38 protein-coding genes, 5 pseudogenes and 1 riboswitch are annotated in these 40,741 nt (G+C 64.0%); of the genes and pseudogenes, 10 read left to right on the top strand and 33 right to left on the bottom strand.

Annotation, left to right across the window (positions count from 1 at the left end; all coding sequences use genetic code 11):
- Positions 1 to 142 precede the first annotated feature (142 nt).
- Positions 143 to 1,189: an OmpA family protein gene (locus J9892_RS07080; protein ID WP_210538123.1), complete on the top strand. Its 1,047-nt coding sequence runs from the start codon at positions 143 to 145 to the stop codon at positions 1,187 to 1,189.
- 74 nt (positions 1,190 to 1,263) lie between these two features.
- On the opposite strand, the gene J9892_RS07075 is transcribed toward J9892_RS07080, so the two are convergent.
- Positions 1,264 to 2,958 (bottom strand): NAD-dependent malic enzyme, encoded by a 1,695-nt coding sequence (locus tag J9892_RS07075; RefSeq protein ID WP_039039301.1) that lies wholly within the window; start codon positions 2,956 to 2,958, stop codon positions 1,264 to 1,266.
- Positions 2,959 to 3,013: 55 nt separating this feature from the next.
- Entirely contained in the window at positions 3,014 to 3,871 is an 858-nt protein-coding gene (locus J9892_RS07070) for an AraC family transcriptional regulator (RefSeq protein ID WP_041213342.1), read from the bottom strand.
- Positions 3,872 to 3,991: 120 nt separating this feature from the next.
- On the opposite strand from J9892_RS07070, the gene J9892_RS07065 reads away from it, so the two are divergent.
- Both J9892_RS07065 and J9892_RS07060 read left to right on the top strand, forming a co-directional pair.
- The gene (locus J9892_RS07065; protein ID WP_053288166.1) at positions 3,992 to 5,371 is read left to right on the top strand and encodes an MATE family efflux transporter; all 1,380 of its coding nucleotides are present in this window, start codon (positions 3,992 to 3,994) and stop codon (positions 5,369 to 5,371) included.
- A gap of 151 nt (positions 5,372 to 5,522) precedes the next feature.
- The gene (locus tag J9892_RS07060; protein ID WP_010673495.1) at positions 5,523 to 5,771 is read left to right on the top strand and encodes a YciN family protein; all 249 of its coding nucleotides are present in this window, start codon (positions 5,523 to 5,525) and stop codon (positions 5,769 to 5,771) included.
- Positions 5,772 to 5,801: 30 nt separating this feature from the next.
- Here the strand turns inward: J9892_RS07060 and J9892_RS07055 are convergent, their stop codons facing one another.
- Positions 5,802 to 6,941: a GGDEF domain-containing protein gene (locus J9892_RS07055; protein ID WP_010673494.1), complete on the bottom strand. Its 1,140-nt coding sequence runs from the start codon at positions 6,939 to 6,941 to the stop codon at positions 5,802 to 5,804.
- A 243-nt stretch (positions 6,942 to 7,184) separates the two neighbouring features.
- Between J9892_RS07055 and J9892_RS07050 the strand changes: the two genes are divergently transcribed.
- Positions 7,185 to 8,582 (top strand): nucleobase:cation symporter-2 family protein, encoded by a 1,398-nt coding sequence (locus tag J9892_RS07050; protein WP_041213345.1) that lies wholly within the window; start codon positions 7,185 to 7,187, stop codon positions 8,580 to 8,582.
- 100 nt (positions 8,583 to 8,682) lie between these two features.
- Positions 8,683 to 9,396: a protein ligase gene (locus J9892_RS07045; RefSeq protein ID WP_052816157.1), complete on the top strand. Its 714-nt coding sequence runs from the start codon at positions 8,683 to 8,685 to the stop codon at positions 9,394 to 9,396.
- 195 nt (positions 9,397 to 9,591) lie between these two features.
- Here J9892_RS07045 and J9892_RS07040 read toward each other — a convergent pair whose 3' ends face one another.
- Positions 9,592 to 10,968 (bottom strand): sodium:alanine symporter family protein, encoded by a 1,377-nt coding sequence (locus J9892_RS07040; protein WP_210538122.1) that lies wholly within the window; start codon positions 10,966 to 10,968, stop codon positions 9,592 to 9,594.
- A 264-nt stretch (positions 10,969 to 11,232) separates the two neighbouring features.
- Positions 11,233 to 11,343: riboswitch (glycine riboswitch) on the bottom strand.
- Between the two features lie 506 nt (positions 11,344 to 11,849).
- Between J9892_RS07040 and J9892_RS07035 the strand changes: the two genes are divergently transcribed.
- Complete coding sequence (locus J9892_RS07035) at positions 11,850 to 12,998, top strand: type III PLP-dependent enzyme (protein WP_010673490.1); 1,149 nt, start codon at positions 11,850 to 11,852, stop codon at positions 12,996 to 12,998.
- Positions 12,999 to 13,063: 65 nt separating this feature from the next.
- Here the strand turns inward: J9892_RS07035 and J9892_RS07030 are convergent, their stop codons facing one another.
- The 3 genes from J9892_RS07030 to yfcD form a co-directional block, all read right to left on the bottom strand.
- On the bottom strand, positions 13,064 to 14,032 hold the full coding sequence (locus J9892_RS07030) for a calcium/sodium antiporter (protein WP_010673489.1): 969 nt from the start codon (positions 14,030 to 14,032) through the stop codon (positions 13,064 to 13,066).
- 124 nt (positions 14,033 to 14,156) lie between these two features.
- Positions 14,157 to 14,627 (bottom strand): peroxiredoxin, encoded by a 471-nt coding sequence (locus J9892_RS07025; RefSeq protein WP_052816154.1) that lies wholly within the window; start codon positions 14,625 to 14,627, stop codon positions 14,157 to 14,159.
- Positions 14,628 to 14,739: 112 nt separating this feature from the next.
- Positions 14,740 to 15,270, bottom strand: a complete 531-nt coding sequence (gene yfcD, locus J9892_RS07020; RefSeq protein WP_080990053.1) for an NUDIX hydrolase YfcD — start codon at positions 15,268 to 15,270, stop codon at positions 14,740 to 14,742.
- 177 nt (positions 15,271 to 15,447) lie between these two features.
- Here yfcD and J9892_RS07015 point away from each other — a divergent pair, with 177 nt between their 5' ends.
- The gene (locus tag J9892_RS07015) at positions 15,448 to 15,663 is read left to right on the top strand and encodes a DUF1107 family protein (protein ID WP_010673486.1); all 216 of its coding nucleotides are present in this window, start codon (positions 15,448 to 15,450) and stop codon (positions 15,661 to 15,663) included.
- Positions 15,664 to 15,758: 95 nt separating this feature from the next.
- Here the strand turns inward: J9892_RS07015 and J9892_RS07010 are convergent, their stop codons facing one another.
- From J9892_RS07010 to J9892_RS06905, 22 genes and pseudogenes are all read right to left on the bottom strand, one after another.
- Positions 15,759 to 16,502, bottom strand: coding sequence for an amino acid ABC transporter ATP-binding protein (locus J9892_RS07010; protein WP_010673485.1), 744 nt, complete (start codon positions 16,500 to 16,502; stop codon positions 15,759 to 15,761).
- Between the two features lie 13 nt (positions 16,503 to 16,515).
- Positions 16,516 to 17,610 (bottom strand): amino acid ABC transporter permease, encoded by a 1,095-nt coding sequence (locus J9892_RS07005; RefSeq protein ID WP_103857885.1) that lies wholly within the window; start codon positions 17,608 to 17,610, stop codon positions 16,516 to 16,518.
- Between the two features lie 9 nt (positions 17,611 to 17,619).
- Positions 17,620 to 18,807, bottom strand: coding sequence for an amino acid ABC transporter permease (locus J9892_RS07000; RefSeq protein ID WP_223937699.1), 1,188 nt, complete (start codon positions 18,805 to 18,807; stop codon positions 17,620 to 17,622).
- 62 nt (positions 18,808 to 18,869) lie between these two features.
- On the bottom strand, positions 18,870 to 19,889 hold the full coding sequence (locus J9892_RS06995) for an amino acid ABC transporter substrate-binding protein (RefSeq protein WP_010673482.1): 1,020 nt from the start codon (positions 19,887 to 19,889) through the stop codon (positions 18,870 to 18,872).
- Between the two features lie 460 nt (positions 19,890 to 20,349).
- Positions 20,350 to 20,649: a DUF2845 domain-containing protein gene (locus J9892_RS06990; RefSeq protein ID WP_103857887.1), complete on the bottom strand. Its 300-nt coding sequence runs from the start codon at positions 20,647 to 20,649 to the stop codon at positions 20,350 to 20,352.
- On the bottom strand, positions 20,646 to 21,659 hold the full coding sequence (locus J9892_RS06985) for an ABC transporter permease (protein WP_210538121.1): 1,014 nt from the start codon (positions 21,657 to 21,659) through the stop codon (positions 20,646 to 20,648). The genes J9892_RS06990 and J9892_RS06985 overlap by 4 nt, the downstream gene beginning before the upstream one ends.
- Before the next feature lie 79 nt (positions 21,660 to 21,738).
- Positions 21,739 to 22,620, bottom strand: coding sequence for an ABC transporter ATP-binding protein (locus J9892_RS06980; RefSeq protein ID WP_161469727.1), 882 nt, complete (start codon positions 22,618 to 22,620; stop codon positions 21,739 to 21,741).
- Between the two features lie 137 nt (positions 22,621 to 22,757).
- Entirely contained in the window at positions 22,758 to 23,369 is a 612-nt protein-coding gene (locus tag J9892_RS06975) for an FKBP-type peptidyl-prolyl cis-trans isomerase (protein WP_010673478.1), read from the bottom strand.
- Positions 23,370 to 23,560: 191 nt separating this feature from the next.
- Positions 23,561 to 23,650, bottom strand: a pseudogene (locus tag J9892_RS06970) (copper homeostasis protein CutC); the annotation flags it as partial.
- Between the two features lie 38 nt (positions 23,651 to 23,688).
- Positions 23,689 to 23,778, bottom strand: a pseudogene (locus tag J9892_RS06965) (copper homeostasis protein CutC); the annotation flags it as partial.
- 38 nt (positions 23,779 to 23,816) lie between these two features.
- A pseudogene (locus J9892_RS06960) lies at positions 23,817 to 23,906 on the bottom strand (copper homeostasis protein CutC); the annotation flags it as partial.
- A gap of 38 nt (positions 23,907 to 23,944) precedes the next feature.
- A pseudogene (locus J9892_RS06955) lies at positions 23,945 to 24,034 on the bottom strand (copper homeostasis protein CutC); the annotation flags it as partial.
- A gap of 35 nt (positions 24,035 to 24,069) precedes the next feature.
- The gene (locus J9892_RS06950) at positions 24,070 to 24,795 is read right to left on the bottom strand and encodes a copper homeostasis protein CutC (RefSeq protein ID WP_052816142.1); all 726 of its coding nucleotides are present in this window, start codon (positions 24,793 to 24,795) and stop codon (positions 24,070 to 24,072) included.
- A gap of 41 nt (positions 24,796 to 24,836) precedes the next feature.
- A complete protein-coding gene (locus J9892_RS06945) occupies positions 24,837 to 25,739 on the bottom strand; it encodes an ROK family protein (RefSeq protein ID WP_010673476.1) in 903 nt (300 codons plus the stop codon).
- A gap of 110 nt (positions 25,740 to 25,849) precedes the next feature.
- Complete coding sequence (locus J9892_RS06940; RefSeq protein WP_052816140.1) at positions 25,850 to 26,356, bottom strand: GNAT family N-acetyltransferase; 507 nt, start codon at positions 26,354 to 26,356, stop codon at positions 25,850 to 25,852.
- Positions 26,344 to 27,159, bottom strand: coding sequence for a M48 family metallopeptidase (locus J9892_RS06935; RefSeq protein WP_201955698.1), 816 nt, complete (start codon positions 27,157 to 27,159; stop codon positions 26,344 to 26,346). The genes J9892_RS06940 and J9892_RS06935 overlap by 13 nt, the downstream gene beginning before the upstream one ends.
- 152 nt (positions 27,160 to 27,311) lie before the next feature.
- Positions 27,312 to 28,286 carry a phosphate ABC transporter substrate-binding protein PstS family protein gene (locus tag J9892_RS06930; protein ID WP_210538120.1) on the bottom strand — a complete coding sequence of 325 codons (975 nt, stop codon included), beginning with the start codon at positions 28,284 to 28,286 and terminating at the stop codon, positions 27,312 to 27,314.
- Between the two features lie 273 nt (positions 28,287 to 28,559).
- Positions 28,560 to 29,855, bottom strand: a complete 1,296-nt coding sequence (gene phoR / locus J9892_RS06925; protein WP_010673472.1) for a phosphate regulon sensor histidine kinase PhoR — start codon at positions 29,853 to 29,855, stop codon at positions 28,560 to 28,562.
- Positions 29,856 to 29,927: 72 nt separating this feature from the next.
- Positions 29,928 to 30,617, bottom strand: a complete 690-nt coding sequence (gene phoB, locus J9892_RS06920; protein WP_010673471.1) for a phosphate regulon transcriptional regulator PhoB — start codon at positions 30,615 to 30,617, stop codon at positions 29,928 to 29,930.
- A 102-nt stretch (positions 30,618 to 30,719) separates the two neighbouring features.
- Positions 30,720 to 31,129, bottom strand: a pseudogene (locus J9892_RS06915) (VOC family protein).
- A 68-nt stretch (positions 31,130 to 31,197) separates the two neighbouring features.
- Positions 31,198 to 32,484, bottom strand: a complete 1,287-nt coding sequence (locus J9892_RS06910) for a GGDEF domain-containing protein (RefSeq protein WP_053288159.1) — start codon at positions 32,482 to 32,484, stop codon at positions 31,198 to 31,200.
- Positions 32,485 to 32,767: 283 nt separating this feature from the next.
- Positions 32,768 to 34,444 (bottom strand): sigma-54-dependent Fis family transcriptional regulator, encoded by a 1,677-nt coding sequence (locus J9892_RS06905; RefSeq protein WP_128272612.1) that lies wholly within the window; start codon positions 34,442 to 34,444, stop codon positions 32,768 to 32,770.
- Positions 34,445 to 34,732: 288 nt separating this feature from the next.
- Between J9892_RS06905 and J9892_RS06900 the strand changes: the two genes are divergently transcribed.
- Positions 34,733 to 36,250, top strand: coding sequence for an aldehyde dehydrogenase family protein (locus J9892_RS06900; protein WP_041213364.1), 1,518 nt, complete (start codon positions 34,733 to 34,735; stop codon positions 36,248 to 36,250).
- Between the two features lie 51 nt (positions 36,251 to 36,301).
- Here the strand turns inward: J9892_RS06900 and J9892_RS06895 are convergent, their stop codons facing one another.
- Entirely contained in the window at positions 36,302 to 37,096 is a 795-nt protein-coding gene (locus tag J9892_RS06895; protein WP_010673466.1) for a helix-turn-helix transcriptional regulator, read from the bottom strand.
- Between the two features lie 96 nt (positions 37,097 to 37,192).
- Here J9892_RS06895 and J9892_RS06890 point away from each other — a divergent pair, with 96 nt between their 5' ends.
- A complete protein-coding gene (locus J9892_RS06890) occupies positions 37,193 to 38,080 on the top strand; it encodes a DMT family transporter (protein ID WP_161470782.1) in 888 nt (295 codons plus the stop codon).
- Positions 38,081 to 38,175: 95 nt separating this feature from the next.
- Here the strand turns inward: J9892_RS06890 and J9892_RS06885 are convergent, their stop codons facing one another.
- Positions 38,176 to 38,580 (bottom strand): carboxymuconolactone decarboxylase family protein, encoded by a 405-nt coding sequence (locus J9892_RS06885; RefSeq protein ID WP_161470781.1) that lies wholly within the window; start codon positions 38,578 to 38,580, stop codon positions 38,176 to 38,178.
- The gene (locus J9892_RS06880; protein WP_210538119.1) at positions 38,577 to 39,560 is read right to left on the bottom strand and encodes an aldo/keto reductase; all 984 of its coding nucleotides are present in this window, start codon (positions 39,558 to 39,560) and stop codon (positions 38,577 to 38,579) included. The genes J9892_RS06885 and J9892_RS06880 overlap by 4 nt, the downstream gene beginning before the upstream one ends.
- Before the next feature lie 99 nt (positions 39,561 to 39,659).
- Here J9892_RS06880 and J9892_RS06875 point away from each other — a divergent pair, with 99 nt between their 5' ends.
- Complete coding sequence (locus J9892_RS06875; protein ID WP_069785606.1) at positions 39,660 to 40,568, top strand: LysR family transcriptional regulator; 909 nt, start codon at positions 39,660 to 39,662, stop codon at positions 40,566 to 40,568.
- 34 nt (positions 40,569 to 40,602) lie between these two features.
- On the opposite strand, the gene J9892_RS06870 is transcribed toward J9892_RS06875, so the two are convergent.
- Positions 40,603 to 40,741: transposase (locus J9892_RS06870; protein WP_210537942.1), on the bottom strand; the 139-nt coding region annotated here is incomplete at its 5' end.

Raw genomic sequence — 40,741 nt, 5'->3', positions numbered from 1 at the left:
AGTGTGCTAACGCCAGGAATCGCATGCGTTTCCTGGCGTTGGTTTCTGCCTTGGCGAGGGCCAAGAAATCGATTGGATCGGACATACTGAGTACAGTGAAACCAGAATAGAGCAATTAGATCACATCTTTAATCTGATTGGTATGAAACCTGTGTGGATTGCATTGGCATTGGCGACGAGTGCCGCCCAGGCGGCACCTGTTCACGACTGGTATGTGGGGGCTGGGGGTGGCTGGGCCTTTGCCCATGACATCGATGATTTCAGCCAGGGTGTCGGCAAGGACGCGACCGCCATCAACGCCTTTGTCGGCTACAACTACAACGAGAATCTGGGGGCAGAGCTCGGCTACCTCTCCACCGGTGACTGGGATATCGCCGGCCAGGACTTCAACAGCAAGGGGGCCACCCTGTCGGTCATTGGCCGTTTGCCCCTGGGGGACATCTTCTCTGTCTTTGCCGAAGGGGGCGGTTATCTCTATCACGTCGACTCCGTCAACGGGGGGGATGACAATCTGGCTCCCCTGGCGGGTCTGGGCCTGACCGCCAGACTGAGCGACTGGGTAGACATCCAGACCCGCTACCGCTACATGGTGCGAGTCGGGGACGATCCTGACAACGACAAGGTGGGCAGCGGTACCAAACGCTGGGTCAGCGACATCAGTACCGCCACCATCGAGCTGGTGCTTCACCCCAATCGCACCGTCGCCGCAGTGCCGGTGGCCGCGCCTCTGGTTGTGGCACCGCCGCCCCCGGCTCCCGAGCCGGTGGATCAGACCTTCAACCTGAGTTCGGATGTGCTGTTTGCCTTTGGCAAGGCGGAGCTCAAACCGGAGGGGATGCAGGCACTCGACGCCCTCTACCAGCAGATCGTCGACGTCAAACCCAAGGATGGCAGCGCCGTGGTGATGGGCTACACGGATCGCATCGGCTCGGATGCCAACAACCAGGCACTGTCGGAGGCCCGTGCAAGCACGGTCGCCAACTTCCTGATTGGCAAGGGGCTGCCCGCAGACAAGGTGAGCATCCAGGGCAACGGCGAGAGCAACCCGGTCACCGGCACCCAGTGTGATGCCATCAAGGCCAGGGCCGCCCTCATCGACTGCCTGGCCCCGGATCGCCGGGTCGAAATCCGGGTCACCGGCGTCAGCAATCCTGCCGAGCCCGCCCCCGCCGAGCAACCGGCACAATAACCTCCTCTTCCTTCACCGCCGTGCACAAAAAAGGGATGCCGAGGCATCCCTTCTGCATGTCTGTCCCCTTGGGATCAGAAGGAAGTACGACGATAGCGGCGGTACTCGGGACGCCAGAAGTTCGCCTCGATGGCCTGATCGATCACATCATCGGGGGTCTGCACCGCCTTGCCCTGCAACATGGCGGTCTTGGCCACCATCTTGGCGATGTAGCGGGAAACCTGATGGATGTCCGCCAGATCCGGCAGCAAGGAGCCCTCTTCCCCCTTCACCAGGGGTGAACAATCCGCCAGGGCACGGCTGGCCGACATCAGCATAGCATCGGTCACCCGGTTGGCACCGGAGGCGATCACCCCAAGGCCGATCCCCGGGAAGATGAAGGAGTTGTTGCACTGGGCGATGACGTAGCGCTTGCCCTTGTACTCCACCGGTGCGAACGGGCTGCCCGTGGCGACCAGCACCTGGCCGTCGGTCCAGCGAATGAGATCCGCCGGGGTGGCTTCCACCCGGGAAGTGGGGTTGGAGAGCGGGAAGATGATGGGACGGGCACAGTGCTTGTGCATGGTCTTGACCACCTCTTCGGTAAACAGACCCGGCTGGCCGGAGACCCCGATCAGGATGTCCGGGCGACCGTGCTCCATCACCTCCAGCAGGGAGATGTTGTCCCCCACCGGCCACTCCTTGATCCGCTCGACTGGCTGGGAGAGCTTGCGCTGGAAGTCGAGCTGGTTGGGGATCTTGTCGGTGATGAGACCGAATCGGTCCACCATGAAGACCCGGCCCCGCGCCTCGGCGTCGGTCAGCCCTTCGGCCTTCATCTGCGCCACGATCTGCTCGGCGATGCCACACCCGGCACTGCCCGCCCCGAGGAAGGCGACCCGCTTCTCGGAGAGTTTGGCACCGGAGGCCTTGCAGGCGGCGATGAGGCTGCCCAGGGTCACCGCGGCGGTCCCCTGAATGTCATCGTTGAAGCAGCACAGCTCATCCTTGTAGCGGTTGAGCAGCGGGGTGGCATTGCCCTGGGCGAAATCCTCGAACTGCAGCAGGATGTCCGGCCAGCGGCGCTTGACCGCCTGGATGAAGGCATCGACGAACTCGTCGTACTCTTCGCCGGAGATGCGCGGATGGCGCCACCCCATGTAGAAGGGGTCGTTCAGCAGCTGCTGGTTGTTGGTGCCCACATCCAGCACCACCGGCAGGCAGTAGGCCGGGGAGATGCCGCCACAGGCGGTGTAGAGGGAGAGCTTGCCGATGGGAATGCCCATGCCGCCGATGCCCTGATCCCCGAGGCCCAGGATGCGTTCGCCATCGGTGACCACGATCACCTTGACGTTCTGCTTGGTGGCGTTTTGCAGCATGTCATCGATCCTGTCCTTGTCCGGATAGGAGATGAAGAGGCCGCGGGCACGACGATAGATGTTGGAGAACTCCTCGCACGCCTTGCCGACCGTCGGGGTGTAGATGACCGGCAGCATTTCGGTGAGGTGGTTGTTCAGCAGGCGGTAGAAGAGCGTTTCGTTGGTATCCTGGATGTTGCGCAAATAGATGTGCTTGTCCATGTCGTTGCCAAACGCCATGAACTGGCGATAGGCACGCTCTGCCTGCTCTTCGATGGTTTCGATGTTCTGGGGCAGCAGACCTTCCAGATTGAAGCTGCTGCGTTCTTCGCTGGTGAAGGCGCTGCCCTTGTTGAGCAACGGCGTCTCCAGCAGGGCTGGACCTGCGTAGGGAATGTAGAGGGGACGTTTCTGATTATTATCTTCAAACATGGATCTGTACCTTGACTGTGTGGCCCGTCGATCCTATGGGCTTGAGCCAACAATTTCAAAGGGTTTGCACCTCCCTTGCGAAAGGTTTGCGACCCAGTCGACGAAAGGCCCCCGGAGTCTGACCCGTCAGACGGCGAAAACGGTTGGCAAAGTTGGCGCCGTCGCTGTATCCGACCCGGGCCGCCAACTCGGCCAGCGGCCAGTTGGTGTAGAGCAGCAACTGGCGCGCCTTGTTCATGCGAAGCCCGGTGAGCCAGGCCATGGGGCCCATGCCGAACACCTGCTGGCAGAGCCGGTGCAGATGGGGCACCGAGCAGGCCATCTGGTCGGCCAGCAGGGCCACGCTCCAGGGCTCGTCCAGACGCGCCTCCACCCGCCGAAACAGCGCCTGCAGCCGCAGCTCCGGCGTGCCGCGCACCTCCCCCTGCAGGGTTCGCTCCAAGAGCGCCAGCAGCAGGCTCAGCAGCTGGGGCTGGAGTGGCGAACGTATTCCCTCCCCCTGCATCAGGCTGAGCAGATGGTAGAGCTGCTCCCCCTCCTCCCCCTGCCAGATGCGATGGCCAAGCCGGTGCAGATGCTGCCAGCGCGGCACGTCGTCCAACAGGATCCAGCTGGTATGCCAGGCTTCCCCCACCAGCCTGAGGCCCCCCGGCACGGCGGCCGGGAGAAAGACCAGGGCTCCCGCCGGGATGGGCTGCTCCCCGCCATCGGTGAGCAGGGCGCCCCCCTCGTCATGGCTCACCATCAGGATGTGAAACTCCGGTCGGTTGCGGCGGATAAGGTAGTGCTCCCGTATCGTCGAGAGGCCGGTCAGGAAGACGCCCGCCTCCCCAAGCAGGGGCAGCCCTTCGCGTCCCAGCATCCGCTCTTCGCAGGCCGGGGCGATTTCCAGACACTCGCTGATAAATGGCATAGCACCTCAACAGGATAGTTTTGCACAAGAAAGCCGAGAGAGGCTCACAGTGAAACCTCCCGATATCACCCCTATCATACCCACGACAAACCCTGATTTTTACCAACCCGGTTAACATAAATGAATTATTGGCAAGCGATTTTAAAACAAACCACCGATCGCGAGTTCATGACGCGACTGTGGCGACTGGCCCTGCCGGTTTCGCTGCAATCCATGATGTTCTCCCTGCTCGGCCTCATCGACATCATGATGGTGAGCCAGCTCGGCACCACGGCTGTGGCGGCGGTCGGCTTGGGCAACCGGGTCTTCTTCTTCAATCTGCTGGTGATAGCGGGGCTCTCGGGCGGAGTCTCGGTGTTGGCGGCACAATATTTCGGCCGTGGCGAGATGGCCGGGGTGCGCCGCTCCCTGGCCCTGGCCCTGGTGGGCGCCCTGGCGGTGAGCCTGCCCTTTGCCCTCGTCTATGTGTTCTCACCGGGCAGCGTGCTCGGGTTTGCCAGCCAGGAGCCCGCGCTGCGCGAGCTGGCCGACGAGTTCCTGATGATCACCGGCGCCACCATCCTCTGCACCGCCGTGGTGGTGCCCCTGGAGTCGGCCCTGCGCTCGGTGGGCAATGCCGCGGCGCCGACCCGCATCGGCATCATCGCCATCATCGCCAACGTCATCCTCAACTATGCCCTCATCTTCGGCCATTTCGGCGCCGACGCCATGGGAGTAGCCGGTTCCGCCTGGGGCACCACCCTTTCGCGCCTGCTCCAGACCGCGCTGCTGCTTGCCTATGTGTGGCGTGCCGAGCCCCGTCTCATCCCGCGTAAGCAAGACTGGCTCGCCGCCTTCAGGCGCAAGGAGGTGGTGCGCTTCACCCTGATCGCCCTGCCGCTGTTGCTGCACGACGGGCTCTGGGCCTTCGGCATGCTGCTCTACGGCTTCCTCTACGCGCACCTCGGCACCGACGCCCTGGCCATCATGACCACCCTCGGCACGCTGGAGAGCATCCTCATCTCCCTCTTCTTCGGGCTGGCGGTGGCCTGCTCCACCCTGCTCGGTCACCGGCTCGGGGCAGAGGAGTATGACGAGGCCTGGCAGCACTCCCAGCTCTTCCTGCTGCTGGCCCCCGTCGGCGCCCTGCTGGTGGGGACCGCCGTCTGGCTGATGCAGGGCAGCCTGCTGCAATGGGTCGGCAACCTGCCGGGCGAGCTGATGACTGAGGCCGGCCAGGTGCTCGCCATCATGTGTCTGGGCATGCTGCTCAAGGTGTTCAACATGGTGGGGATCGTCGGGGTGCTGCGCTCGGGGGGGGACGTCAACTACAGCATCTTCATCGACATCGTCGGCATGTGGTGCATCGGCCTGCCGCTGGCCTGGGTGGCGGTCAGCCTGCTGGGCTGGCCCCTCTCCTGGGTGGTGGCCGTGGTCCTGCTGGAGGAGCTCTCCAAGGTGCTGCTGGTGCAGCGCCGCATTCGCCAGCGCCGCTGGCTGCGCAATCTGGTGCTGGGATAAGGGAAGAGCGCAAAGCGGGAAAATGCGGGGTCATATCAATGACAGAAAATCCCGCTTTGCAGTATGCTGGCCCCCTCTTCAATCAGAGGCGGGGTGCGCCGGCCATGCCGACCCTTGTGCCCCTGCCCAGTAGTCGTTTAAGGAGACGAGCATGCAACCACAAAAAGAGCGGATCACCGAGACTGCCCTGCTGGAGATGGCCAACAAGATCATTCGTGAACACGAGGACTTCATCCACGGCATGCGCGCCGACTCGGTGGAGCAGAAGGGGGACATACTGGTGTTCAAGGGGGAGTTCTTCCTGGCAGAGGACGGCACCCCGACCGGCAAGACCATGGCGGTGTTCAACATGTTCAAGCTGCTGGCCCAGCAGCTCTCCGGCAAATACACCCTGGCCTGACGCCAGCCCCGTCATCACCGGATGCCGCCCTCAGGCGGCATCCGTTTTTGTGCGCCCTGCATCGCCCGCGGGTTTCCCTGCCTCGGCCACCACGCAGTTGCGACCCGCCATCTTGGCCATGTAGAGGCACTCGTCCGCCCGGTTGAGCAGATCCTCCACCCCCTCGCCGCGCTGGGCCAGGGTCAGACCGATGCTCACCGTCACCTCCAGCAGCTCGTCGGAGGTGGGGCTTTTCACCAACCTCGCTTCCACCGCGACCCGCAGCCGCTCCGCCACCCGCTTGGCCTGTGCCAGATCCGTGCAACCGGGCAACAGGATGGCAAACTCCTCCCCGCCGTAACGCCCGAGCACCATGCCGGGCTCCAGTTGCTCCGACAGGGTGGCCGCCACCTCCTTGAGCACCGCATCCCCCGCCAGATGGCCGAAGGTGTCGTTGATGCGCTTGAAGCGGTCCAGATCCAGCAGCAGCACCGCGAAGGGGGCCTGTTTGCGGATCATGGCGGCCCTCGCCTTCTCGAGCTGCTTCATCAGCAGGCGGCGGTTCATCATGCCGGTCAGCTCGTCCGTGGTGGATTCCCGATAGAGTTGCAGCAGCATGTTGAGCTGGCCGCACTGCACCCAGGCGCTGGCGATGGCAAAGAGCCCCAGCAGCCAGACCTGGTTGAGGGTCTGCACGCTCCAAAGAGGCTGGCCCACCAGCAACCAGTTGCCCGCCAGCATGGTGGCCAGAATGCCCCCCGCCAGTTGCAGGCTGAGGGAGAGGGGAATGGGGAAGATGGCGAACAGGCTGATGAGCAGATAGGGGAAGGCCATGTAGCCCGCCTGCATCTCCTGATCCGCGCCGAAGCTGTGCAGGCAGATGAGGGAGAAGAGCATCATCACCGCCATCAGGTAGCCCAGCGCCAGCTTCATGCGCTCGCGCTTGAAGTGGATGAGATAGGAGAGGGGGATGAGGGGCGAGAGGGCCAGCAGGCAGAAGATCCTGACCTGGAACAGCGCCTCGAACTGGATGGCTGGCAGGGTCAGCCAGTCCACCAGGGCCCAGCTCGGGAGCCCCGCCATCAGCAGACAGGTGAGCAGCCGCAGCCGCACCGTCATGAAGCCCATCCGGGTCAGGGTAAAATCTTCGGAGTGGGCGCGGGCACTCCAGAACTCCGACAGCTTCAGCATCCAGAGTCTCCATCTTCGAACCGAGGGCTCATTCTACACCGTCCCCATTCTGATGCATCAGCCTCCCTCCCCTTTGTGAGGGATCGGTCTCACACAAACCGGCGGATCTTAATCGCCACAGGAAAACGTTTCAACCCATCGAGAAATAAACGAGTTTGCGCTCAATTAGCGCTGGAAAGCGCGATACCAATCACTAAAATAGCGCCCAATTTTCTCCCATCCCCCCACACATTCGAGGTATTTATGGAACAGGCTGCCGCCCCAAGCGCCATCCGAGAGGCCCATCCCCCCAGGCGAGCCCACAGCGAACTGGTCTACGGCATCGAGGATGTCCCCCCCCTGCCCCAGACCCTGTTCGCCGCCCTGCAGCATATGCTCGCCATGTTTGTCGCCATCATCACCCCGCCCCTCATCATCGCCAACGCCCTCGGCCTCCCCGCCGACGACACCCGCTACATCGTCTCCATGTCCCTGGTCATGTCCGGCATCGCCTCCTTCATCCAGACCCGCCGTTTCGGCCCCCTCGGTTCCGGCCTGCTCTCGGTACAGGGCACCAGCTTCAACTTCCTCGGTCCCATCATCGCCTCCGGCCTCGCCCTCAAGCAGGCGGCCATGCCCACCGACGATCTGCTGGGCACCCTGTTCGGCACCATGCTGGCAGCGGCCCTCACCATCGTCGTCATGAGCCGCTTCCTGCACCTGGTCAAACGGATCATCACCCCGCTGGTGACCGGCATCGTGGTATTGCTCATCGGCCTGACCCTCATCAAGGTAGGGCTCATCAGCATGGGGGGCGGCTATGGCGCGCTGGCGGACGGCAGCTTCGCCAGCCACACCAACCTCTTTCTCTCCCTGCTGGTGCTCGGCCTCATCGTGCTGATGCAGCGCAGTCGCAACCCCTGGTTGCGCCTCTCCGCCATCATGATCGCCATGCTGGCGGGCTATGCAGTGGCACTGCTGCTGGGCAAGGTGGCTGCCCCCACCTTCGACGGCCCCCTGCTGATGGTGCCTGTTCCGCTGCACTACGGGCTCGGCTTTGACTGGCAGCTGTTCGTGCCGCTCGCCATCATCTTCGTGGTGACGGCGCTGGAAGCCATCGGCGACATGACCGCCACCTCCGACATCTCCGGCGAGCCGCTGGAAGGGCCGGTCTACATGGCGCGGATCAAGGGGGGCGTGCTGGCCGATGGCGCCAACTCCATGCTGGCGGCGGTCTTCTCCACCTTCCCCATGTCCACCTTCGCCCAGAACAACGGCGTCATCCAGCTGACCGGGGTGGCCAGCCGCCATGTCGGCCTCTTCATCGCCGCCATGCTGGCCCTGCTCGGCCTGTTCCCGGCGGTGGCGAGCCTGGTGCAACAAATACCTGAACCCGTGCTCGGCGGCGCCACCATCGTCATGTTCGGTACCATCGCCGCCGCCGGGGTGCGCATCATCTCCCGGGAGGAGCTCGACCGCCGCGCCCTGATGATCCTGGCGGTGTCGCTCGCCATGGGTCTCGGAGTGGCCCAGGTGCCCGAGGTGCTGCAACACCTGCCGGAGCTGGCCAGGAGCGTGCTCTCCTACGGCGTCGCCACCGGCGGCCTCACCGCCATCCTGCTCAATCTGCTGCTGCCCAGGCGCGCCGCCGCACAGGCCTGACACTCCGCCATCCTTGCACCAAAGCCCCGCCATGCGGGGCTTTACCTTGTTTGCCCCCGCGCGTACTGTGCTTGGCAGCCTCTGCCAAAGGATGCCTTTCATGCCTTATACCCTGCTGCCCCCGCCGCCCGCCCACCAGACACCCGACCAGATCCTGGCCGAGGAGCAGCGCTGGCTGCGGGAGTGCGCCGGTGACGGCGAGCCCAGGGCCCTCCTCTGGCAGGGCCCCCAATGCCTCATCGTCACCCGCAAGGATACCCGTTTGCCCCGCTACCAGGCCGCCTGCGAGCAGCTTGCCGCCGAGGGCTGGCCGGTGTTCGTGCGCGACAGCGGCGGCACCGCCGTGCCCCACGGCGCCGGCATCCTCAACCTCTCCCTCATGCTGCCCCGCATCACCACGGATCTGGCCCACTACTACCGGCTGCTGGGGGCGCCCCTGCTCGCCCTGCTGGAGGAACACGGTCTTGCGGGCAGCTACGACTTCGTGCCCGGCTCGTTTTGCGACGGCCAGTACAACCTGGTGATCGGAGGGCGCAAGGTGACCGGCACCGCCCAGCGCTGGCTGGCGCCGGGCCGGGAGCACGACGGCGCCGTGCTGGCTCAGGCCATGCTGCTGGTGGCGGGGGATGTGGACCAGGGCACCCGGATGGCGAGCCGCTTCTACGAACTGGCCGGGGGCGAGCTGCGCTTTGCTCCGGGCACCTCCACCACCCTGTCCCACGCCATTGGCTGGCAGGGGGATGAGGCGGCCCTGGTGAGCCGGGTGAGCAGGGCGCTGGCGCAGCGGCTCACCGGAGATATTCCCTCCCCCTGACCCCCTGGGGGCAACAAGCGCTGCCATTCATTGCGTAAAATGCAAAAAAGCCACGTTGAGAGTCGTGGCTTTTGCGTATTTCGCACAGATATTGTCAGAAGAGCCGGGATCCGGGTTTTGCCATCCCAGCCCGGATCCCGGTTGACACCATGGACAGGAGCCCGGTGACAGGACTTCCCGCAGGCCCGCTTCTCATCAGGCCGTCTGCGGCTCGGGCTCGGACTCCGTATCCCGGTCCCGGCTGAAGTAGGCGCGGGTCTCGGCAATCACCACGTGGCGCAGGCCGATGAGGCCGATGAGGTTGGGCACCGCCATCAGGCCGTTGACGATGTCGGCCAAGAGCCAGATCAGGTCCAGATGGAGGAAGGCACCGCTCGCCACCAGCACCAGATAGATGAGGCGGTAGGGTTTGATCGCCTTCACCCCGAACAGGTACTCGGTGCAGCGCTCGCCGTAGTAGTTCCAGCCAAGGATGGTGGTAAAGGCGAAGAACAAGAGGCCGATGCTCACCAGATACTGGCCCACATGGGCATCCAGCCCCTGGGCAAAGGCCAGACTGGTCATGGCCGCACCGCTCACATCGCCGCTCCACACCCCGGTCACCACCAGCGTCAGGCCGGTCATGGTGCAGATGATGATGGTGTCGATGAAGGTACCGGTCATGGAGACCAGCCCCTGCTCCACGCAGGAATCGGTCTTGGCCGCCGCCGCCGCGATGGGGGCCGAGCCCAGGCCCGACTCGTTGGAGAAGACCCCGCGCGCCACCCCGGACTGGATCGCCAGCATGATGCCGGCGCCGACGAAGCCGCCGGTGGCCGCATGGCCGGTGAAGGCGCTCCCGATCACCAGCATGACCGCATCGGGCAGGGCGCCTGCATTGTTCACCAGCACCCCGGCACAGGCGACGATGTAAAAGATGGCCATGAAGGGCACCACCTTGCTCGACACACTGGAGATGGACTGAATACCCCCCAGGGTCACCAGCGCCACGATCAGGGTCAGCACCACGGCGGTCACTTCACGAGGTACCGAGAAGGAGAGGCTCATGGCATCACTGATGGCATTGACCTGGGGGAAGGTACCGATGCCGAAGAAGGCGACGCCGATGCCGAACAGGGCAAACAGCTTGGCGAGCGGCCTGGAGCCGAGCCCCTTCTCCAGATAGTACATGGGGCCACCCGCCATCTGGCCGTTGGCGTCCTGCTGGCGATATTTCACCGCCAGCAGGCACTCGGCATACTTGGTGGCCATGCCGAACAGGGCGGCCATCCACATCCAGAACAGGGCGCCGGGGCCGCCCAGCTTGATGGCGGTGGCGACCCCGACGATGTTGCCGGTGCCGATGGTGGCGGAGAGGGCGGTGCACAGGGCGCCGAAGCTGGAGACATCCCCCTGCTTGCCCTGACCCTGATCGCGGCCAAAGACCAGCTTGAGGGCCAGCGGCAAACGCACGATCTGAAGCAGACCCAATCGCCAGGTGAGATAGATACCGGTCCCGACCAGCAGGATCAGCAGGGGGGGACCCCAGATAAAGCTATCGATGGCGGCGAGCGCCGATTGAATTGATGACATGCATCCTCCTTAAAAAACAACGATTAAGGAGGAGAAGGATGATCTTCCCATAGGTGTCGCGATCGGCCAGAGGCGATCGGATGCGGGCCAAGAATGTGTTCACACTCTTACTGCGAGGCCGTGATCAAGGCTCATGCGCAGCTCGCTTATGTGGGACCGAGAGGCTCATGTACTCACATACACCCCGGTTCCTGCGCGGCGCTTTACCTTGCTGACGACCTCTCGTGACAGATTGTGAACAGTTCCAAGCTCAGGTACAACCATCCCATCCCCTCTGTCCTTTTGCCTGAGAGTTTCCGGCGCCAGATTGCGATGCAATCGTGGTGCCTTGCTCCTTCGGCGCCCGATTCAACGGGTCTCTCCAGAGTATCGTCCAGTAGCAGTCCACACCGGTTGCCCGGTACCTGAAAGATTCACTTCTTCGGTGGATGGTTGCCCATCGCTCTCCTGCTACCTTCATCCGAACTAGTTTGGATTAGGAAGCGGGCATGGTAATCCAAAAACTGTGAGCTGTCTCGCACTCCCTGGCCCCGGCGCCCCCTTTTTACATGGCCGCAACACCCAGGCCTGATGTTATTAGTTCGTTAACTATCAACAGCTTATCAAGCTCCCTTCGGGGGCGATCCCCATCACGGCCCTGAACGCTCCCCGTATCAAGAGCCTGTTTCGTCTCGACCAGAAAAACTTGCCAACATATCCAATCAAAATGCTTGCACACAAACTCAATAAGCCGATAATCCCGCGCATAACTAAGCACTTCGCAAGGGAGTTATGCAATGTGCCTGGTTGGTCCCTCCGGACCGCTCGCCTGAGCCGGCCGTCGCCGGTTCAATCGCATATGGCTTGGGCATATCACGCCCCCTAAGGATTTTCAAAAGAGAATGAACGAGACCCTGGTCGCACAAGATTACCGTCAGTTGGTTGAACAATTCGGCTCCCCCCTGCTGCTGCTCGACAAGGCAGCCGTCCGCAAACAGTATCGGGCCCTGGCGGCCGCCCTGCCCGATGTGCGCTTGCATTATGCACTCAAGCCCCTGCCCCACGAGGCGGTGGTCTCTGTCTTGAAGGAAGAGGGGGCCTGTTTCGATCTGGCCACCAATGGCGAAGTGGATCTGGTGCGCAGCCAAGGGGTTCGCCCGGGGCGCTGCATCCATACCCATCCCATCAAGCGCGACAGCGACATCCGTTATGCCCTGGAATTCGGCTGCACCGTGTTTGTCTATGACAACCCGCTGGAGCTGGAGAAATTCCTGCCCTACAAGGACGAGGTGAAACTGCTGCTGCGGGTCAGCTTCCCGAACCCCGAGACCAAGGTCGATCTTTCCAAGAAGTTCGGCTGCACCCCGGAGCAGGCACTGCCGTTGCTGCAACTGGCCCAGGCCAAGGGGATCAAGGTGATGGGGCTGTCATTCCACGTCGGCTCCCAGGTGCCCCATGCCCGTCGCCACGTGCAGGCCATCGACGCCTGCCGCGAGATCATGGAGCAGGCCTGGGAGCTAGGGCTCAAGCCCTGGGTGCTGGACATCGGCGGCGGCTTTCCGGTGGACTATGACGGCGGCGAGTTCGACATCGACGGTTTCTGCGCCCCGATCCGCGAGGCCCTGGCCAAGCTGCCCGCCACGGTGCAGAAGATTGCCGAGCCGGGCCGCTTCATCAGCGCGCCGGCCATGACCTCGGTTTCCAGCGTGATGGGCAAGGCCCACCGCGGCGACAAGATCTGGTACTACCTGGATGACGGTCTCTACGGCAGCTACAACGGCCAGCTCTACGACCACGTTACCTACCCGGTGAGCACGCCCTATGCCCACGGCGAACTGCACAATGCGGTGCTCTCCGGCCCCACCTGCGACAGCGTGGACGTCATCCGCGACAGCATCATGCTGCCGGATCTCGAGATCGGCGAGCTGGTGGTGGGTCGGGTGATGGGGGCCTACACCTGGGCCTCCGCCTCCACCTTCAACTTCTTCCCCAAGGCGAGCATCCTGATCCTGGACAGCGCCCAGAAGCAGAAGCTGGTTGCCGTGGCCTGAGACCAGGACCCGCGCACAAAAAAGAGGGGACGCCGCGGCGTCCCCTCTTTCATTTCATCACCAGACTAGATGAACTGGCTCGTCAGCAGCCAGCCGGTGTAGGCGACGAAGCAGGCGAGCAGCACGCCCCCCTCCAGCCGGTTGATGCGCCCCTGCCCCTTGCGGCCCAGACACATCACCAGCAGCAACAGGGTCAGCCCCATCATGATGCTCCAGTCGCGGGAAAGCACTTCGGGCGCCACCTCGAGCGGGTGGATGCCGGCGGCGATGCCCACCACGGCCAGGGTGTTGAACAGGTTGGAACCCAGCACGTTGCCAAGGGCCAGATCGTGCTCGTTCTTGCGAATGGCGATGAGGGACGATGCCAGCTCCGGCAGGGAGGTCCCCACCGCAACTATGGTCAGGCCAATCACCAGATCGCTGATGCCAAAGCCCTGGGCGATGGTCACCGCCCCCCACACCAGCAGACGGGAAGCCCCGATCAGCAGCACCAGGCCGACGATGAGCCAGAGGATGGCGCTCTTGAGAGACATGCCCTCGGAGACGATGTCCTCCTCAGTATCAGTATCCAGCGCATCCCCCTTGCCGTTCATGCCGGCCCAGATGGACCAGCCCATCAGCACTGCGAACACAGCCCCCAGAATGGCGGCATCCATCCGGCCCAGATTGCCATCGATGAGCAGGGCGCCGGAGAGCAGGGTGATGCCGAGCAGGATGGGGATCTCCTTGCGCACCACCTGGGAGGCGACGGCAATGGGGCTGATCAGGGCGGTCAGACCCAGGATCAGGGCAATATTGGTGATGTTGGAGCCATAGGCATTGCCGAGCGCGAGCCCGGGATTGCCCTGGGAGGCCGCCAGCGCGGAGACCACCATCTCGGGGGCCGAGGTACCAAAACCGATGATCACCATGCCGATCAGCAGCGGCGGCATACCGGCGTAACGGGCGGTGGCGGCGGCGCCGTCCACGAACTTGTCGGCACTCCAGACCAGCAACGCCAGTCCGGCAATCAGGGCAACAAAAGCCAGGGTCATATTGTTCTATCTCATCCACGGCAAACACGAGAGCCAGGCAAGTTGCCTGGCTCCATCCAAACGCGGCCTCAGTGTAACGGGGTCGCTTGCTATTTCAAGGTGTAATCAAACGCCGATTAATCTTTCACAGCGCCGCCAGCAGGCTCTGGGCATCCGACACCTCGAACTTGCCTGGCGCCTCCACGAAGAGCCGCTCCACCACACCGTCGTTGGCGATGAGGGCAAAACGCTGGGCCCGCACGCCGCCGAAGGCGCCGGTCTCCTTGGCCAGACCCAGTGCCCGGGTCCAGCTGCCGTCACCGTCCGCCATCATGGTGATGGCAGAGGCGTTCTGGGCCTCTTGCCACGCCTTCATCACGAAGGCGTCGTTGACCGACAGACAGCACAGTTCCACCCCCTTGGCCTTGAACTGATCGGCCAGCACCACGTAGCCCGGCAGGTGAGCGTTGGAGCAGGTGGGGGTGAAGGCGCCGGGCACCGCAAAGAGCACCACCCGCTTGTCGGCAAACAGGGCCTGGGTATCCTTCACCTGCTTGCCCTCGGCGGTGATAAAGGTAAATTCCCCTGCGGGCAGGGATTGACCGACCGTGATCATGATGACGCATCCTTCTGTGGTTCAAAGAGGCCCAGTCTACCCCATTCCACCAGAAGGCGAAGGGGTCCATCGAGCAGCAACCAAGCGATCGGGGAGCGAACGCCTGTCGCCCCTATTTCTGGCCTGATGGCAGGCGCCTTGCCTGCCAGGTGGCGATGGCGAGCAGGGAGTCAGGCGTGAACTCGTCCGCCCGATCGGCTATCTCGCCCAGGCTCATCCAGTGCACCTCGCTCACCTCTTCGGCCTGCAGTTGCAGCGGCCCCTGATAGTGACAACTGAACAGGCCGCCCCAGACCCGGTAGCGGCTGCAGCTCGCCTCCCCTTCGGCATAGAAGGTGCCGTAATCCTGCAGGGGCACGTCGCGGATCCCCAGCTCCTCGGCCAGCTCTCGCCGGGCGGAAAGGGCCATGGCCTCCCCCGTGGTCACCACGCCACCGGCGCAGGCATCCAGCATGCCGGGGCAAAAATCCTTGCTCGGGGTGCGCCGCTGCACCAGGATGCGCTCAGCCTCATCCAGCACCAGGATGTAGCTGGCACGATGGCGCAGGTTTTCCTGACGCACCCTGGCGCGCTCGGCCACCCCGATCACCCTGTCCTGCTCGTCTACTATGTCCACCCACTCCACGTGCGGCACCTTTGTCATGTCTGCAATGGCCGCAGTATATCGGGCCCCGGACCCGGACTCTCACTACTTTTTCAACGCCGGGGCTGCACGCCAGCCGATCACAAGACAGATTCATACAAATCTTTATCAAGTGTCACATCAGTGTCACGGTCCGTCGGCATAGTGTGCCCTGTCCAAACAACAGGGTCTCTTGCCATGAAGGTGTTCAAGCAGTGGTCTCCCCGTCGAATTGCTCGATATATCAAGAGCTTCCATCATGGAAGTTTCATGGTTGAAGCACTGGGGCGGTTTGAGTTTCAAGGGGGGATCATCGATGTGAAGCCGTTGAGCTGTCATCAGGCGCTGAGCCTGGCCCGGCAGATCAACCTGGCCGTGCGCGATCTGCGCACCACCACCCTGTTGCCGGGCTGACATACTCCTTTCTGTCTGTCGTCGACTTCCATGTACACATTTGCCCGCCGCTCATTCGAGCGTGCGGGCTGTTTTTCTGAAGGTTGTGCCCTGCCTCAGTGCTGCAGGATCTGGGAGAGGAAGAGCTTGGTCCGATCGGACTGGGGGTTGTCAAAGAACTGATCCGGCACGTTCTCTTCGATGATTTGCCCCCGGTCCATGAAGATCACCCTGTCCGCCACCTGCTTGGCAAACCCCATCTCGTGGGTGACGCAGAGCATGGTCATCCCCTCGTGGGCCAGCTCCACCATCACATCCAGCACCTCCCGCACCATCTCGGGATCCAGCGCTGACGTCGGCTCGTCAAACAGCATGACCTGGGGATTCATGCACAGACTGCGGGCGATGGCCACCCGCTGCTGCTGGCCACCGGAGAGCTGCCCCGGATACTTGAGCGCCTGCTCGGGGATCCGCACCCGGCGCAGGAAGTTCATGGCGATCTCCTCGGCCTCCTTGCGCGGCAACTGCTTGACCCAGATGGGCGCCAGGCAACAGTTCTCCAGCACGGTCAGATGGGGGAAGAGGTTGAAGTGCTGGAACACCATGCCCACCTCCCGGCGCACCGTCTCGATGTTCTTGAGATCGGAGGTCAGGGCCGTGCCCTTGACCAGGATGTCTCCGCTCTGGTGCTCTTCCAGCCGGTTGATGCAGCGGATCATGGTGGACTTGCCCGACCCCGATGGTCCACAGATGACGATCTTCTCCCCTCTGCCCACCTGCAGGTTGATGTTGCGCAGCACGTGAAACTCACCGTACCACTTGTTGACCTCTTTCAGTTCGACAACTGCGTCCGTTTTCATATCAGAACGACTCCTAATGCTTGTGGCCCGTGTTGAGTTTGCGCTCCAGATAGATGGAGTAGCGGGACATGCCAAAACAGAACATCCAGAAGATCATGGCGATAAAGACATAAGCTTCGGTGGAATACCCCAGCCAGGCCGGATCCGCCAGGGCCACCTTGGAGATGGCCAGCAGATCGAACAGCCCGATGATCAGCACCAGGCTGGTGTCCTTGAACAGGGAAATAAAGGTGTTCACCAGGGAAGGAATGGTGATCTTGAGGGCCTGGGGCATGATGATGAAGCCCATCACCTTCCAGTAGGAGAGCCCGAGGGCATCCCCCGCCTCATATTGCCCCTTGGGGATCGCCTGCAGCCCCCCTCTCACCACCTCGGCCACATAGGCCGCCTGGAACAGGATGATGCCGATGAGCGCCCGCAGCAGCTTGTCGAGCTCCACCTCGGTACTCATGAACAGTGGCAGCATGACGGACGCCATGAAGAGCACAGTAATGAGCGGCACCGCCCGCCAGAACTCGATGTAGACGGTACAGAGGCTGGAGATGACCGGCATGTGGGAGCGGCGCCCCAGTGCCAGCAGGATGCCGAACGGCAGTGCTACGACTATGCCCACCACCGCCAGCACCAGGGTGAGCATCAGCCCGCCCCAGCGGTTCGTTTCCACCACCTCCAGCCCCGCTCCCCCATGGATGAGGAAGAAGGCGATGACAGGGAACACCAGCAGGGTGAAGAGCGCCAGCCACCCCTTGCGCGGGGTCTTTGGCCAGATGAGCAGGGCCAGCAGCGCCGCCAGACCGGCGAAGGTCAGGTTGATGCGCCAGTACTGATCAGCCGGGTAGAAGCCATAGAGATACTGCCCCAGCCGGCTCTCGATGAAGATCCAGCAGGCACCGCCCTGGACGCAGGCCTCGCGGCTGCTCCCCTGCCAGGTGGCCGAGAACAGCGCCCAGTCCAGTGCAGACCAGATGAGTGGCAGCAACAGATAGGCCAGCACCAGGGTCAGCAGGCCGTTCCACCAGTTGGGGAAAAGGTTCTGCCTGATCCAGGCGAGCGGCCCCCGACGGTGGTTGGGAGGCGGCAGCGCCTCCTGCAATTCATTCACGAACATGACAGCTCCCTAGCGCTCAACCAGCGTCATTCTGCGGTTGTAGATGTTCATCAGCACCGAGGTGGTGATACTGATGACGAGATAGACCCCCATGGTCATGGCGATGACCTCGATGGCCTGCCCTGTCTGGTTGAGAGTCGTCCCCATGAACACCGAGACCAGATCCGGGTAGCCGATGGCGGTCGCCAGGGAGGAGTTCTTGGTGAGGTTCAGATACTGGCTGGTCAAGGGAGGAATGATGACCCGCATGGCCTGGGGAATGATCACCAGCCGCAGCGTCTTGGTGGGCGAGAGCCCGAGGGCGGAAGCCGCCTCCGTCTGCCCCTTGCTGATGGCCAGGATGCCGGATCGCACTATCTCGGCGATGAAGGCCGCCGTATAGATGGTGAGCGCCAGCAAGAGGGCCGCGAGCTCCGGCAGCACCGTCAGCCCGCCCCGGAAGTTGAACCCCTGCAGCGCAGGCACGCTCCAGCTGAGCGGGCTGCCCGCCAGCAGGAAGGTGATGCCCGGGAGCAGCATGACCAGGGCGGCCACACAGCGCCAGAACGGGAAGATCCTGCCTGTCAGGGCCTGACGGCGGCGAGCCCAGCGGCCCAGCCCCCAGCTCAGCAGCACCGCGAGCACCAGTGCACAGAGCACGTAGCCGAATCCCTCTTCGAACAGGGGCTTGGGCAGATAGAAACCCCGCACGTTGAGGAAGGCGAGCCCGCCTATATCCACGCTCTGACGCGGGGAAGGCAGGGTACGCAGCACCGAGAAGTACCAGAAGAAGATCTGCAGCAGCAGCGGGATGTTGCGAAACGTCTCTATGTAGACGGCCGCTATCTTGGCCACCAGCCAGTTGCGCGACAGGCGCGCGACCCCGAGTGCGAACCCGAGCAGGGTGGCAAACAGAATGCCGAGCACGGAGACCAGCAGGGTGTTGAGCAGGCCCACCACAAAGGTGCGACCGAAGGTGTAGGTCTCGTCGTAGGGGATGAGGCTCTGCAAGATGCCGAAACCGGCCGTGTTGCCCAGAAAATCAAAGCCTGTGGTGATGCCACGGGTGGCCAGATTGGTCAGGGCATTGTTGACGATGTAGAACAGAAACCCGATAACCGCCGCGATGGCCAGGCACTGGAAGAGCAGCGCCCGCACCTTGGCGTCATACCACCAGCGGCCCTGTTCTTTCCTATGGTTTGATGCGTGTAACGCCATGAGGATGACTCCGACAAAGCCAGGGAAAACATGGGGGGCCAGGCCCCCCGGTGACTGTCGACTCAGCGGATGGGTGGCGCGTACATCAGACCGCCCTTGTTCCAGAGGGCATTGATGCCGCGATCAATCTTGAGGGGGGAGCCGGCACCGACGTTGCGATCGAAGGATTCACCGTAGTTGCCGACCTGTTTGACGATGTTGTAGGCCCATTTGTCATCCAGCCCCAGCACAGTCCCTTTGGGCTCTTCCAGCCCCAGCAGGCGACGGATGTCAGGGTTGGTGGACTTGAGCATCTCGTCCACGTTGGCACTGGTGACCCCGGCCTCCTCGGCATTGAGCATGGCGTTGAGGCTCCAGCGCACCACCTTGAACCACTGATCGTCACCCTGACGCACGGCTGGGCCCAGCGGCTCCTTGGAGATGACCTCCGGCAGCACCACGGCTTCCTCTGGCTTGGTGAGCTTGATCTTGAGGGCATAGAGCTGGGACTGATCCGAGGTCAGCACGTCACAGCGGCCGGCTTCGAAGCCCTTGACGGTCTGATCCGAGGTATCGAACACCACTGGGGTGTACTTCATGCCGCCATTGGCGCGGAAATAGTCGGCCAGGTTGAGCTCGGTGGTGGTACCGGACTGGATACAGACGGCGGCACCGTCAAGCTCCTTGGCGCTCTTGACCCCGAGGGACTGCTTGACCAGGAACCCCTGCCCGTCGTAGTAGTTCACCCCGGCGAACGTGAGGCCCAGCGACCCATCCCGGGTCAGGGTCCAGGTGGTGTTGCGCGAGAGCAGATCCACTTCCCCGGACTGCAGGGCGGTAAAGCGCTCCTTGGCGGTGAGGGAGACATACTTGACCTTGCTGGCGTCCCCCAGTACCGCGGCGGCCACGGCGCGGCACACGTCCACGTCGAGCCCGGTCCAGGTTCCCTTGGCATCCGGGTTGGAGAACCCGGGCAGGCCGTCACCGACCCCGCACTGCACGAATCCCTTCTTCTTGACGGCATCCAGCGTACCGTCCGCCCACGCATTGGCTGCCATCAGCGACAGCGCCATCACCATACCAGCCTTGTGTATCTGCTTCATGTCACTCTTCCCTGTGGTTTGATTCGAACAGGCATCAAAATCTAGCGAGATGCCATCGTTTCCCTGCTTTTTGGCAGCTTATCCAGCCGCAGAAAAACCTGTCAATCGGTGCAATCCGGCCCAACCATGGTGCAACAGAACAAAATATCTAAACGGGGGAATATGCACTCTCAGAATCAAAAGTAGACCCTTATTTGCCAAATAGCCTGCTGCTTAAAACCCTTCTTGGCATGAGGATTATTTTTCGAAAATAAATCGGCTGCACCGCATTGGGGCAGCCATTTCTGCTGACAACTGACTCATCAGATTCGGTTTTATGCCAAAAGCACCAGAGTGAGGCAGCATGACCCCATATGGAAAAATGGCGATAACAGGCAGGGGAAAGCAACAGAAAAAGAGGTAAAAGGCGGGGAAGTGGCGACCTTATCTCCCGCAGGCTGGGCTTCAGAAAACCAGGAGGTCATCCTCCCCGTGGGCCATCCACAATGTCGGTGATGACGCCGTTTTCGACGGTGACAAACTGCATGAATTCCCGCTTGCCGAAGTTGTAGGTCCAGCGCTCGGCATACTTGACCGTCACTCTCGCCCCGAAGCCGTTCTCCTCGAAGCGGGTGAGATCTTCCTTGAGCATCGGCTGGCCGCAGCGAACCAGCAGCTCTGCCGTGGTGTCTCCCTCGGTCAGCAAGGCGTTCTTGCAACGCAGGGTACCTGCCTGCACAGGCAAGGCCGCCACCAGCAACAACCACAGAACAGGTTTCATTTTGCACTCCATTTGAACAGCATGGTTCCCAGCGAGATGCACACCAGGGCGAACACCATGACCTGGCCCAGAGGGCCTGCCACCTCCTGCCATCCCGCCCCTTCCAGCATCACGGCGCGGGCTGCTTCGATGATCTGGCTGAGGGGCAGCCTGGCCGCAAGCTGCTGCAGCCAGGCGGGCGCGCCTTCTAGCGAGAACCAGACACCGGATAAAAACATCATGGGCAAGCTGATGAGATTGAGCAAACCGCTCGCCAGCTCCTCGTTCTGCAGGCGAGCGGCGATGAGCAGGCCAAGGGAGGCCATGGCCGTTCCTCCCGCCAGGGCGATCACCAGCAGCAGCCACCCCGACCCGATGAGGGGCACATCCAGCAACCAGTAGGCCGCGCAGAAGACCAGCAGGCTCACCACCAGGGTGATCAGCACCCGTGACAGCAACTGGGCGAAGAGAAACTCCAGCGCGCCGAGCGGCGTGGCTCGCAGCCGTTTCAGCACCCCGTTCTTGCGATAACGCACGATGACAAACCCGACCCCGAACAGGCCGGAGAACATCAGGTTCATGCCGATCACCCCGGGCAGCAGCCAGTCGCCGTAGCGAATGGCGCGCCCGCTCAGGGTCTCTCTTTGCAAGGGCCCCTGCACCGCCTGGCGCAGCAGATACTCGGCCATGGCCCCCTGAGGGGCGTCCGGATTTATCCAGTAACGCCCCCCGGCGGGTGAGAGCAGCAGGTCCAGCTGATGGTGACGGACCTTGAGCTGGCCTCTCGACGCCTCGTCATAGGGGATGATCTTGAGCAGCGGCACGGCGCGCAGCGGGGCATAGGTTGCGGGCAGTTCCCCCACCACCCCGATCTGCACCAGCGGTTTGGGCGGGCCGGAGAAGATGAGAGAGAAGCCGATGACCAGCAGGAGCGGGAAAAGCAGGTTCCACACCAGGGCCGCGCGATCGCGTACGAACTCAAGGGTACGGGCATAGAAGAGCGCCCCGATGCGCTTGAGGGATCCCTTCATCGTCCACTCCCGGGATTGCATGTCGGCAAGGCGTACCACAGCCCGGAGGCCACGGTCAGACAGAACTCGGTCATCCCTCTCATGCGCCGCTCCGCAGGCTGTGGCCGGTCAGGTTCAGGAAGAGATCTTCCAGATTGGGGGAGCGCACCTGCATGCCGGTGAGCGGCACACCAAGATCCAGCAAGGCTGGCAACAGGGTCGCCACGTCGGGGCAACAGAGCTCCACCTGATCGCCGACCGGACGCAGGGGATAGCCGAGCCCAGCCAGGGCCGGGTGCCCCCCAAGGCGCACCAGCACGCCGTCGAAGTGTTGCGCCAGCAAGGCAGCCGGCGTATCCAGACTGAGCAGGTGGCCGTGATCGACGATGGCAATCAGATCGCACAGCTGCTGCGCTTCGTCCATGTAGTGGGTGGTGAGCACCACCGTCTTGCCCTGGGCCTTGATCGCCTCTATTCGCTGCCAGAAGTGGTGGCGCGCCTGGGGATCCAGTCCTGTGGTGGGCTCATCCAGAAACAGCAGTTCGGGATCCCCGAGCAGGGCCAGAGCCAGCAGCAGGCGCTGACGCTGGCCCCCCGAGAGCTTGCGACTGTCCCTGTCGATGAACTCGCCCAAGGCGCACAGATCGATGAGCAGCTCCCGTGGCAAGGGATTGGGGTAGAGGCTGGCGAACAGGCGCAGGGTATCGCGCACCGTCAGGAAATCCTGCAGCGCCGTGTGCTGGAACTGGATGCCGATGCGGGAGCGATAATCCGGGCCGCGCGGGGCGCCGTGAAACAGGATCTGGCCGCTGTCCGGGGTGAGGAGCCCCTCCAGCAATTCTATGGTCGTGGTCTTGCCCGCCCCGTTCGGGCCGAGCAGGCCGAAGCAGCTGCCGGCGGGAATGGCAAAACTGAGCCCGTCCACCGCCTTGACGCCGGGGAAGTGCTTGACGAGATCGACGACCTCGATGATGGCTGCCATGGCGTGTCTCCCTCACATGGCCGGAATGGACGACGCTCTGACTATATCCAAATCCCCGCCGTAGGCACATGGCCCGTTTGGGCGGTCCAAAAACAAACGGCGACCTCAGGGTCGCCGTTTGCATCACGCCAGCCGGATCACAGGATGTCCAGCAGCTCCACTTCGAATACCAGAGCGGAGTACGGCGGGATGGAGCCGGCGCCACGGGCACCGTAGGCCAGATCCTGCGGAATGTAGAGCTTCCACTTGGAGCCAACCGGCATCATCTGCAGCGCTTCCACCCAACCGGCGATCACGCCGGTCACTGGGAACTCGGCCGGTTGGCCGCGCGCAACGGAGCTGTCGAACACACCACCGTGGGTGAAGGTACCGTGGTAGTGCACGCGCACGGACTGACCGGCAACCGGCACGGCACCATTGCCTTCGACCATGACTTCATATTGCAGACCAGAGTCGGTGGTCTTCACTTCGGCGCGCTTGGCGTTGTCGGCCAGGAAGGCTTCGCCTTCGGCGGCAGCGGCCTTGGCGGCAGCTTCCTGCTCTTCCTGCATACGGGCGGTGATGACCTGGAAGGCATCGTTGATATCGTCACGGCTGACCGCGAACTCCAGACCGTTCAGGGCATCAGCCAGACCTTGTTGCAGGGCCGGGATATCCAGACCGGCGAAGGCTTGCTGAGCCAGTTGGTCGCCCATGTTGCGGCCGATGCCGTAGCTGGCCTTCTGTTCGATAGAGTCGTATTGGGACATTGAGAGGTTGCTCCGGGTCCTGATGGTAAAAGAGACGGGATGATAACAGACTTTTTTGCACCGTGCTGCCAAGACGCCCCTCAATTGCCCGCCGGTGGGAGACGCCTCACATCGGCCCCCTCATCCCCGCCCCTTCTCCCGCAAGGGGAGAAGGGAGCAAAACAGGGCACCATGCCGCCGCACAGTCTGTATCAGGCCCTGTCCAGCAACGCCCTCACCGCCGCGACCTTGGCCCCATCGGTGATGTTGACCCGGCCATCGTCCGAGGTGCCCATGTTGACGTCACAGAGAGAGGCACCATGGCGCCGCACAGTCTGTATCAGGCCCTGTCCAGCAGAGCCCGCACCGCCGCGACCTTGGCGCCGTCGGTGATGTTGACCCGGCCGTCGTCCGAGGTGCCCATGTTGACGTCACAGATAGAGGCACCATGGCGCCGCACGGTCTGTATCAGGCCCTGTCCAGCAGTGCCCTCACCGCTGCGACCTTGGCGCCGTCGGTGATGTTGACCCGGCCATCGTCAGAGGTGCCCATGTTGATGTCACAGAGAGAGGCACCATGGCGCCGCACGGCCTGTATCAGGCCCTGTCCAGCAGAGCCCGCACCGCCGCGACCTTGGCGCCGTCGGTGATGTTGACCCGGCCGTCGTCCGAGGTGCCCATGTTGACACAGAGAGCGGCACCATGGCGCCGCACGGTCTGTATCAGGCCCTGTCCAGCAGTGCCCTCACCGCTGCGACCTTGGCGCCGTCGGTGATGTTGACCCGGCCATCGTCCGAAGTGCCCATGTTCACACCATGGGGCACCATGCCGCCGCGCCAGCCCATGCCGGACATGTGCACTTCATTGACGCCGGTGAATTCGATGATGGTGCGCACGTTGTCGGCGTTGACCCCGGCCCCGGGCATCAGGCTGGCGCGACCCGCCAGCGCCTGGTGCATGGCCTGCAGGGTTTCGAGCCCCGCCAGCGCGGTCGGCGCATGGCCGGAGCTCAGAATGCGCTCGCAACCTGCCGCGACGATCGTCTCGAGATCCAGCCGCCAGTCGGAGGAGAGATCGATGGCCCGGTGGAAGGTGACGCCGAGCGGCCCCGCCGCCTCGACCAGTTGCCGGAGCTTGCCTTCGGGTACCCGTCCATCTTCATCCAGCAGACCGACCACCACCCCTTGCAGGCCCGCAGCACGAGCGGCCGCGATATCCAAGAGCATCATCTCGAACTCGCCGTCGTTGAAGCAAAAATCTCCGGCGCGTGGACGGATCATGGCGTAGACGGGGACGGTGGCGTGGCGCGCCACCTGCTGCATGAAACCATAGGAGGGAGTGAGACCGCCCAGCCCCAGCGCAGAGCAGAGCTCGATGCGATCGGCGCCGGCCGCCTGGGCGGTGAACAGGGATTCGAGGTTGTCGATACAGATTTCAAGACGGGTCATGATGACTCCTTGTTCGGGGAGATCAGACCCTCTGTCCGATCTCACAGATTGAGCAGGGCTGCACCGCGCACACCGCCGGCTCCACCGAAGCGGGCCTCGCGGATCGCCGGCAGGGCGACACCGGGCAGCAGGTGGCCGGGCAGACGTTTGGGCAACTCCTCATAGAGGGCTGGCAGGGCGCTCAGGCCGCCCCCCAGCACCACCACATCGGGATCAATCACCGAGATGGCGGTGGCGAGGCCAGCGGCGATGATCTCGAGCCAGCAGTCGATGGTCGAGAGGGCCGCCGCCTCACGGGCATCGGCACGGGCGACGATCTGGTGGCCGCTCACCCGTTCCCCATGAACATGGTGGTATAGCCGCTCCAGGCCCGTGCCCGACGCATAGGTTTCGAAACAGACCAGGCGCCCGCAGCCACAGCGGGGACGGGGCAAATCCGGGTATTTCATCAGGATGGTGGCGGGCAGCGGGTAGTGACCTATCTCCCCCGCCAGCCAGTTGCGCCCCTGGATGAGCTTGCCCGCCAGGTAGACGGCGCCGCCGATGCCGGTACCTATGGTGACGCCGAGGGCGCTGCCAGCACCGTCTGCGGCCCCCTGATGCACTTCCGACCAGAGGAAACAGTTGGCGTCATTGTCGACCTTGACCGGTCGGCCCAGCAGTTCGGCCAGATCCGCCCCCAGATGGCGGCCATGGATGGCGGGCAGGTTGGCCGCCACTATGCTCCCGTCGAGGCGATTGAGGATCCCCGGAAACCCGATGCCGACGGCCCCTTTCACCCCGAAGCGCGCATCCGCCGCCTCGACCCGCTCGCGCACAAGCTGCTGCAGCGCCGGGTAGTCGTTGCCCGGCGTGCTCACCCGCTCTTCATGGCAGAGGGTCAGGGCGTCGTCATACACCGCGAAGGCAATCTTGGTGCCGCCAATATCAAATCCGTAGTACATGCCACACTCCCTTGCGGTGGACCCGGCCACCTCGGTCTGTCCAGATGGGGCACATTGTATTAATTCGCAAAAAAAAATAAAGTGACCAGGGGCGAAAAACGGGAGCCAGCTCAAAGCAAACGGAACATTTGTCGTTGTTGGCAAGGGTGTCCGAGGCTCATCAGGGTGCGCTCCTGACCGTCGAACATGAAGCCGCGGCGCAGGTAGAATCCCTCGCCGATGTGATTGCCATCCAGCAGCCAGAGCCTGACACACTCGCAACCGGCCCGGCGCATCTGCACCGCCACCGCCTGCCACAGCCGTTTGCCATGACCCTGACGCCAGTGATCGGGATGAAGGTAGAGCGCCCGGATCCGCGCCGTCATCAAGCCTTCCTCCAAAGAGGGCTGCCAGTAGAGCAGGCCTATGACCACGTCGTCCTGACAGACCAGCATGGGAACGGGGCCGGGCTCGGCGAGCCGGTGTCGCCAGATCTGCAGGTGGTCGGTCACCGCCAGCTGGGCCAGCATGTCGGCCCCCAGCACCTCCCCGTAGGCCGCCAGCCAGCTCGCCCGCTGCATCACCGTCATGGCGGCGGCATCGGCGGGACGCGCCAGGCGCAGGCTTACGCCTTGCACTGGGGAACCAGCCCTGATGCTTTCGCCTGCTGGTACAGGGGCTGCACTTCGGCCTGCTGGGCCTGCAGGTTGGCGATCCGGCTCTGGTCGCTGGGGTGGGTGGAGAGCAGCTGGGGCGGTGCCTTGCCACCGGAGGCGGCGCTCATGTTCTGCCACAGGGTGACGGCTTCGGCCGGGTTGAACCCGGCGCGGGCCATCAGCTCGAGGCCGAGCCGGTCCGCCTCGCTCTCCTGGGTTCTGCCAAAAGGCAGGGCTATCCCCACCTGGACCCCGAGGCCCAGGGCGGCCATGGTGGCAGCGCCCCCGAGGCTGTCGCTGCTGCCGATGGCGGCGTCCGCCACCGCCAGCCCGATACCGGTCAGCTGATCCCGGGAGAGGCGCTCGTTGGAGTGCTGGGCCAGCACGTGGGTCAGCTCGTGACCGATGACGGTGGCGAGCTGGTCCTGATTCTTGGCGACTTTCAGCAGGCCGCTGTAAACGCCTATCTTGCCGCCGGGCAGGGCGAAGGCGTTGATCTCCTTGGAGTCGAACACCACTACCTCCCAGCTGGTGATGCCATAGCTGGCAGGCACCTGGGCGGTCACCGCCTTGGCCACGCAGCCCACATAGGCATTCATCCTGGCATCCGTGCTCACCTTCTCCTGCTGCTTCATCTGGGTGAAGGAGTCGGCGCCCAGCTGGTTCATCTGCTGGGGGGAGAAAAGCAGCATCTGGTTGCGACCAGTCGGCGACTGGGCGCAGCCGGCCAGCAGGGCGCTGCACAAGGCCGTCAGGGCCAGTCTGGAGAGGGAAGATGCGCGCATGAGAGGGTCCTTTGCCGTGAAGTTGCCCTATTCTCGGAAATGCCGCCGCCCGGCGCAAGCCGGGCGCTGCGCCCTGCGACCAAAAAGATCCTGGGGCGCACCAATGAAAACGAGCCCGCATGGGGCTCGTTTTTCTGCAAGGGCATGTTCTGTTACATGATGCCCAGCTTCTTCAGGTCGGCCTGAACCACCTTGGCCGGGACCGGCACATAGCCGTCCTTGGCAACGATGGTCTGGCCCGCCTTGGAGAGCATCATCTTCACAAACTCCTGCTCCATCGGGGAGAGCGGCTTGTTCGGATGCTTGTTCACGTAGACGTACAGGAAGCGCGACAGCGGGTACTTGCCGGTGATGGCGTTGTCGGAGCTCGCCTCGATGAAGGTCTTGCCATCCTTGGAGAGCGGAACGGCGCGCACGCCGGAGGTGACGTAGCCGATACCGGAGTAGCCGATGCCGTTCAGGGAGGAGGAGACGGACTGTACCACGGAGGCGGAGCCCGGCTGCTCGTTCACGCCGCTCTTGAAGTCACCGTTGCACAGGGCGTGTTCCTTGAAGTAACCGTAGGTACCGGACACGGAGTTGCGACCGAACAGTTGCAGATCCTTGCCGGACCAGCTGCCGTCCAGACCCAGATCAGACCACTTGGTGGCCGCCTTGGCTTCGCCGCACTTGAGGGTGCTGGAGAAGATGGCGTCGATCTGCGACATGGTCAGCCCCTTGATGGGGTTGTCCTTGTTGACGAACACGGCCAGGGCATCGACGGCGACGCGGATGGCGGTCGGCTTGTAGCCGTAGCGCTTCTCGAATGCCTCCTCTTCACCGGCCTTCATGGCGCGGCTCATGGGGCCAAACTGGGCGACGCCCTCGGTCAGGGCAGTCGGTGCGGTGGAAGAACCGGCGGCCTGGATCTGCACGTTGACGTTGGGATACATGCGCTTAAATTCTTCGGCCCACAGGGTCATCATGTTGGCCAGAGTGTCCGAGCCGACAGAGGACAGGTTGCCCGAGATGCCGCTGGTCTGTGTGTATTCCGGCAGGTCTTTATCCACACCGGCAGCCAGAGCGCTGACAGAAAACAGGGTTGCTGCGGTGAATCCGATGACACCAGCCAGTTTGTTGAGTTTCATCCAATCTCTCCAAGTCCAAGGTTGCAGAAGGCAATCGTCAGGTTGACGTCTATACGTGGTTGACACCCGATCGCAATGATCCGTGGGCCAGCACCACTCCTTCTCCAGTGTTACAGAAGGTCCGTTCTTTAAGACGGCGCCAGTATCTGGCCTGGCAGTGACAAATTTATGGAATTTATATGACACTTTGATGACATGGGCCGAGAGTGGCCCGGATGAAAAAAGGGCTGCGATGCAGCCCTTCTATCGTTGCTAACACATTGACACAAAATATTATTTCACCAGCACCATGCGGGCGGGAATGAGAAAGCTGAAGCGGCTGCCCGCACCGACCCGGCTCTCGATATCGAGATGGGCATCGTGATGACTCAGGGCATGCTTGACGATGGCAAGGCCGAGCCCGGACCCTCCGGTGTGGCGCGAGCGGGCCTTGTCGACCCGATAGAACCGCTCGGTGAGCCGTGCCAGATGCTCGGGGGGGATCCCCTCCCCCTCATCCTGCACCGCAAACAGCGCCATGCTCCCCTGCTTGCGCCACTCCACGGTGATCTTGCGCCCCGCCGGGGTGTAGTGGATGGCGTTGTAGACCAGGTTGGAGACGGCGCTGCGCAGCTGATCCTGATCCCCGCGCACCAGCAGATTGGGCTGGACCATGAAGACGATTTCGTGGGCCCGCTCGCCGGAGAGCGCCCGCGCCTCCTGCTCCAGCAGCCCCAGCATGGCGGGCATGTCCACCAGATGGGAGAGATCCACGGTGGGCGCCGCCTCGATGCGCGACAGGGTGAGCAGCTGGTTGACCAGATTGTCCATGCGGATCGTCTGCTCCATCATCACCTTGTGCGCCTTGGCCCACATGGCGGGGGGCGGCGGCTCCTCGGTCATCTCCAGATACCCCTTGAGCACGGTGAGGGGGGTACGCAACTCGTGAGAGACGTTGGAGACGAAGTGCTTGCGCGTCTTCTCCAGGCTGCGCAGCCGGGTCACATCCCGCACCACCAGCATGGCCTGATCCTCCGCATAGGGCATGATGCGAAATTCGAGGAACTTCTCCTCGTTGATGGGGGAGTGCATCTCGAATGGCTCGTCATACTGCCCCTTGCCCAGATAGGCGACGAAGGCGGGGTGACGGATCAGGTTGCCGATGTGCTGGCCGGCATCCTCGGGCCAGCGAAAGCCGAGCAGTTGCTCCGCCAGCCGGTTGCACCAGAGGATGCTGCCGTCGGTGCGAAACACCACGGCCGCATCGGGCAGCGCCTCCGCCCCTTCCCGAAAGCGGCGGATGAGGCCCGCCAGCTCCCGGCGCCGGGCCCGGTGACGCTGCTGCAACTTGTAGATGCCGTTGAAGATGTGCTCCCAGCTGCCGCTGCCGTGGGGCGGCACCAGGCTGCGATCGTGCCACAGCCAGTCCGACAGCCGCTTCTGGAAGCGGTAGTGCCAGACCAGGTGCACCACAGTGGCCACCAGCAGGCAGAGAACGAGATGATCGATTAACCAACCTACCAAGACGAAGGGGCTGTAGAAGAACGCCATTCGCCACAACTGTCGCCGCCAGGCGTAAGGTTGCAACATTAAGATCTCCTAGAGGCAGCAAAGAGCCGGGTCCAATGCCCGCCGGCAGGCGCTGGCGGCACTGGCCCTGACCTAGAGACGGGTCGAGAAGCGGTAGCCGGCCCCGCGCACCGTCTGGATCAATCTGTCGTGCCCCGTCTCTTCGATGGCCTTGCGCAGGCGGCGAATGTGCACGTCCACCGTCCTGTCCTCGACATACACGTTGGTACCCCAGACGTTGTTGAGCAACTGCTCGCGGCTGTAGACCCGCTCGGGGTGGGTCATGAAGAAGTGCAGCAGCTTGAATTCGGTCGGCCCCATGTCGAGGGCCTTCTCCTCGGCACTGACCCGGTGGGAAACGGGATCCAGTTTGAGCCCCTGCACCTCGATCACCTCGTCCACCGAGGTGGGAGAGACGCGGCGCATCACGGCGTGCAGGCGGGCGGTGAGCTCCTTGGGGGAGAAGGGCTTGGTGATGTAGTCGTCGGCACCGGCCTCGAGCCCGCGCACCTTGTCCTCTTCCTCGCCCCGGGCGGTCAGCATCACCACCGGGATCTGGCGAGTCATCTCATCCTGCTTGAGCTGCTTGAGGAACTGGATACCGCTGCCACCTGGCATCATCCAGTCCAGCACGATGAGTTCGGGGTAGGGTTCGCGCACCTTTGCCAGTCCATCGGCGTAATCTTCTGCTTCTACTGTTTCATATCCCTTCTGCTCAAGCACGAAGCAGAGCATTTCGCGGATCGGTGCCTCGTCCTCGACCACCAGAATTCGCTTAGCCATATCCCTTCTCTCTCCTCTGTGAAGATGGGTGCGCCAATTATTAGAACTTTCTGTGACACTTTTATGACTTTATGACGGGCGGGATGATAAACGTTTTCAGATTCAGTTGGCAGCAGCGAGTTGCAGCAGGTCCCAGCGATTGCCACTGATGTCCTCGAACACCACCACGGTGCCGTAGGGTTCGAGGCGCGGCTGTTCACAAAAATGAACACCATAGGCCAGCATCCGCTCGTAATCGCCCCAGAAGTCGTCGGTCTCAAGGAACAGGAAGACCCGACCGCCCCCCTGGCGACAGATGGCGGCGCGCTGCTCCTCGTTGGCCGCGCGAGCCAGCAGCAGGGCGGAGCCGGGAGCCCCCTTGGGAGCGACCCGCACCCAGCGTTTGCCCGGTTTGCCCGGCTCGTCGAGGGGGTGTCTTCCAGTAGCTCGAAGCCCATTCCCCGGGTGAAGAAGGCGATGGCCTCGTCGTAATCCGCCACCAGCAGCGTCAGGGCGCCAATGTGTTGTGCCATGGCATCTCTCCTCGGATAAATGATGGGGCGCATGATAGCCCCGCCCGGCCATGGGCTCCAGCGCCGGATCAGTCGGGCGCCACCTCCACCCGGTTGCGACCATTCTGCTTGGCCTGATAGAGCGCCTCGTCGGCCCGCTTGAGCGCCTGCTCCAGGCTATCCTTGCGCCGCTCGGCCACCCCGAAGGAGGCGGTGATACCGAGCCCCAGCGGCCAGTGCCTGTACCCCTCCAGCGCCCCTCTCAGCCGCTCCGCCAGGGCGGCGGCCCGTCCCTCGTCGTAATGGAGGCAGACCAGCACGAACTCCTCCCCGCCCCAGCGCACCAGTCGGCACAGGCTGTCGCAATGGCGCAGCAGCTCGCTCACCATGTGCTTGAGCACCTCGTCCCCCACCGGGTGGCCGTGACCGTCGTTGACCCCCTTGAAGTGATCGATGTCGATGTAGATGAAGGAGAGCGGCATCTCGCCGAGCTCCCCGAGCAGCTTTTCGCCGCCGAGCCGATTGAGGGCCCCGGTCAGGGGATCGTAACGGGCCTCCTCCTCGGTGCGCCGGTTCTGCTCGCACAGGCTCGCACTCAGGGCTTCAGCCGCGAGGCGCGCCTCCCTGGCCTTGCGCAGCCGATCCCCGAACATCAGGTTCTGGACCAGGAAGAGCAGCACGCCGTATACAAGCCACCCCAGCAGCAGATAGCGATAGAAGTCCCCCGGCTTGCACCAGCGGCCATAGAACTCCAGCCGCTCGAGCCGCAACCGGTGCTCCCCCGGCAACATCTTGTCATCGGAGGCGATCTCGATGGCGTAAACATGGTGCAGATCCGGCCCCTGCTGGACCAGCGGAATGTCGTACTGCTGCACCCACCAGGAGCTGGGGGCAAAGACATTCAGGGGGACATCCTGCTCACGACCAAAATCCCTGGCGGTGAAGAGCACTTCGTTGAACTTGTGGGAACTCTCGTCTTCCCGCGTCGAGTAGACGGGATCGTAGTTGCGCAGATAAAGGCGCCAGGCCTGTACCCCCTGCCCTTCTACATCCAGCCTCACCCGCACCCCGGTGAAGCCGGAGAGATCCAGCCCCTGCTCGGGATCGGTCAGGGTCAGAACCAGCTCGCAGAAAGGATAGGCATATTGGCTTCGCAGGGTGCACTGGATGGCGGGTCTGTCGCCCCCCTGACTCAGGGTGGCGACGGAGGAGCCCTTGTGGGCCCTGTCATCCTGGGCACGCACGGACAAACCGGCCTGGCTCAGGATGTCGAGCCGCCGCTCGGGTCCGAATTCGAATAACACCATGGCCAGCAGGCTCGCCGCCAGCAGGCACCAGAACAACAGCGTCGTCATGCGGGAATAGGAAGGGATCATCGGCATCACACCTGAAAAAGGGCTTTTACCCTACACCTTGAAGCGCCGAACCGCGCTGATCCAGATCCAAGGTTATTACACGCGCCGCACCGGGCGCAGACGGGTGCCGACTAACCGGCACGGGCCCCATGGGGCGCAAGCGGCATCGGCCAGCAGCCGGGAGAGAGGCGGGGGGCCTCGTCGGTGGTGAGATGGGTCATTGCGCACTCCCTGCGATGGAAACATAACGAAAAAACGTCCTTGCCTTCGCAGTCTACACAAGCGCTGGACGGCGCGACACCCTTCACCCCTCCTCCCGCAGCGCCCGATAGAGGGTGGTGCGACTGATGCCAAGACGGCGCGCCGCCTCGCTCACGTTGCCGCCGCACTCTGCCAGGGTCTGTTGCACCCGCTGCCGACTCTGCTCGCGCAGGGTACTCCCTCCCAAAGGTGAGCTCGCTCCCCCTTCCACGGCGGGCAGATGCAGATGGGCAGGTTCAATCCAGCCCTGCCCCTCTGCCAGTACACAGGCCACCTCCAGCGCCTGTTTGAGCTGGCGCACGTTGCCGGGCAGAGGGTGAGCCAGCAGCCGCTGCTCCGCCTCCCGGCTCAGTTGTAGCGCCGGGTCCATCTGGGCGAGCAGGTTCAGGATCAACCCCTGACGCTCGGGCACCGACCAGGCCCGCAGGGGTGCCAGTTGCTGGCGCCAGCCGCAGATGCGGTAGTAGAGATCTTCGCGAAAGGTGCCGGCCGCCACCATGGCCGCCAGATCCCGATGGCTGGCGCTGACCAGCCAGAAATCCACCGCCTCGGGTCTGTGGCTGCCTACCGGGGTGACGACGCGCTCCTGCAACACCCGCAGCAGCCGGGTCTGGGCCTGGAGCGGCAGCTCGCCAATTTCATCCAGCATCAGGATGCCGCCGTGGGCGGCGCGCAGATAGCCCTGGCTGCCCTGGCTGCGGGCACCGCTGAAGGCCCCCCCCACGTAGCCGAACAGCTCGGCCTCCACCAGCTCCGCCGGCAGGGCGCCGCAGTTGACGCACACCAGAGGCCGCTCCCGACGGCTCGAACTGGCGTGCAGGGTGCGCACCAGGTGCTCCTTGCCGCTGCCGGTCTCCCCCTCGATGAGCAATGAGATGCCCCGCTCCAGCATCTTGAGCGGCACCTGCTGCGCCTGCGATCCCCCCTCCTCAACCGCGCTCGGCAGGGGGAGCCTGGCGGCGCGCTCCCCCGCCTCCGGCACCAGCCGCAGGCCGCGGCGCTCGCGCAGCAACTGCTGACCGTCGAAGGGGTGCTGGCCGAGCCAGAGCCGACCGGCCCGGTTGGCCCCGAGCAGCTCGCCCCCCTCCCCCAGCAGCAGGCGGGCAGACCAGAGGCTCTGGGGATCGAGATCCACCAGCCAGCCCGGCTGGCGGGCCAGCAGGGCGTTTTCCAGGGTCATGGCCAGGAGGCGCACGGTGCCCAGCATGTCGCCGCCGTGGTGGGCCGCATCGGTGGAGATGTCGAGCACGCCGAGCAGTTGCCCGTCCGGCCCGAGCAGGGGGCAGGCGCTGCAACTGAGAAAGCTGTGCTGGGCGAAGAAGTGCTGCGCCCCCAGCACCTGCACCTCGCTCTGCTCGGCCAGCGCGGTGCCGATGGCGTTGGTGCCCTTGCTCGCCTCCCCCCAGCGGGCGCCGCTGCGCAAAAAAATGCGCTCGGCATGGCGGGCAAACCGGTCGTCTCCGCTCACCGCGAGGATGGCCCCCTCGCCGTCACACAGCAGCAGACGACAGGGTCTGCCTGCCAGCAACTGGCCAAAGAGCGGCAGCACGAAGCGCTGGAAGCAGGCGATGAGCGTCCTGTGCTGCTCCTGGCGAGCCGACAGCTCCCCCTGGGGCAGCAAGTCCAGCTCGGCGCTCTGCTGGCGGCTCAGCCCCTGATGCAGGCAGCGCTCCCAGGAGCGCTGGATTGGGCTGGCACCGGATTGAGGCAACTCGCTCATCACACCTCCTTCTACACACTCGCGAATAGGGCCGCCTTGGGGGAGCGCCTTCATCACGTCTCCTGTTCACAAACGGCACAGTGTCACACCCGATGTTCAGAAACGGCACAGTTCGGGGGCCGCTCTGGGGGGCACTGGTTAACCAAGATACCCCTTGGCACCCCGTTTTATAACGTTTTTGCAACCTTTTTGTGTAGAGCGCCGCCCGCTGGCACGCCCCTTGCGATGACAGGAAGCAACCGGACTGCCCGCCAGGCCGGTCAGGACCACACACATAAGGATGATGAGATGATTTATACCGCTCCCGGTCAGGCAGGTGCCCTGGTCAGCTTCAAATCCCGTTATGACAACTTCATCGGTGGCGACTGGGTGGCGCCGCGCGCCGGCCGCTATTTCGAGAACATCTCGCCGGTGGATGGCCGGGTGTTCTGCGAGGTGGCCCGCTCCGACGCCGCCGACATCGAGCTCGCCCTGGACGCGGCCCACAAGGCGTTCGCCAGCTGGAGCAAGACCAGCGTCACCGAGCGCAGCAACCTGCTGCTGCGCATCGCCGATCGCATCGAACAGAACATTGAGCGGCTTGCCGTCGCCGAGACCTGGGAGAACGGCAAGGCGGTGCGCGAGACCCTGGCCGCCGACCTGCCCCTGGTGGTGGATCACTTCCGCTACTTTGCCGGCTGCATCCGCGCCCAGGAGGGCTCCGCCGCCGAGCTGGACCAGAACACCGTCAGCTACCACTTCAAGGAGCCCATCGGCGTGGTCGGCCAGATCATCCCGTGGAACTTCCCCCTGCTGATGGCCGCCTGGAAGCTGGCCCCGGTACTGGCGGCCGGCTGCTGCAGCGTGCTCAAGCCCGCCGAGCAGACCCCGGTCACCATCATGCTGATGATGGATCTCATCAAGGACATCCTGCCCCCTGGCGTGGTCAACGTGGTCAACGGCTTCGGCGCCGAGGCGGGCCAGGCGCTCGCCACCAGCAACCGGATCCAGAAGCTGGCGTTTACCGGCTCCACCGAGGTGGGCGCCCATATCCTGCGCTGCGCCGCCGACAAGCTGATCCCTTCCACCGTGGAGCTCGGTGGCAAGTCCCCCAACATCTACTTCGCCGACGTGATGCAGCACGAGAGCAGCTACATCGACAAGGCGGTGGAAGGGATGCTGATGACCTTCTTCAACCAGGGAGAGGTATGTACCTGCCCCTCCCGCGCCCTGGTGCAGGCCAGCATCTATGACGACTTCATGGACCGGGTGCTGGCCCGCGCCCGCACCATAGTGCAGGGCAACCCCCTCGACACCACGACCCAGGTGGGGGCCCAGGCGTCCCGCGAGCAGTTCGACAAGATCCTGAGCTACATGGAAATCGGCCGCGGCGAAGGGGCCAAGATGCTGCTGGGCGGCGGCCCGGCCAAGGTGAGCGGGCTGGAGGGGGGCTTCTACATCCAGCCCACCATCTTCTCGGGCCTGAACAAGATGCGGGTGTTCCAGGAGGAGATCTTCGGGCCGGCGCTCGGGGTCACCACCTTCAAGGACGAGGCGGATGCCCTGGCCATTGCCAACGACACCCAGTACGGGCTCGGGGCGGGCCTGTGGACCCGGGACAGCAACCTGGCCTGGCGCATGGGGCGCGGCATCCAGGCCGGCCGGGTCTGGGTCAACTGCTACCACGCCTACCCGGCCCACGCGGCCTTTGGCGGCTACAAGAAGTCGGGGATCGGTCGAGAGACCCACAAGATGATGCTGGACCACTACCAGAACACCAAGAACCTGCTGGTGAGCCACGACATCAACCCCCTCGGCTTCTTCTAAGCCCATCCCATGATCCACAAGGGCGCCTGCGGGCGCCCTTTTTCATGCGGTTCAGGCCACGGGTTGGCCCAGTTGCTGGCGATAGCGCTGGGGGGCGCAGCCCTGTTCGCGCTGGAACATGGCGATGAAAGCCGAGGTGGAAGCGTAACCGAGGCGCCAGGCGATCTCCTGCACCGGCATCTCGCCCCGCAGCCAGTCCAGCGCCTTCACCAGCCGCAGCCGGGTGCGCCACTGGCCGAGGCTCATGCCAAGCTCCTTCTGGCAGCGCCGCGCCAGGGTGCGCTCCGTGGTGTGCAGCGCCCTGGCCCACTCCACCAGCGTGCGGTTGTCCTCCGGCGCCGCCTGCAATGCCGCCAGCAAGGGGGCCAGCAGGCGATCCCGGCTCTGGGGCAGGTAGCTCGGCTGGCAACGGGTGCGGGCCAGCTTCTCGATGAAGAGTTCACCTTGACGGGCATCCCACTCATCCTCCATGTGCCCGACCCGGCGCTGGGTGAAGTCCTCCAGCAGGGCCCGCAGCAAGGGGGTGAGGGCCAGCAGCTGGGGTTCCCGTGGCAGACGCGGGGCCAGGGCGTGGCTCACGTAGATGGAGGTGTAATCCAGGGTCTGCTCGTTGAAGGCGGTGTGGGGCAGGTCCGCCGGCACCCAGATGAGGTAGTCCGGAGGCGCCACCAGCCGCTCTCCCCCCACCTCCACCACCATGACCCCCAGGCTGATGAGGCTGAGCTGACCCCAGGGGTGGGCGTGCTCGGCGCAGGCGTTGCCCCCCTGGATCTGGCTGTAGCGAAAGTAGAGGGGGTTGGGGTCGGCCAGCAGGCGATCCTGCTCGGCCAGGGTGAGGGTGCCCATGCAGATTGTCCCAAAGCGGTTATGACATGTCTTATTTACGCTACTTACCTCGTTCAAGACAAGGCTAGACTCTCCCCATCGTACCAAGGAGTGCCTATGCCTTTTCTCTTCCCCCTGCTCGCCATCCTGATCTGGGCCGCCAATACCGTGGTCTCCAAGGCAGCCGCCGGCGTGCTGGATCCCGCTGCCATCTCCTTCTATCGCTGGGTGATCGCCGCCCTCGCGCTCTCCCCCTTCTGCCTGCCGCAGCTCTGGCGCCGCCGGGCCGACATCCGCCCCTGGCTCGGCAAGCTGCTGGTGCTCTCCCTGCTCGGCATGGTGCTCTACCAGTGCCTCGCCTACTACGCCGCCCACAGCACCTCGGCCACCAACATGGGGGTCATCGGCTCCCTGCTGCCCCTGCTCACCCTGCTCATCGGGGCCTGCTGCTTTGGCCAGAAGCCGGGCAAGCAGGCGCTGCTCGGCATGAGCCTCTCCCTGTTCGGGGTGCTCTGGCTGCTGGGTCAGGGCAACCCCCTGGCACTGCTGCACAGCGGCATCAACCCCGGCGACGGCATGATGCTGCTGGGGGCGGCCAGCTATGCCCTCTATGGCCTGCTGATCCGCCGCTGGCAACTGCCGTTCGGCCCCTGGCTCAACCTCTACCTGCAGATCCTGCTGGCGGTGCTGCTGCTCATCCCGGTGGCCCTCTCTGCCGACTCCCTGGCCATTCCCGCCCAGGGCTGGAGCATGGTGCTGTTCGCCAGCCTCGCCTCCTCCATCTTCGCCGCCTACTGCTGGATGCGCGGCCTCGCCACCCTGGGGGCGGAGCGCACCTCGGTCTTCATGAACCTGATGCCCCTGTGCACGGCCCTCATCGCCGTCATCACCCTGGGGGAGCCCATTCACGGCTATCACCTGCTGGGGGGCGGCCTCATCCTGACCGGGGTCATGCTCTCCCAGCTCAAGCCGAGGGTACGCCGTCCTCTGCCAGAAGGGGCTTGAGCCGGCCAGCACCATGAAAGAAGGGAGCCTCGGCTCCCTTCTTGCTGCCCTCGTCAGGGCACACCTGACCTTTTCGCCAGGGTGACGTCTCCACCTTAATCCCTGCCCCCCCGCCCCTTGTCATGGGCGGCGAAGGCGCTGCGGGCCGCACGGATGCCATTCATGCAGGCGGGCACTCCGGCATAGACGGCGACCTGGAGCAGGATCTCGATGATGGTCTCCCGGCTGACCCCCACATTGAGGGCGGCCCGGATATGGAACTCGAGCTGTCCGGGCGCCGTGCCCATTCCCATCAGGGTCGCCACCGTGAGTATCTCGCGGGTGCAGAGATCGATGCCGGGACGGGCGAGCACATCGGCAAAGGCAAACCCCAGCACCAGCTCGGCAAGTTCCGGTGGCAGGGCATCCAGGCTGGCGGCGACTCGCGTGGGTGCCTGGGGATCGAGCCGGGCCAGCAGCGCGAACGCCCGTTCATGGCGATCCGTGTGCGAGCCGCTCATGCGTTCACCCCCTTCATCCCCTCGGCGGTATAGCGCTCCCCCGCCACCGGCAGGGTCCGGATGGCCTGTCCCAGGGCCCCGAGCTCCGCTGGGGAGAGGCGCACCGAGAGGGCGCCGAGGTTATCCGCCAGGTGGGTCAGACGCCGGGTGCCGGGGATGGGCACTATCCCCTCCCACTGCGCCAGCAGCCAGGCTAGGGCTATCTGCGCCGCCGAGCATCCCTTCTGCTGCGCCAGGGCCATGACCGCCTGCACCAGGGTGCGGTTGGTGGCGAGGTTCTCCCCCTGAAACCGCGGCAGACCGGCCCGAAAATCCCCCTCCTCGAACACCGCCTCCTGCTGGTAACGCCCGGTCAGAAACCCGCGCCCCAGGGGGGAGTAGGCCACCAGACCAATTCCCAGCTCCCGGCAGGCGGGCAGCACCGCCGCCTCCACCTCCCGCGTCCAGAGGGAGTATTCGGTCTGCACCGCCGCCACCGGGTGCACGGCATGGGCGCGCCTCAGGGTGGCCTCGCTCACCTCGCACAGACCGATGCGGGCTATCTTGCCCTCCTGTACCAGCTGCGCCAGCCCGGCCATGGTCTCCTCGACGGGATGGGCCGGATCGAGGCGGTGCACATAGTAGAGATCGATCTGCTCGATGCCGAGGCGGCGCAGGGAGCCCTCGCAGCTCTGGCGCGCATAGCGGGCGCTGTTGTCGAGGGTACGCCTGTACTCCCCGTGCTGGCGCACGATGCCAAACTTGGTGGCGACCTTCACCTGCCCCCGCCGGGTCGCGAGAAAACGCCCGATCAGCGCCTCGTTGTGGTGGGGGCCGTACATGTCGGCGGTGTCGAGCAGGTCGATGCCCCGCTCCACCGCCTCCGCCAGCACTCGCAAGGACATCTCATCGTCCCGCGGCCCGTAGAATTCGCTCATCCCCATGCAGCCCAGCACCAGGGCAGAGACCTGCAGGTTGGCTCCCAGTGTTCGTCGTTGCATCGCATTTTCTCCCTGACAAGTTGCAGGGGAGTATGGTCTTCCGAAAATTAATGAGATATAGAGATAACTGGCAACCCATTTTCCGATTATGGAAACACTATGCACGATCCCCTGCTCTGGGACGACGCCCGCGTCTTCCTGGCCATCGCCCGCAGCGGCACCCTGAGCGGTGCCGCCCACGCCCTTCGCATGGGGGTGGCCACCGTCTCCCGGCGCCTGGACAGGCTGGAGGCGGCCCTCGGCCTCCCCCTGTTCAGCCGCCACCAGCAGGGCTATCGCCTGACCGACGACGGGGAGGCCCTGCTTGAGCGAGCCGAGGCGCTGGAACATGCGGGACTGGCCTTTGGCGAGGCGGGGCAGTTGCAGGGACAGGTGGCCGGCACCGTGCGCCTCGCCACTGCCGAGAACCTGGCCAATCCCCTCATCATCCCCTCCCTGCCGACGCTCTTTGCCCAGCACCCCGAGCTGAGGGTGGAGCTGGTCACCGGGGTGCAGACGGTGAACCTGCACCGGCGCGATGCCGATCTCGCGGTGCGCATGGTCAAGCCCGATGCCGGCCACCTCACCCTGCGGCGCCTGGGCACCCTGGGCTTTGGCCTCTACGGGACCGGCGCCTACCTGGATGCCCGCAGCCCCGGGCTGGATGCCGCCAGCTTCGATCAGGATGACTTCATCGGATGGAACGAAACCCAGAGCCACCTGCCCGCCGCCAGATGGATGACCCGCATGCTGCGCGGCCGCCCCTGCCGGGTGGAGACCAGCACCCTGGCGGCCCAGCTCGCCGCCGCCCAGGCCGGTCTGGGGCTCGCGGTGCTGCCCCACTACCTGGCCCGCCAGACGGATCTGGTCTGCCTGCTGCCGGAGCTCGGAGTGGATCAGCCCATCTGGCTGGTGCTCCACAGCGATCTCGCCCACTCCCGGCGGGTGAGAGCCGTGGCGGATCATCTCATCGCCCTGTTCGAGCGCGCCCGCACCGCCCTGCACCCCTTCTCGGGCGATCCCAGATAGAAGGGCCGGGTCGCATCGGGGCAAAACAAAAGGTTCATCGCGGCTTTCCGGGGAAGGCCGCCTTGATTTTCAGAAAAAAGTATTCTGAGTCCCTAAATCCATATGCCATACGCTTTATCACTTTGATCTTGTTGTTCACCCCTTCCAGCACACTCGTGTGCATCGGGTAGTTT

This window comes from Aeromonas sp. Prich7-2 (genome assembly GCF_017939255.1).
In the GTDB taxonomy this organism is placed as follows: Bacteria; Pseudomonadota; Gammaproteobacteria; order Enterobacterales; family Aeromonadaceae; genus Aeromonas; species Aeromonas caviae.
Note: the sequence above shows the minus strand (reverse complement) of the source record. Positions and strands in the feature narration are given on the sequence as shown.

Excerpts from the sequence above, each read along its gene's own strand:
- J9892_RS07080 (WP_210538123.1), top strand. The coding sequence starts at position 143 with ATGAAACCTGTGTGGATTGCATTGGCATTGGCGACGAGTGCCGCCCAG.
- J9892_RS07075 (WP_039039301.1), bottom strand. The coding sequence starts at position 2,958 with ATGTTTGAAGATAATAATCAGAAACGTCCCCTCTACATTCCCTACGCA.
- J9892_RS07070 (WP_041213342.1), bottom strand. The coding sequence starts at position 3,871 with ATGCCATTTATCAGCGAGTGTCTGGAAATCGCCCCGGCCTGCGAAGAG.
- J9892_RS07065 (WP_053288166.1), top strand. The coding sequence starts at position 3,992 with ATGAATTATTGGCAAGCGATTTTAAAACAAACCACCGATCGCGAGTTC.
- J9892_RS07060 (WP_010673495.1), top strand. The coding sequence starts at position 5,523 with ATGCAACCACAAAAAGAGCGGATCACCGAGACTGCCCTGCTGGAGATG.
- J9892_RS07055 (WP_010673494.1), bottom strand. The coding sequence starts at position 6,941 with ATGCTGAAGCTGTCGGAGTTCTGGAGTGCCCGCGCCCACTCCGAAGAT.
- J9892_RS07050 (WP_041213345.1), top strand. The coding sequence starts at position 7,185 with ATGGAACAGGCTGCCGCCCCAAGCGCCATCCGAGAGGCCCATCCCCCC.
- J9892_RS07045 (WP_052816157.1), top strand. The coding sequence starts at position 8,683 with ATGCCTTATACCCTGCTGCCCCCGCCGCCCGCCCACCAGACACCCGAC.
- J9892_RS07040 (WP_210538122.1), bottom strand. The coding sequence starts at position 10,968 with ATGTCATCAATTCAATCGGCGCTCGCCGCCATCGATAGCTTTATCTGG.
- J9892_RS07035 (WP_010673490.1), top strand. The coding sequence starts at position 11,850 with ATGAACGAGACCCTGGTCGCACAAGATTACCGTCAGTTGGTTGAACAA.
- J9892_RS07030 (WP_010673489.1), bottom strand. The coding sequence starts at position 14,032 with ATGACCCTGGCTTTTGTTGCCCTGATTGCCGGACTGGCGTTGCTGGTC.
- J9892_RS07025 (WP_052816154.1), bottom strand. The coding sequence starts at position 14,627 with ATGATCACGGTCGGTCAATCCCTGCCCGCAGGGGAATTTACCTTTATC.
- yfcD (WP_080990053.1), bottom strand. The coding sequence starts at position 15,270 with ATGACAAAGGTGCCGCACGTGGAGTGGGTGGACATAGTAGACGAGCAG.
- J9892_RS07015 (WP_010673486.1), top strand. The coding sequence starts at position 15,448 with ATGAAGGTGTTCAAGCAGTGGTCTCCCCGTCGAATTGCTCGATATATC.
- J9892_RS07010 (WP_010673485.1), bottom strand. The coding sequence starts at position 16,502 with ATGAAAACGGACGCAGTTGTCGAACTGAAAGAGGTCAACAAGTGGTAC.
- J9892_RS07005 (WP_103857885.1), bottom strand. The coding sequence starts at position 17,610 with ATGTTCGTGAATGAATTGCAGGAGGCGCTGCCGCCTCCCAACCACCGT.
- J9892_RS07000 (WP_223937699.1), bottom strand. The coding sequence starts at position 18,807 with ATGGCGTTACACGCATCAAACCATAGGAAAGAACAGGGCCGCTGGTGG.
- J9892_RS06995 (WP_010673482.1), bottom strand. The coding sequence starts at position 19,889 with ATGAAGCAGATACACAAGGCTGGTATGGTGATGGCGCTGTCGCTGATG.
- J9892_RS06990 (WP_103857887.1), bottom strand. The coding sequence starts at position 20,649 with ATGAAACCTGTTCTGTGGTTGTTGCTGGTGGCGGCCTTGCCTGTGCAG.
- J9892_RS06985 (WP_210538121.1), bottom strand. The coding sequence starts at position 21,659 with ATGAAGGGATCCCTCAAGCGCATCGGGGCGCTCTTCTATGCCCGTACC.
- J9892_RS06980 (WP_161469727.1), bottom strand. The coding sequence starts at position 22,620 with ATGGCAGCCATCATCGAGGTCGTCGATCTCGTCAAGCACTTCCCCGGC.
- J9892_RS06975 (WP_010673478.1), bottom strand. The coding sequence starts at position 23,369 with ATGTCCCAATACGACTCTATCGAACAGAAGGCCAGCTACGGCATCGGC.
- J9892_RS06950 (WP_052816142.1), bottom strand. The coding sequence starts at position 24,795 with ATGACCCGTCTTGAAATCTGTATCGACAACCTCGAATCCCTGTTCACC.
- J9892_RS06945 (WP_010673476.1), bottom strand. The coding sequence starts at position 25,739 with ATGTACTACGGATTTGATATTGGCGGCACCAAGATTGCCTTCGCGGTG.
- J9892_RS06935 (WP_201955698.1), bottom strand. The coding sequence starts at position 27,159 with ATGCGCGCATCTTCCCTCTCCAGACTGGCCCTGACGGCCTTGTGCAGC.
- J9892_RS06930 (WP_210538120.1), bottom strand. The coding sequence starts at position 28,286 with ATGAAACTCAACAAACTGGCTGGTGTCATCGGATTCACCGCAGCAACC.
- phoR (WP_010673472.1), bottom strand. The coding sequence starts at position 29,855 with ATGTTGCAACCTTACGCCTGGCGGCGACAGTTGTGGCGAATGGCGTTC.
- phoB (WP_010673471.1), bottom strand. The coding sequence starts at position 30,617 with ATGGCTAAGCGAATTCTGGTGGTCGAGGACGAGGCACCGATCCGCGAA.
- J9892_RS06910 (WP_053288159.1), bottom strand. The coding sequence starts at position 32,484 with ATGATCCCTTCCTATTCCCGCATGACGACGCTGTTGTTCTGGTGCCTG.
- J9892_RS06905 (WP_128272612.1), bottom strand. The coding sequence starts at position 34,444 with ATGAGCGAGTTGCCTCAATCCGGTGCCAGCCCAATCCAGCGCTCCTGG.
- J9892_RS06900 (WP_041213364.1), top strand. The coding sequence starts at position 34,733 with ATGATTTATACCGCTCCCGGTCAGGCAGGTGCCCTGGTCAGCTTCAAA.
- J9892_RS06895 (WP_010673466.1), bottom strand. The coding sequence starts at position 37,096 with ATGGGCACCCTCACCCTGGCCGAGCAGGATCGCCTGCTGGCCGACCCC.
- J9892_RS06890 (WP_161470782.1), top strand. The coding sequence starts at position 37,193 with ATGCCTTTTCTCTTCCCCCTGCTCGCCATCCTGATCTGGGCCGCCAAT.
- J9892_RS06885 (WP_161470781.1), bottom strand. The coding sequence starts at position 38,580 with ATGAGCGGCTCGCACACGGATCGCCATGAACGGGCGTTCGCGCTGCTG.
- J9892_RS06880 (WP_210538119.1), bottom strand. The coding sequence starts at position 39,560 with ATGCAACGACGAACACTGGGAGCCAACCTGCAGGTCTCTGCCCTGGTG.
- J9892_RS06875 (WP_069785606.1), top strand. The coding sequence starts at position 39,660 with ATGCACGATCCCCTGCTCTGGGACGACGCCCGCGTCTTCCTGGCCATC.